45 protein-coding genes (2 of these 45 only partly in view) are annotated in these 57,671 nt (G+C 67.2%); 30 read left to right on the forward strand and 15 right to left on the reverse strand.

Annotation, left to right across the window (positions count from 1 at the left end; genetic code table 11):
- The 3 genes in view from HWX14_RS23850 to HWX14_RS23860 are tightly spaced (each overlapping or abutting the next) and all read right to left on the reverse strand, a layout consistent with a single transcriptional unit that may run on beyond the window.
- A protein-coding gene (locus tag HWX14_RS23850; protein ID WP_175884834.1) for an FtsX-like permease family protein crosses the window boundary here: on the reverse strand, positions 1-698 show its 5' portion. Its footprint begins 520 nt before the window's first position; 698 of the gene's 1,218 nt are visible here — the first part of the coding sequence; its start codon is at positions 696-698; its stop codon lies off the left edge, out of view.
- A complete protein-coding gene (locus HWX14_RS23855; protein ID WP_175884835.1) occupies positions 670-1,380 on the reverse strand; it encodes an ABC transporter ATP-binding protein in 711 nt (236 codons plus the stop codon). The genes HWX14_RS23850 and HWX14_RS23855 overlap by 29 nt, the downstream gene beginning before the upstream one ends.
- Complete coding sequence (locus tag HWX14_RS23860; RefSeq protein WP_175884836.1) at positions 1,377-3,140, reverse strand: fatty acyl-AMP ligase; 1,764 nt, start codon at positions 3,138-3,140, stop codon at positions 1,377-1,379. Before HWX14_RS23860 ends, HWX14_RS23855 begins: the two co-directional genes overlap by 4 nt.
- 419 nt (positions 3,141-3,559) lie before the next feature.
- Between HWX14_RS23860 and HWX14_RS23865 the strand changes: the two genes are divergently transcribed.
- From HWX14_RS23865 to HWX14_RS23880, 4 genes are all read left to right on the forward strand, one after another.
- Positions 3,560-4,507: a fatty acid desaturase gene (locus tag HWX14_RS23865; RefSeq protein WP_175885549.1), complete on the forward strand. Its 948-nt coding sequence runs from the start codon at positions 3,560-3,562 to the stop codon at positions 4,505-4,507.
- A gap of 29 nt (positions 4,508-4,536) precedes the next feature.
- Positions 4,537-5,397 carry a ferritin-like domain-containing protein gene (locus HWX14_RS23870; RefSeq protein WP_175885550.1) on the forward strand — a complete coding sequence of 287 codons (861 nt, stop codon included), beginning with the start codon at positions 4,537-4,539 and terminating at the stop codon, positions 5,395-5,397.
- A 619-nt stretch (positions 5,398-6,016) separates the two neighbouring features.
- Positions 6,017-7,009: a LysR substrate-binding domain-containing protein gene (locus tag HWX14_RS23875; protein ID WP_175884837.1), complete on the forward strand. Its 993-nt coding sequence runs from the start codon at positions 6,017-6,019 to the stop codon at positions 7,007-7,009.
- A gap of 148 nt (positions 7,010-7,157) precedes the next feature.
- The gene (locus tag HWX14_RS23880) at positions 7,158-7,982 is read left to right on the forward strand and encodes an alpha/beta fold hydrolase (protein ID WP_175884838.1); all 825 of its coding nucleotides are present in this window, start codon (positions 7,158-7,160) and stop codon (positions 7,980-7,982) included.
- Between the two features lie 243 nt (positions 7,983-8,225).
- On the opposite strand, the gene HWX14_RS23885 is transcribed toward HWX14_RS23880, so the two are convergent.
- Positions 8,226-8,543: a hypothetical protein gene (locus tag HWX14_RS23885; RefSeq protein ID WP_175884839.1), complete on the reverse strand. Its 318-nt coding sequence runs from the start codon at positions 8,541-8,543 to the stop codon at positions 8,226-8,228.
- Positions 8,544-9,301: 758 nt separating this feature from the next.
- Between HWX14_RS23885 and HWX14_RS23890 the strand changes: the two genes are divergently transcribed.
- The 14 genes from HWX14_RS23890 to HWX14_RS23955 all read left to right on the forward strand — a co-directional run bounded on the left by HWX14_RS23890 (position 9,302) and on the right by HWX14_RS23955 (position 24,660).
- Positions 9,302-10,363 carry a helix-turn-helix domain-containing protein gene (locus tag HWX14_RS23890; RefSeq protein WP_244130321.1) on the forward strand — a complete coding sequence of 354 codons (1,062 nt, stop codon included), beginning with the start codon at positions 9,302-9,304 and terminating at the stop codon, positions 10,361-10,363.
- 762 nt (positions 10,364-11,125) lie between these two features.
- Positions 11,126-12,214, forward strand: a complete 1,089-nt coding sequence (locus tag HWX14_RS23895) for a sugar transferase (protein ID WP_175884840.1) — start codon at positions 11,126-11,128, stop codon at positions 12,212-12,214.
- A 241-nt stretch (positions 12,215-12,455) separates the two neighbouring features.
- Positions 12,456-13,556 carry a polysaccharide biosynthesis/export family protein gene (locus HWX14_RS23900; protein ID WP_244130366.1) on the forward strand — a complete coding sequence of 367 codons (1,101 nt, stop codon included), beginning with the start codon at positions 12,456-12,458 and terminating at the stop codon, positions 13,554-13,556.
- Positions 13,553-13,987, forward strand: a complete 435-nt coding sequence (locus tag HWX14_RS23905; RefSeq protein ID WP_175884841.1) for a low molecular weight protein-tyrosine-phosphatase — start codon at positions 13,553-13,555, stop codon at positions 13,985-13,987. Before HWX14_RS23900 ends, HWX14_RS23905 begins: the two co-directional genes overlap by 4 nt.
- 52 nt (positions 13,988-14,039) lie before the next feature.
- Positions 14,040-16,277 (forward strand): polysaccharide biosynthesis tyrosine autokinase, encoded by a 2,238-nt coding sequence (locus tag HWX14_RS23910; RefSeq protein ID WP_175884842.1) that lies wholly within the window; start codon positions 14,040-14,042, stop codon positions 16,275-16,277.
- A 63-nt stretch (positions 16,278-16,340) separates the two neighbouring features.
- Positions 16,341-17,573, forward strand: coding sequence for a translocase (locus HWX14_RS23915; RefSeq protein ID WP_175884843.1), 1,233 nt, complete (start codon positions 16,341-16,343; stop codon positions 17,571-17,573).
- Between the two features lie 28 nt (positions 17,574-17,601).
- Positions 17,602-18,801, forward strand: a complete 1,200-nt coding sequence (locus HWX14_RS23920) for a capsular biosynthesis protein (protein WP_175884844.1) — start codon at positions 17,602-17,604, stop codon at positions 18,799-18,801.
- Position 18,802: 1 nt separating this feature from the next.
- Complete coding sequence (locus HWX14_RS23925) at positions 18,803-19,333, forward strand: DapH/DapD/GlmU-related protein (RefSeq protein ID WP_175884845.1); 531 nt, start codon at positions 18,803-18,805, stop codon at positions 19,331-19,333.
- Positions 19,330-20,322, forward strand: coding sequence for a glycosyltransferase (locus HWX14_RS23930; RefSeq protein ID WP_175884846.1), 993 nt, complete (start codon positions 19,330-19,332; stop codon positions 20,320-20,322). Before HWX14_RS23925 ends, HWX14_RS23930 begins: the two co-directional genes overlap by 4 nt.
- Positions 20,323-20,386: 64 nt before the next feature.
- Entirely contained in the window at positions 20,387-21,469 is a 1,083-nt protein-coding gene (locus tag HWX14_RS23935; protein ID WP_175884847.1) for a glycosyltransferase, read from the forward strand.
- Positions 21,470-21,563: 94 nt separating this feature from the next.
- On the forward strand, positions 21,564-22,409 hold the full coding sequence (kdsA, locus tag HWX14_RS23940) for a 3-deoxy-8-phosphooctulonate synthase (RefSeq protein ID WP_175884848.1): 846 nt from the start codon (positions 21,564-21,566) through the stop codon (positions 22,407-22,409).
- An 8-nt stretch (positions 22,410-22,417) separates the two neighbouring features.
- Entirely contained in the window at positions 22,418-22,957 is a 540-nt protein-coding gene (locus tag HWX14_RS23945) for an HAD-IIIA family hydrolase (RefSeq protein ID WP_175885553.1), read from the forward strand.
- Positions 22,941-23,747 (forward strand): 3-deoxy-manno-octulosonate cytidylyltransferase, encoded by an 807-nt coding sequence (gene kdsB, locus HWX14_RS23950; RefSeq protein ID WP_175884849.1) that lies wholly within the window; start codon positions 22,941-22,943, stop codon positions 23,745-23,747. Before HWX14_RS23945 ends, kdsB begins: the two co-directional genes overlap by 17 nt.
- Positions 23,725-24,660, forward strand: coding sequence for a KpsF/GutQ family sugar-phosphate isomerase (locus tag HWX14_RS23955; protein ID WP_175884850.1), 936 nt, complete (start codon positions 23,725-23,727; stop codon positions 24,658-24,660). The genes kdsB and HWX14_RS23955 overlap by 23 nt, the downstream gene beginning before the upstream one ends.
- 22 nt (positions 24,661-24,682) lie before the next feature.
- On the opposite strand, the gene HWX14_RS23960 is transcribed toward HWX14_RS23955, so the two are convergent.
- From HWX14_RS23960 to galU, 4 genes are all read right to left on the reverse strand, one after another.
- Positions 24,683-25,819, reverse strand: coding sequence for a sialidase family protein (locus tag HWX14_RS23960; protein ID WP_244130367.1), 1,137 nt, complete (start codon positions 25,817-25,819; stop codon positions 24,683-24,685).
- Positions 25,820-25,881: 62 nt separating this feature from the next.
- Positions 25,882-27,075 (reverse strand): hypothetical protein, encoded by a 1,194-nt coding sequence (locus HWX14_RS23965; RefSeq protein ID WP_175884852.1) that lies wholly within the window; start codon positions 27,073-27,075, stop codon positions 25,882-25,884.
- A gap of 277 nt (positions 27,076-27,352) precedes the next feature.
- Positions 27,353-27,940 (reverse strand): phosphatase PAP2 family protein, encoded by a 588-nt coding sequence (locus HWX14_RS23970; RefSeq protein WP_175884853.1) that lies wholly within the window; start codon positions 27,938-27,940, stop codon positions 27,353-27,355.
- A gap of 23 nt (positions 27,941-27,963) precedes the next feature.
- Positions 27,964-28,848: a UTP--glucose-1-phosphate uridylyltransferase GalU gene (galU, locus tag HWX14_RS23975; RefSeq protein ID WP_175884854.1), complete on the reverse strand. Its 885-nt coding sequence runs from the start codon at positions 28,846-28,848 to the stop codon at positions 27,964-27,966.
- A gap of 363 nt (positions 28,849-29,211) precedes the next feature.
- Between galU and HWX14_RS23980 the strand changes: the two genes are divergently transcribed.
- Positions 29,212-29,445 carry a flagellar transcriptional regulator FlhD gene (locus HWX14_RS23980; protein ID WP_175884855.1) on the forward strand — a complete coding sequence of 78 codons (234 nt, stop codon included), beginning with the start codon at positions 29,212-29,214 and terminating at the stop codon, positions 29,443-29,445.
- A 139-nt stretch (positions 29,446-29,584) separates the two neighbouring features.
- On the opposite strand, the gene proP is transcribed toward HWX14_RS23980, so the two are convergent.
- The 3 genes from proP to HWX14_RS23995 all read right to left on the reverse strand — a co-directional run bounded on the left by proP (position 29,585) and on the right by HWX14_RS23995 (position 33,503).
- A complete protein-coding gene (gene proP / locus HWX14_RS23985) occupies positions 29,585-31,054 on the reverse strand; it encodes a glycine betaine/L-proline transporter ProP (RefSeq protein WP_175884856.1) in 1,470 nt (489 codons plus the stop codon).
- Positions 31,055-31,328: 274 nt separating this feature from the next.
- Positions 31,329-32,357 (reverse strand): DNA topoisomerase IB, encoded by a 1,029-nt coding sequence (locus tag HWX14_RS23990; protein ID WP_175884857.1) that lies wholly within the window; start codon positions 32,355-32,357, stop codon positions 31,329-31,331.
- 222 nt (positions 32,358-32,579) lie between these two features.
- Positions 32,580-33,503, reverse strand: a complete 924-nt coding sequence (locus HWX14_RS23995) for a LysR family transcriptional regulator (protein ID WP_175884858.1) — start codon at positions 33,501-33,503, stop codon at positions 32,580-32,582.
- 118 nt (positions 33,504-33,621) lie between these two features.
- Between HWX14_RS23995 and HWX14_RS24000 the strand changes: the two genes are divergently transcribed.
- The 7 genes from HWX14_RS24000 to HWX14_RS24030 all read left to right on the forward strand — a co-directional run bounded on the left by HWX14_RS24000 (position 33,622) and on the right by HWX14_RS24030 (position 40,377).
- The gene (locus HWX14_RS24000) at positions 33,622-34,227 is read left to right on the forward strand and encodes an FMN-dependent NADH-azoreductase (protein ID WP_175884859.1); all 606 of its coding nucleotides are present in this window, start codon (positions 33,622-33,624) and stop codon (positions 34,225-34,227) included.
- A 36-nt stretch (positions 34,228-34,263) separates the two neighbouring features.
- Complete coding sequence (locus HWX14_RS24005; protein ID WP_175884860.1) at positions 34,264-35,115, forward strand: pirin family protein; 852 nt, start codon at positions 34,264-34,266, stop codon at positions 35,113-35,115.
- Positions 35,116-35,393: 278 nt separating this feature from the next.
- Entirely contained in the window at positions 35,394-36,356 is a 963-nt protein-coding gene (locus HWX14_RS24010) for an ABC transporter substrate-binding protein (protein WP_011549177.1), read from the forward strand.
- A gap of 60 nt (positions 36,357-36,416) precedes the next feature.
- Positions 36,417-37,931, forward strand: a complete 1,515-nt coding sequence (locus HWX14_RS24015; RefSeq protein WP_175884861.1) for a sugar ABC transporter ATP-binding protein — start codon at positions 36,417-36,419, stop codon at positions 37,929-37,931.
- Positions 37,928-38,971: an ABC transporter permease gene (locus HWX14_RS24020; protein WP_175884862.1), complete on the forward strand. Its 1,044-nt coding sequence runs from the start codon at positions 37,928-37,930 to the stop codon at positions 38,969-38,971. Before HWX14_RS24015 ends, HWX14_RS24020 begins: the two co-directional genes overlap by 4 nt.
- The gene (gene yjfF, locus HWX14_RS24025) at positions 38,968-40,056 is read left to right on the forward strand and encodes a galactofuranose ABC transporter, permease protein YjfF (protein WP_175884863.1); all 1,089 of its coding nucleotides are present in this window, start codon (positions 38,968-38,970) and stop codon (positions 40,054-40,056) included. Before HWX14_RS24020 ends, yjfF begins: the two co-directional genes overlap by 4 nt.
- A 15-nt stretch (positions 40,057-40,071) precedes the next feature.
- Positions 40,072-40,377, forward strand: coding sequence for a hypothetical protein (locus HWX14_RS24030; protein ID WP_244130322.1), 306 nt, complete (start codon positions 40,072-40,074; stop codon positions 40,375-40,377).
- 51 nt (positions 40,378-40,428) lie between these two features.
- Here HWX14_RS24030 and HWX14_RS24035 read toward each other — a convergent pair whose 3' ends face one another.
- Together HWX14_RS24035 and HWX14_RS24040 are read right to left on the reverse strand one after the other, a co-directional pair.
- Positions 40,429-42,780, reverse strand: coding sequence for a sensor histidine kinase (locus tag HWX14_RS24035; protein ID WP_175884864.1), 2,352 nt, complete (start codon positions 42,778-42,780; stop codon positions 40,429-40,431).
- Positions 42,773-43,606 (reverse strand): response regulator, encoded by an 834-nt coding sequence (locus HWX14_RS24040; RefSeq protein WP_175884865.1) that lies wholly within the window; start codon positions 43,604-43,606, stop codon positions 42,773-42,775. Before HWX14_RS24040 ends, HWX14_RS24035 begins: the two co-directional genes overlap by 8 nt.
- A gap of 1,478 nt (positions 43,607-45,084) precedes the next feature.
- Between HWX14_RS24040 and HWX14_RS24045 the strand changes: the two genes are divergently transcribed.
- Together HWX14_RS24045 and HWX14_RS24050 are read left to right on the forward strand one after the other, a co-directional pair.
- Positions 45,085-49,575: a YadA-like family protein gene (locus HWX14_RS24045; protein ID WP_175884866.1), complete on the forward strand. Its 4,491-nt coding sequence runs from the start codon at positions 45,085-45,087 to the stop codon at positions 49,573-49,575.
- 124 nt (positions 49,576-49,699) lie between these two features.
- On the forward strand, positions 49,700-50,362 hold the full coding sequence (locus HWX14_RS24050) for an OmpA family protein (protein WP_175884867.1): 663 nt from the start codon (positions 49,700-49,702) through the stop codon (positions 50,360-50,362).
- A gap of 203 nt (positions 50,363-50,565) precedes the next feature.
- On the opposite strand, the gene HWX14_RS24055 is transcribed toward HWX14_RS24050, so the two are convergent.
- A complete protein-coding gene (locus HWX14_RS24055) occupies positions 50,566-50,754 on the reverse strand; it encodes a hypothetical protein (protein WP_175884868.1) in 189 nt (62 codons plus the stop codon).
- A 74-nt stretch (positions 50,755-50,828) separates the two neighbouring features.
- On the opposite strand from HWX14_RS24055, the gene HWX14_RS24060 reads away from it, so the two are divergent.
- Both HWX14_RS24060 and uvrA read left to right on the forward strand, forming a co-directional pair.
- Positions 50,829-51,044, forward strand: coding sequence for a DUF3820 family protein (locus HWX14_RS24060; protein WP_175884869.1), 216 nt, complete (start codon positions 50,829-50,831; stop codon positions 51,042-51,044).
- Between the two features lie 241 nt (positions 51,045-51,285).
- The gene (gene uvrA, locus HWX14_RS24065) at positions 51,286-57,180 is read left to right on the forward strand and encodes an excinuclease ABC subunit UvrA (RefSeq protein ID WP_175884870.1); all 5,895 of its coding nucleotides are present in this window, start codon (positions 51,286-51,288) and stop codon (positions 57,178-57,180) included.
- 111 nt (positions 57,181-57,291) lie between these two features.
- Here the strand turns inward: uvrA and HWX14_RS24070 are convergent, their stop codons facing one another.
- Positions 57,292-57,671 carry the end of an amino acid ABC transporter substrate-binding protein gene (locus tag HWX14_RS24070; RefSeq protein ID WP_175884871.1) on the reverse strand. Its footprint extends 562 nt past the window's final position, so only the last 380 of its 942 coding nucleotides appear in the window; the start codon falls outside the window, past its right edge; the stop codon is at positions 57,292-57,294.

The following is a 57,671-nucleotide window of genomic DNA, read 5'->3' on the forward strand; positions in this document are numbered from 1 at the left end:
CCGGCGGTATTAGACAGGAACACCGCGATGCGCGATGCACGGTCGGTGCGCAGCAGCGCCTGCGCGGCCGTGAACGTCACGTTGACGATCCGCTCGTCGACGTCCTTGTTGCCGGTGCTCATCACGCCGACGATCTGCGCGTCGGTCGCGTTGATGCCGCCGTGCGCGGTCGACGCCATCAGCTGCACGACCGAGCCGACGTGCACGCCGAGCTTGCGCGCGAGTTCCGCGCCGACGACGACTTCGGTCCCCGCGTTCATCGGCGACAGATAGCGGCCCGACAGCACCGCGTGATAGTCGAAGAAGCCGGGCGGCTCGCGGTTCGGTTCGATCCCTTCGCCGACGAAGCCGTAGCTGAGGTCGCCGTTCGACACGAGCCCGTCGAAGTCGATGCCGCGCGCGGTGGTCGCGACGCCGGGCAGCTTTGCAATCGCCTGCGTGGCGGCAGCCTGTTCGTGGGCGGTCAGCCCATACTGCAGCGGGCGTTCGCCGATCAGGTCGAGATAGCCGTGGTGCAGCACCTGCACATGGCCGACGCCGCTGTCGATCGACCCTTCGCGCACCGCGTCGAAGGTCGCGATCACGTAGCCGAGCGCGAGGCTCGACGCGAATGCGGCGACGCCGATCATCGCCATCGTCAGCACGGTGCGGCGCCGGTTGCGCCAGAGGTTACGCCACGCAAACGTCGACCAGTTCACGATTCACTCCCGGTACGCCGTCGCGCATCTCGATGCGGCGCGGCAGGTGCGCGCACAGACGATCGTCGTGCGACGCAATCAGAAAGGCGGTGCCCAGCGTGCGGTTGGTGTCGAGGATCAGCTCGGCGACCGCGCGCGCGTTGGTGCTGTCGAGGCTCGCGGTCGGCTCGTCCGCGATCACGATGGCCGGCTCCTTGGCGAGCGCGCGAGCCAGCGCGACACGCTGCTGCTCGCCGCCGGACAGCTCGCCGGGGCGGTGCCGTTCGCGCGGGGCGAGCCCCACCGCGTCGAGCATCGCGCGCGCGCGTTCGCGACGCGTGCGCGGCGTGCCCCATGCGAAGCAGCCGAGCTCGACGTTCTCGAGCGCCGACATCACCGGAATCAGGTTGAATTGCTGGAACACGAAGCCGATGCGCTCGCGGCGAATCCGTTCGAGCGTGTCCGGCGCGTCGTCGATCTTGCGGCCTTCGAGCCAGCGCTCGCCGCTGCTCGGCACGTCGAGAAAGCCGGCGAGGTTCAGCAGCGTGCTTTTGCCGCTGCCCGACGGGCCGACGAGTGCGACGACGTCGCGCCGGGCGATCGACAGCGTCGCGTCGCGCACCGCGACGACGCGGCCCGCGCCCTCGTACGTGCGCGTGACGTCGCGCAGTTCGAGCACCGGGGCGAGGGACGAGGCCGTCATGCGAACGCTCCCTGGCCGGCTTCGACAGCGGCCGACGCGGGAATCACGGGCAGCGCGCCGTTCGCATAGAGATCGCGGCACTTCAGGCGCTGCAGCTTGCCGCTCGTCGTACGCGGCAGCGAGCCGGGCTCGACGAAACACAGATCCTGCGCGGCGAAGCCGATCCGCGACGCGAGCAGTTGCTGGCACTCGGTGCGCGTTTGCGACGTCGCGTCGACGGGCCGCGCCTCGATCGCGACCACCAGCCGCTCGGTGCCGGTTTCGGGATCGGGCAGACCGAACGCGATGCACGTGCTCTTGCGCAGCGCGCTGTGCGACGCCAGCGCTTCCTCGATCTCGTGCGGGAAATAGTTGCTGCCGCGGATGATGATGACTTCCTTCTTGCGGCCGAGGATATGCAGCTGGCCGTCCGCGACGTAGCCGATGTCGCCGGTGCGGAACCAGCCGTCGGCCGTCAGCGGCGCGGCGATCGTGCCGTCGTCGGCGTTCAGGTAGCCGAGCATCAGCGACGTGCCGCGGATCGCGACTTCGCCGACCGCGCGGTTGGCAAGCGCATGGTCGCCGTCGTCGAGGATGCGGAACGCCATCCCGTCGATCGGCGTGCCCATCGCGAGCACCGTTTCGGTCTCCGTGTCCTGACCGTCGTTCGCGGCGGCCGGCTGCGCGTCGCGGCGCTCGATCAGCGCGCGCCGGTCGAGCGTGTCGGCGATCACGTACGGCGCGCCGTCGACCGCGCCTTCGTGCCACGCACGATGCATCGATACCGCGAGCGTCGATTCGGCCATCCCGTAGCACGGCTGCAGCGCCGACGCCGCCAGGCCGTACGGTGCGAACGTCGCGGCGAAATCGCGCAGCGTCGCGTCGTCCACGCGCTCGCCGCCGATGAAGATGTTGCGGCACGCGGACAGATCGACGCCGTCCATCGCGGCGGCATTGAAGCGGCGCACGCAGTAGCGCAGCGCGAAGGTCGGCACCGACGTCGTCGTCGCGCGCGCCGATGCGATGCGCTTCAACCAGCCGAGCGGATTCCGGATGAAGCTGTTCGGCTGCATCATCAGCAGCGGGGCGCGGTAATGCAGGTTCGACAGCAGCGTGAGCAGCCCCATGTCGTGATAGAGCGGCAGCCACGACGCGGTGCCGTCGCCGGCCGCGATATCGAAGCGCACCGACCCGCCGATGCCGAGCACGTTCGCGATCACGTTCTCGTGGCTGAGCACCGCGGCCTTCGGATGCGACGTCGAACCCGACGTGAGCTGAACATGATGCGGATCGCGGCCGCTCTTCGAACTGATCAGTGCGCGCGCGCCGGCATCCGCCGCGCTCGACAGCGTCGCGAGATCGACCACGCGCGTGGCGGCCGCGGGAAACGCGTCGTCGCGCCAGGCCGCGGCTTGCGCATCCGCGGCGACGACGATGCGCGGCCGGTACAGCTCGCACGCGACGTCGACCACCTGGCGGCCGGCCGCCGCACGCCGTGCGGGAACAGGCACGGTGCAGGGCAGCGCACCGGTCATCACGCAGGCCATCATCGCGGCCGCATGCTCGACCGACGCGGGCAGCGCGAGCATCACCAGATCGTTCTCGCGCACGCCGAGCTCGCGCAGCGCGCCGGCCTGGCGAAACACCTCTTCCGCGAAGTGCCGGTAGGTGATGCCCGCGTCGCGGCCCGCATCGTCGACGAAGGTCATGCGATGCATGGCGCCCGCCACGTCTTCGAGCGATTCGATCAGGCGATGAATGGTGGATGCGTACTTCGTCACGAGGAGTCTCCTCTGAGGAACACGGCCGCTCGCGCCACGGTGCCGGCGGCGCCGTTCGTCGAGTGAGGTGGATTCTTGCCGGATCGATTCGTCGCGACAAACGGAATCTATGCAGGCTATGCATGAGCGGAGCGCATCCACTCGGCGCGGCACACGTTCGTTATCCGTGTGAACGCGTGCCAGGTGACTGGTCGGTCTCATTCGACCGGTCGTCTAGTTCACGATGTGGTGCGCTCATGCGCGTGCGTCATGCAATGCGTTCGGAAAATTCGTTTGTCCGAAACATCGACTCACAGAAGAATTGCATCCCGGCAGCGCGCCAGCGTCGCCGCGTCATCGTGCCGGGCAGGGCCCGGCTCAAGGAGAGCGTCTTGTCCGTCACCTCATCGCTTGTCGCCCGCTCGAAACCGGTTGCAGACATGAAGAGCCGCCCGAGCGGCGTGGTCTTCTCGCTGAAGCTGGCGGTATACGTCGCGCTGATCGCGCACGGGATGATGTTCGCGCTGTCGGCGCTCGTGATCGTGAAGATCGTTGGCATCCTGCTGATCGGTGCGATGTATGCGCACGGCGTCGAGCTGCAGCACCAGGCGCTGCATTACCAGGGGTTTCGCAGCAAGCGCCTGAACATGGTGTTCGGCGTGCTGCTCGGCATGCCGATGCTCGTGTCGTTCCATGCGTACCAGGACAGCCACCTGCGCCATCACCGGCTGCTCGGCACGCCGGAGAACAAGGAGTTCTTCGACTACGGCGACCAGTACGGCGCGCGCCCCGTCGTCAATGTCGGGCTGTGGATGTGGCGGCTGTCGATGGCCGCGCACTATATCCAGTTCGCGAAAAACGTCGCGAAGCTCGTCGTGCCGGGCGCGCGCTTCGGCGACAACCCGCTCGTGTCGCGCGCGATCCGCCGCGACTACCTGCTGATGGCCGCGGCGATCGCGCTGCTGGCCGCGCTGTCGTTCGCGCTGCACACGTGGTGCGTCGTCTGGGTGTGGGTCGTGCCGCTCGTGTGCGTCGCGGCGCCCGTGCATGCGCTGGTCGAGATGCCCGAACACTACCGCTGCGACCTGACGAGCACCGACCCCTTCCGCAATACGCGGACGATCGAGAGCAACGCGTTCATGACGTGGTTCACGAACGGCAACAACTATCACGTCGAGCATCACATGATGCCGAGCCTGCCGATCGAGCGGTTGCACGACCTGCATGGCGCGATCGCGCCGCGCATCCGCTATTACCACCGCACGTATCGACAGTTCTACTACGCGCTGCTGCGCGGCCGGCTGTCGCCGCGCTCGGTGGACGACGATCGGGACGATCGCGAGCCGGATGCCGAGGCGGTTGCGCCGGCGTCCACGCAATCGGCGTGACCGCCGCTGCCGACTATCTTGCGACGACGATGACGACGATGCTCTATCCGGAACTGTTCAGGTCGCTCGAAGCGGTCCGCTGGGACATGGAGAAGGACATTCCGTGGAACCGGTTCGATGCCGCGCTGCTCACCGACGAGCACGCCGAGACGATCAGGATGAATGCGATCACAGAATGGTCGGCGCTGCCCGCGACGGAGATGTTCCTCCGCGACAACCAGCACGACAGCGACTTTTCCGCGTTCATGAGCGTGTGGTTCTTCGAGGAGCAGAAGCATTCGCTGGTGCTGATGGAATATCTGCGCCGCTTCAGGCCTGAAATGGTGCCGACCGAAGCGGAGCTGCACGCGGTGCGCTTCGAGTTCGATCCGGCGCCGCCGCTCGAGACGCTGATGCTGCACTTCTGCGGCGAAATCCGCCTGAACCACTGGTACCGATGCGCGGCCGACTGGCACACCGAGCCCGTCATCAAGCAGATCTACGAAACGATTTCGCGCGACGAAGCGCGCCATGGCGGTGCATACCTGCGCTATATGAAGAAGGCGTTGCACGACTGCGGCGACGTCGCGCGTGCCGCTTTCGCGAAGATCGGCGTGCTGATGGCGTCGGCGCGCCGCACCGAGAAGCCGCTGCACCCGACCAACCTGCACGTGAACCAGGCGCTGTTCCCGCGCGACACCGTGCAGTCGCGCCTGCCGGATCCGGAATGGCTCGAGCGCTGGCTCGACGAGCAGATCCGTTTCGACGGCGAGTGGGAGAAGAAGGTCGTCGAGCGGATCCTGCACAACCTGTCGATCCTGTTCGAGCGCACGTTCGCGACCGCGCAGGAACTGAACCGCTATCGCCGCGAAGTGACCGCGCGGGCGAATGGCGCGGTGAACGGCCTGTAGCGGATCGACACGTCCCGCCGTCGCGCGGCGCGGGCCGGATGCCGGCCGACAGGCGAACCCTATGCACGCTGACCGGCGCTGCCGGCCGGCGGATTATTCATTTCCGGACATAATCGGCTCATCAGTTTCTTGAAACTGCATGACAAGTTTGAATTTCTGACGTTTAGTAAATTTCGATAAACACCGGATTCCGGATATAGATGGCATTTTGCATGTATATTGCAAACTGTTTGGCTTTCACGATCCGGAAAATAAAACGAAAAGTCGGCCAATTGAAACTGAATTGTAGGGATTGGATGCCGCGTCCGTCTATACGACGAAATCGGCGCGATAGCATCGGATTTGGCCGGAAATCGTCTGTTTTTGCGGGCATTTATCGGCCGTCGCGGACGCTCGATTCGTTCGCATATTAATTTACAAAATCACTACTCGATAATGTTCGTGTAAGCATTTGGACGCGATGAAAATCGATAGATAAATACAAGTGTCACGATTGAAAATAAGAATGATATGTATCCATGCTTCAATATAAAATCGTTTCCGAATCCAAATAGGAGAGACGATTCAGGGAGACGAACGGCGACTTATCGGTCGATGGGTGCAACTTTGAGGCGGCGGTATGGCTAATGTGAGATTGGCAAAGCGATTGAGAAGTCTGCCTTCGCTGGATTTCCTGCGAGGCTTCGAATGCGCGGCGCGCCATTTGAGCTTCACGCGTGCGGGGCAGGAACTGAACGTGACGCAATCGGCCGTGAGCCGCCAGGTCAAGGCGCTCGAAGAGCAGCTCCGGATCGAGCTGTTCCACCGGCACATCCGTTCGCTGACGCTGACCGACAAGGGGCGCGAGCTGTACGACGCGATCTCGTTCGCGTTGTCCGACCTGGAATCGGTGGTCGGCAAGCTGTCGTCGAGTGTGGGCCAGCGCTCGATCTCGTTGTCGACCACCGTGTCGTTCGCCGCGCTGTGGCTGATTCCGCGCCTCGGTTCGTTCCGCGCAAGCTATCCGGACATCGACGTGCGCGTGTCGGCAACGAGCGAAATTGAAGATCTCAAACGCAAACGTTTGCACCTGGCCGTGCGCTATGCCGGCCCGTACACGTCGACCGACGATACGGACGTGCTGTTTCGCGAGCGTGTCGTGGCGGTGTGCAGCCCGAGCCTGATGACGGCGCCGGGCGACGCCGCGTCGATGAAGCCGGCCGACCTCGACAAGCACGTGCTGCTGCATCTCGACGACCCGCGCGGCGAATGGCCGTGGCACGGGTGGAGCCATTTGCTGAAGGAGCTCGGCGTGCCGCGGCTGCGGCCGGCCGGCGCGCTGCACTTCAGCCAGTACGATCAACTGGTCCAGGCCGCCGTCGACGGGCACGGCATCGCGATCGGCAGGCGGCCGCTGGTCGACGGGCTGCTGAAGCAAGGGCGGCTCGTCGAGCTGTTCCCGCACTGCACCGTTGCATCGGGCAGCTACGTGCTCGTGCAGAACCCCGATGCATGCAACGAATTCGATATCGCGGTGCTGACCAACTGGCTGCTCGAACAAGCGTGTCAGCCGCTCGCGTCGGAGCAGGAGGCCACCGGCAGCAACGTGCTGCCGATGTATCGCGTCGGATAGCGCGGCGCGGCGAATGCGTCGCGCGCGGCGTCATGCGCAACGCCTGCAACCTGTGCGATGATGCGCCGCTTCGCGTTCGTCGCAGAACGCCGCCGACCGCGGCGCCCGTTTCCGGGCCACCGCCGCGTCCCGACACCCCGGAGACAGCATGCCCGCACACCGCATTCATGGCAGTACCCTGCATTACCTCGATCACGGCGCCGGTTTTCCGGTGCTGCTCGGGCACAGCTATCTGTGGGACGCGACGATGTGGGCGCCGCAGATCGACGCACTGTCGCGCCGGTATCGCGTGATCGTGCCGGACCTGTGGGGGCATGGCGAATCGGGCGCGCTGCCGGACGGCACGCACACGCTCGACGATCTCGCCGCGCACGCGAGCGCGCTGCTCGACGCGCTGGAAATCGAGCAATGCGCGATCGTCGGGCTCAGCGTCGGCGGCATGTGGGGCGCCCGGCTCGCGTTGCGCGAGCCGCAGCGCGTGCGCTCGCTCGTGATCATGGACGCGTCGCTCGAAGCCGAGCCCGATGCGACGCGCACCCGCTACTTCGGGATGCTCGATGCGATCGAGGCCGCGGGCCGCATCGCGCCGCCGTTGCTCGACGCGATCGTGCCGCTGTTCTTCCGGCCGGACGTCCATCTCGACGACCCGGTGCCGACGGCGTTTCGCGAGGCGCTCGCGAACCTGCCGGCCGACCGGCTGCGCCAATCGATCGCGCCGCTCGGCCGGCTGATCTTCGGTCGGCCCGACACGCTCGCGACACTTGCCGAACTCGATGCCGCACGCACGCTGCTGATGTGCGGCGCGGGCGACATGGCGCGCCCGCCGTCGGAAACCGTGAAGATGGCCAGCGTGATCGGCTGCGCGCATGCACTGGTGCCCGACGCCGGCCATATTTCGAACCTGGAGAATCCCGCGTTCGTCATGCGCACGCTGTTCGACTGGTTCGACGCGCAGCAGTTGCCGTCGAATTGACGGTCAGGCGAACGGCGACGTTCCAGCGGTCGGTGACGCGCAGTTCGGTTTCTTTCAGTGGCGAGCCGTTGCAGCGCGGCGGTCGGAAGTACCGGTCTGGCATGCGCCGCCGCCGAGTTTCCATACGATCCTGATTACATCCGGCGTCGGGCCGCACGGCCGAATGTGTGTGCTCGGCTGCTCGTATTCCGGGGTACTACCGATTCGATCGAGCGTCGACCATTGGCTATTGACGCACAAACGTTAGAAATACGAATCAAAGTTTTTTTGGGCACGCCAGGCGCCTGCAAGCGTTTTTCTCCTTCGTCCCGATCCCCGGGCCGGCGGTGCGGACATGGCAGCGCGCATGTCGGATGCGTCGCATTCGACCGACGCGCAACGGCCATGAAAGCGCGTTGACCCGAATTCGATGAGCGCGCCGGCCGAAATGCCCTCTGACGGATCGACGCCGACAACGCCAATAAACGACAAGATCCGGCAGGCGAACGAATCATCCCGTGTAATCAATGGTAATCGCGTGTCATTCTGGGTAATGCCATCTGGTCCCATGTATTTGCTCATGGGCTTCGGCCTCTTCGGCGACAAACGTTTGCGCGTCGCTATACCGGAAGATTCGGCGCTGGCATTGGTATTTCATTGTCGATCCGAGGCGACGGCACTGTCTGAATTTTCCTTAAATACCCGGCCAGAATCGCAGAGATGAACGTTTGCGCGAAAGCGATGCGTGTACGATGCCCTCGCGGCGCCCGATTTTGCCTAATTCCGTCGACTGCTACCCGCATGACGTCGAAATCCGGAGGCTTTGACGCAAACTTTCCACCGGAAGTGCGCGATCGATCGAAGCGCTGGCCGGATTCGAACTCAACGAGATCCGGCGCGTGCGGCCACGTGTTTCATTTGCAGACCGGTTTCATCCAGACCTGAGCGGCATTTGACCGTGCACGCTTGAAGCGGCTCTCACCCGCGCCTGCGCAGGGGCGCCGGGTCTCGGCCCCTTCGCCCATTCCGGCAGCGCCAGTCGGAAAAGACGGCGCATTCGATGGATTTCGGTTTCGCTTCATTCACCGGCGATATTCCCCCGGGCCAGAATATCCAGATCGATATTTTCAGACATTGATTCACGTCAATTTCTCACGAAATTATGGGCCTGTATTTGCGCCGGAATTGACGAATTTCAATAAATAGGTCCATATCGTGGGCTTGATTGAATCCGACAACAACACGGCGAAAACAGACATTGGCAAATCGGCGGGCGAGGGTCGCCCCTATGATGCGGCGCAGAAAACAACAAATGTAAAAAATTGTTAAAGGGCCGAAAGATGCAAACAGTGCCGAATCATTCATCGACGGGGTTAAGCGTGAATCGGGGTAGAGCCGCCGGTAACGAACATCAACGAGCGAGCGTAATCGTACTGTTGCTCGAGGGTTTTTCCATTATGCAGATGGGCAAGCTGGCCGCCGTTTTCGAACTGGCGAATCAGCTCGGACGGGCCGATGGCGCATTGGTCGACCGTTACGAATTGCGCCTGTATTCCATGCATGGCGGCCCGGTTCGTTCGTCGTCGGGCGTCGGCATCTGGACGGAAGCGGCCCGCACACTCGAAGCCAGTACGGTGCATGCGATGTTCGTGTTGAGCGGCCAGGGCGGGACCGACGAGCTCAATGAACAATTCATTGCGTGGGTCCGGCACGCGCATCAACGGGCGCGGGTCGTGCGCGGCAGCCATGGCGGCCGGAGATTGCTGACGCAGATTCATCTGGTGCAGAAGGAGGTCGAGAAGGCCGCGCCGGCCACGGACGGCGCGTCGCCTGCCGGCCGCGATGACGGTGAAGCTGCCGGCGACGAAGACGACGGGCCTTTCTCCGATGCGTTGTCGATCGTCCGGGTGGACATGGGCTACGAGATCGCGCAGGAAATCGTGATGTGCATGGTGTCCGGCGCGAACCGCAAGCTGACCGACGTGCTGTTCGGCGCACGCGTCGCACGTGCGAGCACGCTGATCCGGATGGCCGCGCATCACCTGCGGGTCAACAGCGAGAACCGCATTTCGATCGCCGATGCCGCGCAGGCCGCCGCGATGAGCGAGCGCAATTTCCTGCGGCGCTTCAAGAACGAAATCGGTGTGACGCCCACCGAGTTCGTGCTGAGGATCCGCCTCGAAAAGGCATGCCGCATGCTGATCGAGACGGATCTTCCGGCGGACAAGGTCGCGCGGCGCACCGGCCTCGGCAGCGGCGACCGGATGGCAAAACTGTTTCGCCAGCATCTGCAGACCTCGCCGACCGAATATCGGGCGGCGGCACGAAAGGACCGTGACGCTGCGACGGACACGCTGTACGCGTCGGAGTGGGGCGACTGGATGAGCGGCGCATCGTCCTAGCGTGGACGATCGCGATTCGCCGTCGGCCGCCGAGCCGAAAAATCTCGTACTCGAATCAAAATCATTACCCTGATATCGCTGTTCATGCAGCGTGACGGTTTTATTGTTTTGGAATGCGAAGTAGTTGCCGCGAACCCGCCTCGATGCGACGAAGGCGGATTCAGCCACAATCGTGGCGCGGTCAGACACGGATCGACCCAAGCGTATTTCCGCTGATTAAGTTATCGACTGGCCTTTCGAGGAGGCGGCACCCCGGCACTCCTCGGAATTTTGCCTGCCGTGTCGTCGTGAGCGGCACCGTGCAGGCCTTTTTATTCGTTGAGCGAGCATCGGGCGCCGTGGTCCGGCCGATGCTCGCTTGCAGGTTACCGCGCGCCAGGCGATGGCTGCGCTGCCCGATGCGCCGGCAACGGCAACGGCGACCGCGACGAATCGCCAATCGACATGAGTGACATGTCGCCCATCTGATCCGAATCGAACATGGCATGAATGGGTGCGGACGCACGTTATTCGTGCATCGCTCATGCATCGCACGATTCGAGAAATGGATTGAATGATTGCGTGCGGAACCGGCCTTGATGTGTTCCGCCATCAACAAGGCGGATTCGGACGCAAGCGATAAAAGCGCCAGTCGCGCCGAATATGATGCACTGCGGAAACGTTGAAACGGAGGCGCCGAAGCGGGCGTGCCGAGTGCCGCGTGACGTGATGCCTCGCTGCGTTGCGAACGGATGTTGGACGATGAATTAGGAGTTCATATCAATGAATTCGTTGATCAATCGAGCGACCGATATCGGACTGATCGTGCTGGGCGCGTTCATCCCCGCGTTGATCGGTGCGACCGGCGGTGCGCGCGGCACCCTGTTCGACGGCGCCCTCGTCGCGTTTGCCGCCGCGCTGGCGTTGTCGGTATTTCCCGCCTGCGGCATCTACGAGCGCGCGCGGACGCGCTCGGCGCTGCACCTGCTCGGGCGCACGGTGCTTGCATGGATCGTCGTGCAGGGCATGAGCACCGCGCTGCTTTACATGCTGCATCGTGCGCACGTGCTGTCGAGCGAGTGGTTCGTGTGCTGGACGCTCGCCAGCGGGATCGGCCTGATCGCGTTCCGCGCGCTGACGCTCGCGATCTTCGGAATGATCGAACGTGCGGGCGGTCAGGTGCGCGCGGCGGCGATCGCACACGCGGACCGGCGCGGCCAGTTCGAGATCGGCCACCGGACGCGCGGGCGCGTCAAGCGGATGGTCAGGCAGATGGTCAAGCGGAGCTTCGACCTGGTGGGCGCGTCGTTGCTGCTCGTCCTGCTCGCGCCGGCATTGCTGGGCATCGCATGGACCGTGAGGCGCGACGGCGGTCCGGCGATCTTCGGGCACGAGCGCGTCGGCCGCAACGGCCGGCGGTTCAAGTGCCTGAAATTCCGCTCGATGGTGACGAACGCCGATGCGGCGCTCAAGGCGCTGCTGGAGCGCGACGCCGAAGCGCGCGCCGAATGGGAGCGCGAATTCAAGCTGAAGAACGATGTCCGCATCACGCCGATCGGCCGCCTGCTCCGCAAGACGAGCCTCGACGAACTGCCGCAGTTGCTGAACGTGTTGAAGGGCGACATGAGCCTGGTCGGGCCGCGCCCGATCGTCGAGGCCGAGCTCGAACGCTACGGCGCCGACGTGCGCTACTACCTGATGGCCAAGCCCGGCATGACCGGCCTTTGGCAGGTCAGCGGCCGCAACGACACCGACTATTCGACGCGCGTGTCGCTCGACGTGTCCTACGTTCGCGATTGGTCGCTGCGTCGCGACATCGGCATTCTGTTCAGGACGATCAACGTGGTGGTGCGCGGCTCGGGCGCGTATTAGCCGCCACTGCCGCCCGCACGCGGAGAAGAGGTGCGACGTTGCGCGGCGGGAGCCGGCGCAACGGTATGTCGTGGCAGCAAGCATGTCCGGTCTCGACAGGGGTGCTGTACTCGCGGTCGACACGACGCGAGGCGACCGGAGCAATTTCAGACTAAAAAAGTGCGAGGTTGTAATGCAGAGGTTGCGTCAAATGGAGTCGGCGCGCGCGCCGCGCCGGCCATCGCGTGCCGGTCCACTCGTGATGATCGTGCCGCTGTGCGCGCTGCTGGGTGCGTGCGGCATCGCGCCAGGCATGCGCATGTATCAGCCGGCATCGATTCCACTGCAAAGCGGCGCGACGCCCGACGAGCGCGCCACGCTGCCGGTGCCGGTGACGAATATCGACCTGTCGCTGATTCGGCGCATGCGCGATACCGAACGCGGTACGCGCGGCGAGCTCCGCGATGTCGTCTCGTCGCCGGACGCATACACCGTCGGCCGCGGCGACGTGTTGCAGATCACCGTATGGGATCACCCCGAACTGGCGGCGGCTCTCGGCGCGCCGGCACAGTCCGCGCCGCGCGCCGCGGATGCGCCGCCGGGTTTCGTCGTCGATCAGGACGGCACGCTGCAGTTTCCTTATGCGGGCCGGCTGGCAGTCGCGGGGCTGACGGCCGAGCAGGTCCAGACGCAGCTTGCGCGCCGTCTCGACAGGACGTTCAGGAATCCGCAGGTCACGGTGCGGATCGCATCGTTCCGCGCGAAGCAGGTGTATATCGAGGGCGAGGTGCATACGCCGGGCTCGCAGCCGGTGAACGACATCCCGATGACGCTGTATGACGCGATAGGGCGGGCCGGCGGATTTTCGGCGGCGGCGGACCAGAGCCGGATCGTGCTGGTGCGCGACGGCGTCGAGCGCCGCATCGATCTGACCGAGATGGCCGAACAAGGCCGCAATCCGTCGAAGATCGTGCTGCGCGACGGCGACCTCGTGCGCGTGCTGGCGCGCGACGAGAGCGGCGTGTTCGTGATGGGCGAGGTCAACAAGCCCGTGACGGCATTGCCGATGCGTAATGGCCGGCTGACGTTGAGCGAGGCGATCGCGCAGGCCGGCAGCCTGAACGCGAACACGGCCGACGCCGCGCAGCTCTACGTGGTGCGCGGGATGCAGGACGAGCAGCCGCAGGTCTATCACCTCGATGCCCGCTCGCCGGTCGCGATGGTGCTGGCCAATCAATTCCAGTTGAAGCCGCAGGACGTCGTCTACGTCGACGGCAATGGGCTCGTCCGCTTCAGCCGCGTGCTCAGCCTGTTGCTGCCGGCCATCAACGCCGGCCTGACCGCGGCGATCGCGACCAAATGATGGAATCGATCCTGATCGTCTGCGAGGGCAACATCTGCCGCAGCCCGATGGCCGAAGCGATGCTGCGTCAGTCGATGCCGGGGCGCCGCGTCGCTTCCGCCGGCCTGAACGCGCTGGCCGGCATGCCGGCCGCGCCGTATGCGCAGGACGTCATGCGGCTGCGCGGGTTCGACGTGTCGACGCATCGCGCGCGGCAGGTCGACCGCGCGCTGTGTACCGACGCCGACCTGATCCTCGTGATGGACCGTCGGCAGCGCACGTCGCTCGAGAACCAGTTCCCGTTCGTGCGAGGGCGCGTGTTCCGTCTCGGCGAATACACGGATTTCGACGTGCACGACCCTTACCGCCAGCCCAGATTCGTATTCGAACGCTGCGCGCGACTGATCGAACTCGGCGTGTCCGAGTGGTCGAAGCGCCTTCGTATCGTCTGAAGCTGCCGTCGGTCGGCGCCCCACTGGAACCCATACGCCTCATATCGTTGCCATGACCCAACCCTCCGCCCCGCCGCAGCAAACCGCCGAAGACGGTAGCGAGACCGATTTCGTCGCGGTGCTCGACATCCTGCTGGAAAGCCGCTGGCTGATCGCGACCATCACGTGCGTGGTGCTGGCGGCCGGCCTCGCGTACGCGATTCTCGGCAAGCCCGTGTTCGAAGCCAACATCATGGTCCAGGTCGAGGACAGCCCCGACACGTCGGCGGCCAAGTCGTTGCTCGGCGACGTATCGGCACTGTTCGACGTCAAGTCGTCGGCCGCCGCCGAACAGCAGATCCTCGCGTCGCGCCTCGTCGTCGAACGCGCGGTCGACAAGCTCAACCTGTTCATCGACGCGGAGCCGAAGCGTTTTCCGCTGATCGGCGACTGGATCGGGCGCCACCGGGACGGCCTGTCCGAGCCCGGCCTGGCCGGCCTGGGCGGTTACGCGTGGGGCCGCGAACGCATCGACGTGTCGCGCTTCGACGTGCCGCGCAAGAACGAAGGCGACGCGTTCACGCTGACGAGCCTCGGCGGCAAGCGTTATCGGCTCGACGGCGGCGATCTCGATGCGCCGGTCGAGGGCACCGTCGGCACGCTCGAGCGCTTCGCCTCGCCGCGCGGCCCGATCGTGCTGCAGGTCGCGTCGATCGCCGCGAAGCCCGGCGCCGCGTTCGTGCTGGTTCGCCACTCGCGGCTGAAGACGATCGAGGACATTCGCGACCGCCTCAACGTGCAGGAGCGCGTGAAGCAGTCGGACGTCGTCGTCGCCAGTCTTCAGGATACCGATCCGAAATGGGTCAGCGACACGATGAACGAGATCGGCCGTCAGTACGTGCGGCAGAACATCGAGCGGAAATCGGCGGAGGCCGCGCAGTCGCTCGAATTCCTGACCGCGCAGTTGCCGCAGCTCAAGCAGCAACTGGCCGATTCCGAAGCGCGCCTGACCAGACTGCGCGACGCGCATGGCACGGTCGACCTCACCGAGGAGGCGAAGCTCGCGCTGGCCCAGACCGCGGACGCGAAGACGCGCCTGCTCGAACTGCAGCAGAAGCGGCAGGAGCTGATGTCTCGTTTCACCGAGCGGCACCCGAGCGTGACCGTGATCGACGAGCAGATCGCCGCGCTGAGCGGCTATCGGAACGCCGCCGAGCAGCAGATCAGGCGTCTGCCGGACCTGCAGCAGGAAGCGGTACGGCTGATGCTCGACGTGAAGGTCAACACCGACCTCTACACGGCGTTGCTGAACAACATGCAACAGCTGCAGCTCGTGCAGGCCGGCAAGGTCGGCAACGTGCGTCTCGTCGACACGGCCGCGGTGCCGGAAGTGGCGGTGCGGCCGAAGAAGGTGCTCGTCGCGCTGGCGTCGCTGCTGCTCGGGTTGCTCGCCGGCTGCGGCACCGCGATCGTCCGCTCGATGCTGTTCCACGGCATCTCGGACCACAACGAGATCGAGCGCCGTCTCGGCCTCGCGGTGTACGCGACGGTACCGATCAGCGACCATCAGCGCGACCTGGCCGAAGAGGCCGCGCGCAAGAGCGGCCACAAGTCGATCCTGTCGATCGACTTCCCGAACGAGCCGGCCGTCGAGTGCCTGCGGAGCCTGCGCACCGCCTTGCAGTTCGCGATGCTCGAGGCGAAGAACAACATCGTGCTGATCGCCGGGCCCGCGCCGGGCGTCGGCAAGACCTTCATCTCGTCGAACCTCGCGTTCGTGATGGCCAGCGCCGGCAAGCGCGTGCTGCTGATCGACGGCGACATTCGCAAGGGCCGCATGCACGACTATCTCGGCTTCCCGCGCGGCAGCGGCTTCACGGAGCTGATTGCCGGCAGCGCACGCGTGGAGGATGTGATTCATCGCGAGGTCGCCGAGGGTCTCGACTTCATCTCGACCGGCACGATGCCGAAAAATCCCGCGGAACTGCTGCTGAACCGCAATCTCGCCGCGCTGATCGACGGTCTGTCGGCGTGTTACGACATCGTCGTGATCGACTCGGCGCCGGTGCTCGCCGTGCCCGATACCGGGATTCTCGGCGCGGTCGCCGGCACCGCGCTGCTCGTCACGATGGCGGGCAAGACGAAGCTCGGCGAGATCGACGAATCCGCGAAGCGCTTCGCGCAAAACGGTGTGCGCCTGAACGGCGTCATCTTCAACGGCGTCAATCCGCGCCTCGGACAGTACGGATACGGTTCGAAGTACGGCGGCTATCGCTACGTCGCCTACGAGTATGGAGCGCAGGATGCGTGATACGTATCGCGCGGCCCGCGGCCCGGCATGCGAATCCGCTCGCGCGCGGCGTACGGAGGCACGATGATCAATCCGCGGGATTCGATCGTTTCGCTGGCCGGCGTCGTGGTCGGACAGGTCGCGCTGTTCGTCTGCATCTTCGTGATCGGGCGCCGGTTCGGGCCGGAGTCGCTCGGCCATTTCAACTATCTGCTCGCGCTGGCGTCGTTCGCCGGCACGCTGCTCGCGTTCCGCTACGAACTCGCGTGCGTCGACGATGCGCCGGGCGAATCGTTCAACGCGCTGGTCAACGTGACGGCGTTGAGCGTGCTCGTCGCCGCCGCGGGCGGGATGCTGATCGCGATCGCCGGCCGCACGGACTTCTATCCGGTCGCCGTCTATGCGCTGGCATCGTTCGTCCAGCTGGCCGCCGGCGCCTACCTGAACAGCCTCAGACGCTACGGATGGATGGCGCTGTCGCGCATCGTCGTCAACGGTGCGTTCCTGATCGGCCTCGTGCTGTCGCTCGCGTGCTCCGCATGCGGCAAGGTCGACGTATTCGCGCTGTACGCGTGGGTGACCGCGGCCGTTTCGGCCGTGATGGCCGGCGCGATCGTGCTGAACGGCTATCGCGCCGGGTATTCGTTCAGGTTGTCGCCGGGTTTCTTTGTCAGGAATCGCCGCTTCGCGCTGTACATCCTGCCGTCGACGCTGTGCGCGTCGGTGCTGACCTATGCGCTGGCGATCGCCATTCCGCACTGGTTCGATGCGCAGAGCGCCGGCTACTTCGCCGCGGCTTACCGGCTCGGGTTCTTTCCGGTTTCGCTGATCGCGCAGAGCGTCGGCGGCGTGTTTCGGCGCGACGCGATCGGCGCGATGGCGCGGCCGGATGCGGGCTCGGCGGTGCATCTGGTGTACCGCACCTACGCACGCGCGCTCGCGGGCCTCGCGGTCGTATACCTGGCCGGCGGGCTGCTGCTGTTCGCGCCGCTCGTCGACCTGTTCTTCGGCGCAAGCTGGCGCGGCTCGGTCGGGTTCTATCACAGCCTGATGCCGCTGTTCGCGCTGCAGCTGATCTACGTGCCGCTGTCGCAGATCTTTCTGGCCACGCGCGCGCAGCGCGTCGATTTCCTGTTTCAGCTGACCTGCGGGACGTGTCTCGTCGGCGCGCTGGGCATCGCGCGGCTGACGAACCTGTCGGCCCCCACGAGCGTGATGATCTTTTCACTGACCGGCGCGGCGCTGATGGCGGCAGGCATCGCGCTGACGTACCGGGTCCTCGACGCGAACCTGTCCCGATCCGCGGAGCTGGCGTGAGAGCGCCGATACGACGAACGAGCACACCATGATCCTGATAGTCATCGATTCCCTCGAGCGCTACTACTTCGCCACCCGTCTGGTGAGCGCGGTCCGGCATGAGTATGAATTCGCGTTCCTGACGAGCGAGCCGGTCGCGCATCTCGGCCTGCTGCTGGGCGGCTTCCGGTCGGTGTACCTGAACCGGCTGATGCCGATCGACGTGCCCGATGGCGGGCCGGCCGACCGCACGCCGTACCAACTGTCGATCGAAGTGATGAACGGGCAGATGACCGAGGCCCGTGCGAAGCGCGAGTCGGCGGCGATCTTCCATATCGCGTCGGAAGTCCTGCGCGGCCTGCGGGTCGAGCAGTGCGTGATGTGGAACGGGCAGCAGCTCGTGTGCCGCGCGGTGCGGCAGGCGTGCACGGTGCAGGGCGTGGCGACCCGCTTCATCGAGATCTCGAATCTGCCGGGCAAGCTGTTCGTCGATTCGCTGGGCGTCAATGCGTTGTCGACGATCAGCCGCAACCCCGAGGTCATCGATCGCCTGCCGCTGCCCGACGAGGACACACATGCGCGCTGGCTGTCGACCTATGAACGCGACAAGCGCAAGCCGTTGCCGCAGGCGCGGACGTCGTTCGGACGCAAGGCGACGTCCGCGACGAACTACGTGCTGAAGGTGATCAGCCGCGGTGTCGGCCGGCGGCGTCTGGCGAGCGTGCGCGCGCGCAACGGGATGCCGGCGCCGCGCCAGGCCATCTGGATGTCGGCCGACACGCTGTCGACCTGCCGCTATGTATTCCTGCCGCTTCAGGTGGCCGGGGATACGCAGATCAAGCTGCACTCGGACGTCGGCAATCTCGACGCGATTCGCCATGCGTTCGAGTTCGCGGCGAACGAGAGCGCCGATCTGTTCGTGAAACTCCATCCGGCGGAAACCGACGCGGCCGAGATCGACGCGATCGTGCGCCTGCAGCAGACGTATCACTTCGAGATCGTCACGTCGCCGACCACGGAGCTGCTGCGGCATGCGTATGCGGTCGTCACGATCAATTCGACGGTCGGGCTGGAGGCGATGCTGTACGGCAAGCGCGTGGTGTCGCTCGGGCGGTGTTTCTACAAGGAATTCGACCGCGAGCGGCTGCTGAAGTACATCCATTCGTTCCTGGTCGACGGCATCGACTATTTCGGCACCGCGCGTATCCCGGCCGATGCGGCCCGGCGCGTGTTTGGGGGGGCGCGCTGACATGGCCGTCACGTTGCGACAGACCGCCGACGCGATCGCCGAAGACTGCCGCCGCAATGCGTTCGTGAAGACGCGCAGCGTGGTGATCTTCTACCGCGTCGTGCACTACCTCGCGTGCCGGAGCCGGTTCACGCTGCTGGCCGGCGCGCCGCTGATCCTGCTGTACATCGTGCTGTGCGACTGGCTGATGGGCATCGAGATTCCGGCGAGGACGAAGATCGGCAAGGGGCTCGCGATCTATCACGGCACCGGTCTCGTGATCAACGGATACGCGGTGATCGGCGCCTACTGCACGCTGCGGCACGGCGTGACCGTCGGCAACACGATCCGGAAGGACGGCACGCTCGGCGGCGTGCCGACGATCGGCGATCACGTCGAGTTCGGCGCGCACAGCGTCGTGCTCGGCGAGGTTCGCATCGGCGACCGCGCGCGGATCGGCGCCGGCGCGGTGGTGCTGACCGACGTGCCCGACGGCGGCGTCGCGGTCGGCGTGCCGGCGCGCATTCTCGACAACGGACAGGAATCGAAATGAACGTGTTCATTCTGCATCCCGGCAAGGCGAACTATCCCGAGATCGCCGCCTACGGCCGTCGGCTGAGAACGCACGGGTTCGCGGTGTTCGACGGCGATCTCGATGCGTATGCGCGCTTTCCGGACCGGGAGCGCTGCATCCTGTGGTGCATCATGGGTTTCTACCGGGCGTTGCCGCCCGCGCGGTTCGTGATTCACGATTATCGATCGCTGTCGGTGGGCCGGCTCGCGGCCGTCAAGGATCGCGTGAAGCGCGTGCTGAACGTGCGGCCCGATCTGCGCATCTTCCAGAACGAGCGGATGCGCGACGCGATGGCGTTTCGCGACGGCGTACGCGCGTTGCTGCTGCCGATGGGCGTGCCGGACTGGATCTTCGAGCCGGCCGATGGCGGAGCCGATCCCGGAGCCCGCGCCGATGTCGCGGCCGGCGACGACGCCGGCGCCGCGCCGACGCCGTCCGGGCGGTTCTGCTATATCGGCGAAATGAGCCGCGAACGCGGCTTTCACAAGGTGCTCGCCGCCTACCGGGACGCGCGGCGCGACGAAGCGGACACGCTCGTGCTGGTCGGCCAGCCGGAGCCTGAAATCCGCGCGGCCTTCGCCGACACGCCCGGCATCCGCTTCGTCGGCCGCGTGCCGCAGCCCGACGCGCTGCGGATCGTCCGCGACAGCGACTACGCGGTGTGCTTCTTTCCGTATCACCGGCCGCATTGCTTCCAGACGCCGACGAAGCTGCTCGAATACGCGTCGCTCGGGAAAAGGATCGTCTGCAACGACGCGCCGTCGAACGTACGCACCGCGAGAGAACTCGGCATCCCGTGCCACGTCACCGGCGCGGCGATCTTCGACGAACTGTTTCCGCTGTCGCGGATCCGTGCGCGTCGCCCCGATCCGGCTGCGATGAAGTCGCTCGAATGGGGGCGCGTGATCGAACGGTCCGGCGTGCTCGCGTATATCGATGCGGTCGCGGGGCGCGGGCCGCGGGTTTGACGACGTCGTTCAGCGTCGTTCGGCGTCGGTGCGCGACGGCTCATTTTTTGATGGAACGGATCCGATGAAAATCGTCCACGTAGTCGAATCCAGCGCGACGGGCACGTTGTCGATGGTGTGCCTGATCGCAAATCGCTTCGCTCGCGAAGGGCACGACGTGCACGTCGTCTATTCGGTGCGGCCGGATACGCCGCCCGGCCTGGCCGCGATGTTCGACGCGCGGGTGTCGTTGCGCCACGTCCAGATGAAAGGCGCGGGCCCGTTGCGGACCGCGATGCGCCTGCGCGCGACGCTCAACGGGATCGGCCCGGACGTCGTGCACATGCATTCGTCGTTTGCCGGCTTTTTCGGGCGGCTGTCGACGCTGTTTGCGTTGCGGAAGGCGGCGTTCTTCTACAGCCCGCACTGCATTTCGTTCATGCGTCGCGACATCTCGCGCGTGAAGCGCCTGGCGTTCGTCGCTCTGGAGAGAATCGCATGCGTGCGGAAGTGCCTTTACGTCGCGTGCTCGGAAAGCGAAGGTCGTGCGATTCGCACGTGGCTTCGTCAGCCGGTGGTGGTGGTCGAGAATGCGGTGGTCGAGGCCGCGTCGGCCGCGCATTCGGGCGACGCCGCGCGGCCGGCGAACGGTCCCGCGTATGTGGTGACGGTCGGCGGCATCCGCGCGCAAAAGAATCCCGGCCTGTTCGCGCAGATCGCGTACGGCATGCGCGCGCGCGGCACGCGCTTCGTGTGGATCGGTGACGGCGACGACGGATCGAAGGCCGAACTGGCGAAGGCCGGCGTCGAAGTGACCGGATGGCTGTCGCGCGACGAAGTCGAGCGCCGGCTCGGCGGCGCGGACGTGTACCTGTCGACCTCGTCGTGGGAAGGCATGCCGGTGTCGGTGATCGAGGCGATGCTGGCCGGCCGGCCCGTCGTCGTGTCCGACTGCGCGGGCAACGTCGATGTCGTCCGTCATTTGCAGACCGGCGTGATCTATGCGACGGCGGCCGACGCGGCCGCGTGGCTGCAGCGCCTCGCCGGCGACGCCGCACTGCGCTCGGAACTGGGCCGCCGGGCGAACCGCGAGGCGCGGCAGCGTTTCGGCGAGGAGCGCCTGTTCGGCGAGCTTGCGCCGCTCTATGCGGCAAGCGGGGAGCGCTGACGTCGGCAGGCAGCGGCGCGCGAGCGCCGCGTTTCGCGCGGCGGCGGGCGCGGCACGACGCGAACACCATCGTCCTCATTTCGTGGAGAACCCTATGAATGTAACCATCACGCCGGACGTCACGGTCGGCAACGACCTGCCGTTCGTCCTCTTCGGCGGCCTCAACGTGCTCGAAAGCCTCGAGCTCACGCTCGACGTTTGCGGCACGTTCGTCGAGGTCACGCGCCGCCTCGGCATTCCGCTGGTGTTCAAGGCGTCCTTCGACAAGGCCAATCGTTCGTCGATCCACTCGTATCGCGGCGTGGGCTTCGACGCGGGGCTCCGGATCCTCGACGAAGTCAGGTACCGGTTCGGCGTGCCCGTGATCACGGACGTGCATGAGGTGTGGCAGGCCGGGCCGGTCTCGCAGGTCGTCGACGTGCTGCAGATACCGGCGTTCCTCGCGCGCCAGACCGATCTCGTGGTCGCGATCGCCCAGACCGGCAACGTGGTCAATATCAAGAAGCCGCAGTTCATGAGCCCGACGCAGATCGAGCACGTCGTATCGAAGTGCCGCGAGGCCGGCAACGACCGCGTGATCCTGTGCGAGCGCGGTGCGTCGTTCGGCTACGACAATCTCGTCGTCGACATGCTCGGTTTTCGCCAGATGCGCGATGCGGCGGGCGACTGCCCGGTGATCTTCGACGTCACGCACAGCCTGCAGATGCGCGATCCGCACGGCGCCGCGTCGGGCGGCCGGCGGCGGCAGGTGCTCGATCTCGCGCGCGCCGGGATGGCGGTCGGGCTGGCCGGGCTGTTCCTCGAAGCGCATCCGGATCCCGACCACGCGCGCTGCGACGGCCCGAGTGCGCTGCCGCTCGCGTTGCTCGATCCATTCCTGCAGCAGACGAAGGCGGTGGACGATCTGGTCAAGCGGCTCGCGCCGCTCGATATCCGGTGAGCGGCGCGATGTATCGCGGGGCCGTGCGGCTGGTGGTGTTCGACGTCGACGGCGTGCTGACGGACGGGCTGCTGCACGTGACGGCCGACGGCGAGTTCATGAAGAGCTTTCATGCGCACGACGGCGTCGCGGTCGCACTGCTGCGCGCGCACGGGATCCGCATCGGCATCCTGTCGGGCAAGCATAGCGGCGCGCTGGCCTGGCGGGCCGCACAGCTCGGCGTCGACGAGCTGGTGACCGGCTGCGACGACAAGGCCGCCGGCTACGCGGACATCAAGGCGCGGCAACGGCTGGGCGACCCAGAAATCGCGTACGTCGGCGACGACGTGAACGATCTCGCGGTCATCGAACGCGTCGGCGTGTCGTATGCGCCGGCCGATGCGCATCCGCTCGTCCGCGCCCGCGTCGATCATGTCGTACGCACGGCCGGCGGCCGCGGCGTGGCGCGCGAGGTGGCCGAGCATCTGCTGACCGGTGCCGGGTTGTCGCTCGACGACGCGTACCGGCCGTTGCTCGAAGCATGGAGCAGCCATGACGTCGTTCAATAACGCGCGGCCGCTGCACGTCGTGATTCCGGCCCGATACGGCTCGACGCGACTGCCGGGAAAACCGCTCGTCGATCTGGACGGCGAACCGATGATCGTGCGCGTGCATGCGCGCGTGAGCCGTGCGCTGCCCGATACCGACATCGTCGTGGCGATCGACGATCCGCGTATTGCCCAGGTGCTCGCCGCGCGCGGCATCCGTTTCGCGATGACCGATGCCGGCCATGCGTCCGGCACCGATCGCGCGGCGGAAGTCGCGCGGGCGTTCGGCTGGCGCGACACCGATGCCGTGCTCAACGTGCAGGGCGACGAACCGCTCGTGCCCACGGCGCTGCTGACGGCATTCGCCGGTTTCTGCGGCGCGGCGCCGGACCTCGGTGTCGCGACGGTGGCCTGCCCGGTCGGCGAGGTCGCGCTGCTCGACGAGCCGGGCATCGTCAAGCTCGTCGTCGACGGCCGGGGCCGCGCGCTGTATTTCTCGCGCGCGGCGATTCCATTCTGCCGCGACGGCCGGCCCGCGCAAACGAGCGGCTCGAACGGCGGTGGCTTTCTGCGACACATCGGCCTCTACGGCTACGCGAATGCAGCGTTGCAGTCGCTGGCGGCCGCCGCGCCGTGCGAACTCGAGCAATGGGAGAAGCTCGAGCAGTTGCGCGCGCTGTGGCTCGGCATGCCGATCGACGTGATGCGATGGCCCGATGCGCCGCCACCCGGCGTCGATACGCCCGACGACGTCGCGCGCGTCGTCTCCCTTCTCAAACGGCAAACCCATGATGCGACAGAACCATATTGAATCCGCCCGGCAGGTCTTCGAGATCGAATCGCGGGCACTGGCCGACGTGGCCGCGCGGCTCGACGCGAATTTCGACGGCGCGGTCGAGATCATGCTCGGCTCGCGCGGGCGCGTCGTCGTGTGCGGGATGGGCAAGTCCGGCATCGTCGGCAGGAAGATCGCCGCGACGCTGTCGAGCACCGGCACGCCCGGCTTCTTCATGCATCCGGGCGAGGCCTATCACGGCGATCTGGGGATGGTGACGCCGGACGACACGTTTCTCGCGATTTCGAATTCCGGGGAAACGGACGAGGTGATCAAGCTGATCCCGTTCCTGCGCAGCAACGGCAACGACCTGATCGCGCTGACCGGCAATCCTGCGTCGACCCTCGCGCGCGCCGCGCGGGTCCACCTCGACATCGGCGTCGAACGCGAGGCGTGCCCGCTGCAACTCGCGCCGACCGCGTCGACGACGGCCACGCTCGCGATGGGCGATGCGCTGGCGGTCACGCTGATGCGGGCGCGCGGCTTCCAGCCGGAGCACTTCGCGCGCTTCCACCCGGGCGGCTCGCTCGGCCGCCGGTTACTGTCCACGGTCGACGACGAAATGGCATGCCGCGACCTGCCGCTCGTGACGGAAGACACGTCGACGCTCGACGTGCTGGACGCGATGACGCGCGGGCGCCTCGGGCTCGCGATCGTGAAGCGGAACGTGGGATGGGGCATCGTGACCGACGGCGACATCCGCCGCGCGATCGAGCGGTACGGCGACGGCGTGTTGCGGCGCACGGCGGCCGACATGATGTCGATCGAGCCCTGCACGGTGCGGCCCGGTACGCGGGTCGAGGATGCGCTGCTGCTGATGCAGGAGCAGCGCATCGGCGCGTTGCTGGTGGTCGACGGCAGCGACGTCGTCGGCGTGTTCAAGAAATAGACGGGCGGCGGCATCCGCCGCGCTACTGCAGCTCTTGCGTCAGCGCATCGGATGCGGCGTTCTCGCGGAACCCGCGTACGCGCAGGAACGTGATGAAATTCGAATCGTGCTGGCTCGCTGCGCCGCCTTCCGCGTCGTCGAACGCGACGCGCAGCACGGCAACGAGATCGCTGCCGTCGAATTGCCAGTCGACGTACTGGAAGCCGTGCCGCTTCGGGTCCGCGTGTTGCAGCAGGATACGCCGCGCGGTCCACCGCCGAAGATCGGGCGACGACAACAGCACCAGCGTGTTGCGCACGCGCTCGAGGTTCACCGGCCCGACGCGCTTCGGCACCGCGTTCGCGATCGTCCAGTATTGCTTCGACTGCGGATCGAAGCGGATCGTGAATTTCTTTCCCGCGCCGGGCAGGCCGACGAAATCGCGCGTCGGGTCGAACGACAGCGTGCGGCCGTCGTCGCTCGTCGTCACCAGCGCGGCTTTCTCCGGGCCGTTCGCCGTATTCACGCGCAGCATGACGACGGGCGCGGCGCGTGGCCTGCCGACGACGTTGCCTTCTTCCCACGACTGGAATCTGCCGTCGAGCCAGCGTTTGTCCGACGGCAGATGCGCGGACATGCGCCAGTTGCGTGCGTCGAGCAGATCGCGATCGACGGGGGCGGACAGCACCGTCGCGCGCAGGTCGCCGCCGTCGACGCTTTCATACGCGCGCCAGACGCGGCCGCGATCGACGAGCACCGGAACCGGCCCGGTGATGAAGCGCCCGGGATACGGCAGCAAGCCGGTGGACGCATCGACCGGCGTGGTCCACGACGCGCCGCCGTCGTCGGAGCGGCGAATCGACGGCGTGCCCATCGAGCGGTTGGTGCCCATCAGATACAGCGCGCCGTTCAGCACGAACAGCGACGACCAGTACTGGTCCGGCACGTCGGCGAGCCTGGACCAGGTCGCGCCCTTGTCGTGCGACGCGAAGACGGACACGCGGTTCTGTGCCGCCGCGGCGCCGAACGTGTCGAAGCTCGCGACGTAGTCGCCGTTCGGCAGCAGGGCCAGCGACGGGGAGCCCAGATACACGCGCGTGGCGGCCGGACTGTGCGCAATGACCTCGCCGGGCGGCGCGGGTACGGCGCCGGCGTGCGCGGCCGTCGTCGCGCAGGTCATCCACAGCGCCGCGATGAGCGATCGTTTCAGCGCGCGAAACGTCGACGCATGTCGGAGTGATGTCATGTCGGATGCGCGACGGGTTCGTCGCCGGACAGGTTGGGGATCGCGCGGACGGCCGCGCGCCGATGCGGTGCATCCTGGTCGGCCAGCACGACGAACAGCAGAATGGTGAGCCAGAGCATGCCATAGAGCACGTGATACTTGAACAGCAGGATCGGCAGCAGATAGAGCAGATACTTGCGTCGGCCCTTGCGGCGAAACAGCATGGCCAGCGTACCGAAGAACACGACGAAGCCGGCGACGCCCGCGGCGAATACGAGGTAGATGTAGAACGAGCTGTCGCGCACCTGATAGCCGCGCAGGTGCGTTTTGCCGACGTTGTTGCGCTCGTCCCAGAAGAGGCCGCCGCCGAACACGCCCGCGACGACGTCGCGCTCGGTCAGCTCGGTCAGCACGAGCGTACGGCTGCCGACCGCGTCGTAGTCGACGGACTGGTTCACCCGCTGGTCGTACACGCTGTAAAGCCAGGGCACGCACGCGATCGCGACGACGACGACGGCGATCCGGGTCCGCAGCCGGCCGCGCCCGACGAGCACGTGCAGCCCGCACAACGCGGCGCACACGGCCATCGACGCGACCGAGAAGCTGAGCAGCGCCGTCGCGAACCCGACCGCGGGCGCCAGCGTCATGCGCCGCCGCGACAGCAGCAGGACCACCGCGCTCGGCACGACCGTCATCGCATAGAACGACGGCTCGGAATACAGGCCGAGCGCACGGATCGAAATCAGGCTGTCGGTCAGCGCCTTGGTCGCGTAGAGCGCTTCGGAGTCGGCTTCGCGGACGTAGCTGTCGAAGTCGATGAAGGTGCCGGTGCCGAGGTAATAGACGAGCTGGAACGTGAAGAACGCGGCGTGGACGTAGATGAGCGTCCGGCATGCGGTGTCGAGCGCATCCCGCGTGAGTACGCCGCCGGCGAACATCCAGTAGCTCAGCGCGATGTACGTCTGGATCAGCACGAACTTGACGTAGAAGTTCACGTAGAAATCGCCGAACGCGGACAGCACGAACGCGAGGCAGATGCTGATCAGCCAGTACGCGCAGACCGGAAACAGGTGCCGCTGCCGGTTCATCAGCGTCGGCGCGCGAAGAAAGGCGAGCGCGCAGAGCAGGAAATAGGCGGCGAAGGTCGCCCGTACGCTGAATGCGTTGAGGGAGAAGAACAGTACGCTGGCTGAAAAGAGCAAGGTCGACATGCGTGCGCCCGATCGGAGACTCCGGATTCGCCGCGTGCCGGCCGTTCCGGCGCCGTACGGCGAGATGCGTCGCGACGCGGGGCAGGCTGCCTGTCGGGCAGGGCTGGCTTGCTCGCCGGTTCGCACGCGGAATACGGGGCCGTCGTTCGGGACGACTCGATTCCGGCGATCAAGCATAGACGGTTGGCCTGCCGGGCGAGCCGCGTTGTCCGATCCGGGCGGCATTCTGTCTCTTTCCGGCGGGGCGACGAAGCGGGCGTGCGCGCGCTCGCGGCCATCAGGGCTGTCGCGCGAACCGCCCGCACAGAAACGGCGAATAGTCGTCGATCGCCGCCTGGATCGGAGCGTGCCGGCCATAGGCGACGGCCGACACGGCCAGCAGCGAGCCGGCGGCGAGCGCGCGATACCGGGCGTCGACGCGCGTCACGCCATGCCGCCGCACGAACGCCAGCGCGACCGCCGAGCCGACGAGCCAGCCGGCGACGACTTCCGCCGGCGTGTGCGCGTCGTCGAACACGCGCGCCACGCCGATCAGCGCGCCGAGCGCGAGCCCGAGCGCCAGCGACGTGTTCGCCCGCAACGGTGTCGCGCCGCTCAGCGCCAGCCCGCATGTCATCGGCCAGACCGCCGAGGCGAGCATCGTATGTCCGCTGATCACGCGGAAATCGATCGCGCGGATCTCGATTCCGCAGCCGGCGTACAGCATCTTCGTGGCGCCGACCAGCGCCATGCCGGCCGCGAGCATCAGCGCCCATGACGCCGCGTGACGCCGCCCGGCCGCCGAGCACGCCAGCCAGCCGACGCACACGAGCGCAAGCGGCAACGTCATCGCCGCGTCGCCGAGATCGCTGACGGCCGTCCACATGACCGGGTTCGTCACGCAGCCGGTCAGGCGGCCAGCAGCGTCGACATGCGCGCGGCCAGATAGCTTTCGAAGTCCGCGGCCACTTCCGGGTGCCGCAGCGCGAACTCGACCGTCGCCTTCAGATACCCGAGCTTGCTGCCGCAATCGAAACGCGTGCCGTCGTAGCGATGGGCGAGCACCTGTTCGTCCGTCAGCAGCGACTGGATCGCGTCCGTCAGTTGCAGTTCGCCGCCGGCGCCCGGCCGTAGCGCGCGCAGATGCTCGAACACCTTCGGCTTCAGCACGTAACGGCCCACCACGCCGAAATTCGACGGCGCCTTCGCCGGTTCCGGCTTCTCGACGATTCCGGACACCTTGAACAGGTTGTCCTCCCAGCGCTTGCCGTCGATCACGCCGTACGACGTCGATGCCGCGGGCGCGATTTCCTCCACGCCGATCACCGACGCGTGATAGTGATCGAACACGTCGATCATCTGGCGCAACACGGGCGTCGGACCGTCGAGCAGATCGTCCGCGAGGATCACGGCGAACGGCTGGCCGCCGACCAGCTTCTCCGCGCACAGCACGGCGTGGCCGAGCCCCAGGGCCTCGGCCTGGCGGACGTAGAAGCAGTCCACGTGGTTCGGCTTGATGCCGCGAACCAGCGACAGCAGCTTTTCCTTGCCGCGCGCTTCGAGCTCGGCTTCGATCTCGTAGGATTTGTCGAAGTGGTCTTCGATCGCGCGCTTGCTGCGGCCGGTCACGAAAATCATTTCGGTGATGCCGGCGTCGATCGCTTCCTCGACCGCATATTGAATCAGCGGCTTGTCCACGACCGGCAGCATTTCCTTCGGGCTGGCCTTGGTCGCGGGCAGAAATCGTGTGCCGAGACCGGCGACCGGAAAGACGGCTTTCGTCACTTTCAACATGGTTTTCGGATTCCACTCGTTCGGGTTCAGGCATCGACGATGCCGACAGAGGGCGACGATGCGCGAATGCCATCGTCGTTTGCACGGGACCGTGCCGCTCGCGCGACCGGGCCCGCGCGCCGTCCGAAAATCGTACGGGTGTTCCGCTTTCGAGGGGTGACCGAATCTAGGCCGAATCCGACAGCGACGAGTGGCGAATCGCGAATCGCGAATGCCAAGCGGCGAATTCGCGTCTGTCGGATGCGATCTAGGAATTGTCCGCATGACGCGGATCGCATGACATAGAGTCAGGCATTCGATACTGAACGGCCGGTCACGGCGCCGCGCGCGGCCCGCCAGGCCGCCGTCGGCTCAGGAGCGGTCATGACCGAACAGGGCGATATCTTCGACGCCATCGCGGAATTCAATCGCGCGTATCTCGTGCTCGCGCAGCGCATGCTGCGTGCCGACTACGAGGCGGGCAAGCGGCAATTGGGTATCTCGAATGAAAGCGCCGCGTCGATCGTCGCGCTGACGGCCGATCAGATCGACGAACTCGCGGCCGGCGGCGAACTGGTCTGCGAATTGCGTGCCGAAAACGCGCCCGGTCGCGCGTGATCCGTGGTTCGGTTTTCGCGAATGGACGTTCGCGCCGCGTTCTGCAAGCGGATGCGTCGCGGCTATTCCATTGCCCATGCGAACCGATCGCGCGAACGGCGACGCCCGCGCATGCCGCGCGGCGTCGCATCGACGTGGGTCATGCGCGTTCGCTGACCGGCGTGAACTTGCGGTCGCGCACACGCGCTTCGTCGGCGCCGCCGCGCACGAGGCTCAGCGCTTCCGCGCGGCTCGCGACGCACGGCCCCGAGCCGGGCAGCGGCTGGCGCGCGGTCTCGCGCAGCGCGAGCACCGACACGATGCCGATGAACGACGCGCCCATCAGGTAGTACGCGGGCATCATCAGGTCGCCGGTGCGATCGACCAGCCACGCGGTGACGAGCGGCGTCGTGCCGCCGAACAGCGACACCGACACGTTGAAACCGATCGCGAGCGCGCCGTAGCGGATCCGCGTCGGGAACAGCGCGGGCAGCGCCGACGGCATCACGCCGGTGAACGTCGACAGCAGGATGCCGTAGATCAGCATCCCGCCGAAGATCGGCAGCATGCCGCCGGTGCGGATCAGCATCAGCGCCGGCACCGACAGCGCGAGCAGGCCCACGCAGCCGGCCATCATCACCGGCTTGCGGCCGATCTTGTCCGACAGGTGCCCGGCGTACAGCGTCATCGGCATCATCAGCACCATCACGAGCAGCACCATGAAGAGCCCGTGCGATTCGCGCACGTGCAGCGTCGCCGACAGGTAGCTCGGCAGGTACGACAGCGCCATGTAGTCGGTCACGTTGAAGATCAGCACGAGGCCGACGCATTGCAGCAGCGGCTTCCACTGTTCGACGAGCAGCGCCGCGAAGCGCTGCTTCGGCCGCGCGCGTTCGTCCGCTTCGCGTGCTTCGGCTTCCTTTTTGAAGGCCGGCGTTTCCTCGAGCTTGAGCCGCACGTAGAGGCCGACGAGGCCGAGCGGGCCGGCGATGAAGAACGGCACGCGCCAGCCCCACGACAGCAGCGTTTCCTGCGACAGCGTGGCCGTCAACAGCGCGACCGTGGCCGCGCCGAGCGTGTAGCCGATCAGCGTGCCGAACTCGAGGAAGCTGCCCATGAAGCCGCGGCGCTTGTCGGTCGAGAACTCGGCGATGAAGGTGGCCGCGCCGCCGTATTCGCCGCCGGTCGAGAAGCCCTGCACGAGCCGCGCGACGAGCAACAGCACGGGCGCCATGATGCCGATCGACGCATAGCTCGGGATCAGGCCGATCGCGAAGGTGCCGACGGCCATCATGATCATCGTCGCGGCGAGCACGCGCTGGCGGCCGATGCGGTCGCCGAGCGGGCCGAACACCATGCCGCCGAGCGGGCGCACGAGGAACGCGGCCGCGAACGTGCCGAAGGTCGCGAGCAGCTGCGCGGACGGGCTGCTGGACGGGAAGAACACCTTGCCGAGCGTGACGGCGATATAGCTGTAGACGCCGAAGTCGAACCATTCCATCGCATTGCCGAACGCCATCGCGCCGACCGCGCGCTTGAGGACGGCCGGGTCGACGATCGTGATGTCGTCCAGCTTGACGGACTGGCGTGAAGACCGGGTTTTCGCGGGGCGCGCTTGCGACGGGCTCAATGCTCTCTCCTGGAATGGCCTTGGCGGCGCGGCCGGCGGGACTGCAGCGGGGCGTGCGGGCCGACGGACAGCGAAGGCGGATGTCTCGGGGATGCCTCGATGCCGGCGGCGTGACGCGCGCGGCGGACGACACCGGGCAGGTGTGTTGTGCGAACCAGTTTAGAGAAACGGGTGCGAGCGGCTATCGGTCATGCGCCCGGAAACCGGTGGTAAACGACACACGGGGGGAGTGGCGCCGGCTATGCATGGCCGGGCAGCGGCGCCGTGCGAGCGATCATTTCCCCCTGCGCCGGCTCGCGGATACCAGCAACGCGACGAACGCCGCTTCATCCGCGCGCAGGCCGCGCGGCGTACGCCGGACCGCGAGCGCGGCGAGCGTGCCCGCCTCGAATGCATCGAGCACGGTCGGATGGATGTAGCAGCGCCGGCACACGGCCGGCGTGTTGCGCAGCAGCTCCGCCACCGCGCGCACGGTCTCGACGATCTGCTTGCGCGCGTGCGTGACGCCGCGATGCTCGATGCGCCGCAGCAACCCGAGCGCGTGCACGCTGCCGGCCCAGGTCCGGTAATCCTTCGCGGTGAAATCGGCGCCGCCGGCCTCGCGCAGGTAGTCGTTCACGTCGGACGACCCGACCGGATGGCGTGCGCCGTCGTCGTCCACATACTGGAACAGCTCGTGACCGGGCAACTCCGCGCAGCGCCGGACGATCCGCGCGACCCGCGCGTCGTCGACGGTCACGTCGTGTTCGATCCCGCTCTTGCCGGCGAAGCGCAGCCGCACCTGGCCGGGCTGGATTTTCAAATGACGCTTGCGCAGCGTCGTCAGCCCGTACGAGCCGTTTTCGCGCGCATATTCCGCGTTGCCGATCCGCGCGAGCGTCGTGTCGAGCAACCGGACGATCGTCGCGACGACCTTGTCGCGCGGCATGCCCGGCAGCGCCAGATCGCGCGTGACGCGTGCGCGGATACGCGGCAGCGCCCGCGCGAACGCGGCCATCCGCGCGTACTTGTTCGCGTCCCGTGTCTCGCGCCACTGTGGGTGATAGCGATACTGCTTGCGGCCGCGCGCATCGCGGCCCGTCGCCTGCAAATGGCCGAGCGGGTCAGGACAGATCCACACGTCGGTGTAGGCAGGTGGAATCGCCAGCGCGTTGATGCGGGCGATTTCCGCGGCATCGCGAATCCGCGTGCCGTCCTGCGCGTAGTACGCGAAGCCGTTGCGCAAGCGGCGGCGCGTGTAGCCGGGGCGGCGGTCGTCGACGTGGCGCAGTGCGGCGGCCGTACTCGAAGCGGGCTGTTTCATGCGCTCATGTGCCGGCTGACGGCGATAGCGACGGTTGGCGCCGCGTGTTCATGCGCTGCGGTCATCTGCTTGCTCCCTTGTTCGTCGTTGTCCCGGACGGCGACCTGCAGCACGGCATGAGCGGTCGTTCCGGCACGGGAGCAAGAATCGTGCGCCGGCGTGCCATACGTAGACACCACGGCAAAGCACGGAAGAAATGCCGTTCGCCGCGACAATGAAACGTCATCGGTCGGCTTCGGGCGCCGGGCATGCCGGTATCCCTTGAGGGAGCTTTTCCAGCAGAAACTCGGCGACGGCCGTGACCGCGGGCGGCAGCGGCGGGCGGCTCGTATAGACGAGCTGCAGCCCGAGGTCCGGGCTCGAACGCCGGTAGGACGGCAGCACGCGCACCAGCTTGCCTTCGTCGATCGCCGCCGCGGCGAGCAGTTGCGGCACCAGCGCGATGCCGAGGCCGGCGAGGCAGGCCTGCATGACCACCCGCATGTCGTTGACCGAGAAACGGCTGACGATCGAGATCTCCTGCGTGCCGCGCGGCCCCTGCAGGCGCCACATGCTGCGCCCCTGGCGGCTCGACACCGTCAGGCAATCGTGGTCGGCCAGCTCGCGCGGCGTGCGCGGCGCGCCGCGTCGCTCCAGATAAGCGGGACTGGCGGCGAGAATCATCGTGCCCGGTGCGATTCGGCGCACGCGGAAGCTCCCGCCGGTCTCGATGCCGATGCGCAGCGCGAGGTCGATGCGCTCGCCGATCAGGTCGGACGGCGTGTCGTCGAGCAGGAACTCGATGCTGATCTGCGGATAGCGCGTGTAGAACTCGGCCAGCCATTCCAGCTTGAGCAATTCGAACAGGCCGGCCATGGCCGCGACGCGCACGGTCCCGGACGGTTCCTGCCCGTCCGCATGCTGCCGCTCGATCTCGAAGATGCGGTCGAGCGCGGGCGCGTAGCGCTCGAACAGCGCCTGGCCTTCGGTGCTCGGCGCGAGCTTGCGGGTCGAGCGATGCAGCAGGCGCGTGCCGATGTGCCCTTCGAGCTGGTCGATGCGCCGGCTCAGCGTATTGGCCGGCATGCGCAGGCGTCGTGCGGCCTCCGAAAAGCTGCCGGCGCGGACGACCTGGACGAACAGCGCGAGATCATTCAGATCGAGCATTGGATTACTCCAAAAATGGATCAATCAAATCCTGTTTATCCATCTAGTGTAAATCCGAATCGATCTCCATACTGGTCTCACGCTACCGACGGATACACCCGTCTCAAGGAGAATCTGCATGAAACTGCTGCACATCGATTCGAGCATCCTCGGCCAAGGCTCGGTCAGCCGCGAACTGTCGGCGGAGATCGTCGCGAACTTCCGCGCCCGCGATCCCGGCCTCACGGTGACGCGCCTCGACCTCGCCGCGACGCCGATCGGCCATCTGACGGCCGGCCACCTCGCCGCCGCGCAGGGCGCGCCGGTCGACGACGCGCTGAAGGCGGACGTCGAGACCGGCCAGCGCGCGCTCGACGCGTTCCTCGCGGCCGACATCGTCGTCATTGGCGCGCCGATGTACAACTTCGGCATCGCGTCGCAACTGAAGGCGTGGATCGACCGCATTTCGGTGGCCGGCAAGACATTCCGCTACGACGAAAACGGGCCGGTCGGCCTGTGCGGCGGCAAGAAGCTGGTCGTCGCGTCGTCGCGCGGCGGCGTGTACAGCGCGGGGTCGCCGGTCGCGTCGTTCGATCATCAGGAAACCTATCTGAGAGACGCGTTCGGCTTTCTCGGCATCACGGACATCACGTTCATTCGTGCGGAAGGCGTCGCGATGGGGCCGGACAAGCGCAGCGACGCCATTGCGTCGGCGAAGGAAGCGGTAGCGGCACTCGCGGCCTGACGCCACGGGCCCGATAGCAGCCACAGGAGAACCCGCATGTCGAATGTCATCGAACCCGTCCGGCACGCCACCGTCGCCGGCCGTCATGTCGTGTTCCGCACGCGCGGCCACGCGCACGGGCCGGTCGTCAGGATGGTCAGCCCGTCCGACGTCGGCGAGTTGATCAAGCCGTTCGTATTCCTGGACCTGATCGATACGCGGGCGCTGACCGGGCGGCCGGCCTTCGGCTGGCATCCGCATTCGGGCATCGCCACGCTGACGCTCATGATCGACGGGCACGGCACCTATGTGGAATCGACGGGCCACGAAGGCCCGATGGGGGCCGGCGACATCGAATGGATGAGCGCGGGGCGCGGCGTCTGGCATACGGGTTCCGTGGTGCCGCCGGTCAAGGCGTTCCAGCTGTGGGTGGCGTTGCCGCCGGGGCGCGAGCTGGCGCCGGCGTTCAGTCAGCACCTGTCGATCGACGACATCCCGACGGACGGGCCGGCCCGCGTGCTGCTCGGCCGCCACGGCGACGCGGTCAGCCCGGTCGATGCGCCGCCGGGCATCAACTACGTCGTCGTGCAACTGAAGGCTGGCGAGCGCTGGACCTGCCGGCCGCCGCAGGGCTACGCGGTCGGCTGGACCGCCGTGATGGACGGCAGCGTGCGTACGCCGGAACCGGTCGGCCAGGGTGAGCTGGTCGTGTTCGACGCATCCGACGCGCCGATCGAATTCGAGGCCGTGACCGACGCGCGCTTCGTGGTCGGCACCGCGATCCCGCATCCGCACGATCTTCATCTGGGCGCCTACTCGGTGCATACGAGCGCCGCCGCGCTGGTGGAAGGCGAGCGCGAAATCGTGCGCATCGGCCACGAACTGCGCGCCAAGGGTGTGATGCGCTGATTCTGCCGTCCGTCGATATCCGTCCCCGTTCAACGCAGCCGGCCCGATCGGCTGTCGCACCTAAGCCGTTCCGCGCTTAGGTGTTTATACGTATGCCGATTCCGGCATCGCCTCAATCCAATATTTCATTGGAAGGTTATCGGACTTGTTCCTAGACTGATGCGGGGCATGTATACCGCGCCGGCCGCCCAGGCCGGCCGGCGCAGCCCGATCCGCGCCAGCGCCAAGCAGAAACACAACAGCGCCGCGGCACACAACGACATCATCGGAGACGGACCATGACATTCATCAGGAAGCTGGCGGCCGGCGCGATCGTCGCCGCGGCGACGGTGCTGGCAGGCGGCGCGCACGCGCAGCAAAAGCCGATCACGCTCGGGTTCTCGCAGGTCGGCGCGGAAAGCGCTTGGCGCACCGCGAACACCGTATCGGTGAAGGGCGCGGCGAAGGACGCCGGCATCAACCTGAAATTCTCGGACGCGCAGCAGAAGCAGGAGAACCAGATCCGCGCGATCCGCTCGTTCATCGCGCAGAAGGTCGACGTGATCGCGTTCTCGCCGGTCGTCGAATCGGGCTGGGAGCCGGTGCTGACCGAAGCGAAGGCCGCGCATATCCCGGTGATCCTGACCGACCGCGGCGTCGACGTGAAGGACCCGTCGCTGTACGTGACGATGATCGGCTCCGACTTCCTCGAGGAAGGGCGGCGCGCGGGCCACTGGCTCGAAGAGCGCTACAAGAACGACGCGGGCCCGATCAATATCGTCGAATTGCAGGGCACGGTCGGCTCCGCGCCGGCCAACGACCGCCGCGCGGGCCTGCTCGAAGTGATCAAGAACAATCCGAAATTCAAGGTGATCGCGTCGCAGAGCGGCGACTTCACGCTCGCCGGCGGCAAGCAGGTGATGGAAGCGTTCGCGAAGACCTACGGCAAGCAGATCAACGTCGTCTACGCGCACAACGACGACATGGCGCTCGGCGCGATCCAGGCGATGGAAGAGGCCGGCATCAAGCCCGGCAAGGACGTCAGCGTCGTGTCGTTCGACGCGACCAAGGGCGGCTTCCAGGCGATGGTCGCGGGCAAGATCAACGTCGACGTCGAATGCAGCCCGCTGCTCGGGCCGCAGCTGATGAGCGCGGTGAAGGACGTGGTCGCCGGCAAGCAGTTGCCCAAGCGCATCGTGACCAACGAGACGGTGTTCCCGATGAACGTCGCGGCGCAGGTCCTGCCGACCCGCAAGTACTGACCTGTCCGCCCGGGCGGCGGCCTCGCGGCCACCGTCCGGCGGCGTTTCGAGGGAGGCTGCATGCAGAGTCCGCCGGTGGTCGAGATGATCGGCATCGACAAGTCGTTTCCGGGCGTCAGCGCGCTGCAGCGCGTGGACTTCCGGTTGTTTCCGGGCGAGATCCACGCGCTGATGGGCCAGAACGGCGCGGGCAAGTCGACGCTGATCAACGTGCTCACCGGCGTGCATGCGCACGATGCGGGCGAGATTCGCGTCGGCGGCGCGCCGGTGAATTTCGCCGCGCCGCGCGAGGCCGAGGCGGCCGGGATCCAGACGCTCTACCAGGAAGTGAACCTGTGCGCGAACCTGTCGGTCGCGGAGAACATCTTCGCGGGCCGGCAGCCGATGCGGCGCGGCGCGATCGACTGGAACACGATTCATGCACGCTCGCGCGACGCGCTCGCCGAACTCGACCTGGCGCTAGACGTCACGCGTTCGCTCGATTCGTATCCGATCGCGGTGCAGCAGATGGTCGCGATCGCGCGTGCGGTGTCGGTCGACGCGCGCGTGCTGATTCTCGACGAACCGACGTCGAGCCTCGACGACGGCGAAGTCGCGCGGCTGTTCGAGGTGCTGCGGCGGCTGAAGGCGTCGGGCATCGCGATCCTGTTCGTCACGCATTTTCTCGAGCAGACCTATGCGGTGTCCGACCGGATCACCGTGATGCGCAACGGCGAGCGCGAGGGCGAGTACCTCGCCCGCGATCTGCCGGTCGACGTGCTGGTCGCGAAGATGACCGGCCGCGAGCGCATGTCCGACACGCTGCAGGCCGGCGCCGCCGCGGTCGAGCGTACCGCCGCGGCCGATGCGCCGTTCCTGTCGATGCAGCAGGTCGGCCGGCGCGGGATGATGAGCGCGCTCGATCTCGACGTGCGCCCCGGCGAGATCGTCGGGCTGGCCGGGCTGCTCGGCTCGGGCCGCACCGAAACCGCGCAACTGGCGTTCGCCGCGGCGCGCCCGGATACCGGCGCGATCGAGATCGACGGCGCGCGCAAGCGGCTCGCGTCGCCGCACGACGCGGTGCGCAACGGCATCGCGTACTGCCCGGAAGACCGCAAGAAGGAGGGCATCGTCGCCGCGCTGTCGATTCGCGAGAACATCGTGCTCGCGCTGCAGGCGCGGCGCGGCTGGTGGCGGCTGATCGGGCGGGCGCGCCAGCGCGAGATCGCCGATACGTACATTTCCCGGCTCGGCATCAAGGCGCGCGACGCGGAGCAGCCGATCGGGCTGCTGTCGGGCGGCAACCAGCAGAAGGTGCTGCTCGCGCGCTGGCTCGCGACGGACCCGAAGCTGCTGATCCTCGACGAGCCGACGCGCGGTATCGACGTCGCCGCGAAGTTCGACATCATGGAGCGCGTGCTCGCGCTGTGCGCGCAGGGGCTCGCGATCCTGTTCATCTCGTCGGAGATCAGCGAGGTCGTGCGCGTGAGCCACCGGATCGCGGTGCTGCGCGACCGCCGCAAGGTCGCGGAGCTGAGCGGCGCCGATGCGTCCGAGGAGCAGGTTTACCGGTTGATCGCGGGAGGCCAGTCATGACGGGGTTGCGCACGCTGTTTCGTCATTCGCTCGCGTGGCCGGTGCTGACGCTCGCGCTGCTGTTCGCGCTGGACGTCGCGCATCGTCCCGGCTTCCTGTCGATCGCGCTGCTCGACGGCCACCTGTTCGGCGCGCCGATCGACATCCTGAATCGCGCGGCGCCGCTCGTGATCGTGTCGCTCGGGATGACGCTCGTGATCGCGACGCGCGGGATCGACATCTCGGTCGGCGCGATCGTCGCGATCGCCGGCGCGGCGGCCGCGACCGTGCTCGAGGCGGACCCGTCGCAAGTCGGCACGGCGCTGGCCGCCGCGCTCGGCGTCGGGCTGCTGGCCGGCGCGTGGAACGGGCTGCTCGTCGCCTTCGTCGGGATGCAGCCGATCATCGCGACGCTGATCCTGATGGTGGCCGGCCGCGGCGTCGCGCAACTGCTGACGGGCGGCCAGATCATCCCGATCGGCGCGCCCGGCTACCTCGCGCTCGGCGGCGGCTATCTGGCGACCGTGCCGTGCGCGGTGTGGATCGCGCTCGCGACGATCGGCGCGACCGCGCTGCTGGTGAACCGCACGGCGCTCGGCTTGTTCATTCGCGCGATCGGCGTGAACCCGGTCGCGACGCGGCTCGTCGGGCTGCGCTCGGGCGCGATCGTGTTCGGCGTGTATCTGTGCTCGGGCGTGATGTCGGCGCTCGCGGGCATCCTCGCGAGCTCGAACGTGCGCAGCGCCGACGGCAACAACGCGGGGCTGCTGCTCGAACTCGACGCGATCCTCGCGGTCACGCTCGGCGGCACGTCGCTGCTCGGCGGCCGCTTCAGCCTCGCGGGCTCGGTGCTCGGCGCGCTGATCATCCAGACGCTCACCTACACGACCTATTCGATCGGCGTGCCGCCGGAGGCGACGCTCGTCGTCAAGGCGGTCGTCGTGATCGTCGTGACGCTGATCCAGTCGGACGCGGCGCGTGCGCTGCTCGTGCGGCACGTATCGCGACTGCTGCCCTCCGCGCGATCGCGCGCCACCACCACCGGAGCGACGCCGCGATGAACCGTTTCCTTGGCCGCCTCGCCGATCCGCGCACGCTGCCGATCGTCGTGACGATCGTGCTGTTCGCCGCGCTGTTCGGCTTCGGGTCCGTGATGTACACGGGCTTTTTCTCGATGCAGGTGCTGACCGGGCTGCTCGTCGACAACGCGTTCCTGCTGATCGTCGCGATCGGGATGACGTTCGTGATCGTGTCGGGCGGAATCGACCTGTCGGTCGGCTCGGTCGTTGCGCTGACAACGATCTTCTGCGCGGTCGGCGCCGAACGGCTGCACTGGCCCGTGTGGGTGATCGTGCCGCTGGTGCTCGCGTTCGGCGCGCTGTACGGCGCGGCGATGGGCGCGCTGATCCACTATTTCAGGTTGCAGCCGTTCATCGTCACGCTCGCCGGGATGTTTCTCGCGCGCGGCGCATGCTTCCTGATCACGACGCAGTCGATCACGATCAACACGGCGGCGTTCCATGCGATCGCGGGCATCAGCGTGCCGGTCGGCGGCGGCACGCTGAGCGCCGGTGCGCTGATCGCGCTCGCGACGCTGGCCGTCGCGATCTACGTCGCGCATTTCACGCGCTTCGGCCGCAACGTGTATGCGGTCGGCGGCAACGAACGCTCGGCGCTGCTGATGGGCTTGCCGGTCGCGCGCACGAAGATCGGCGTCTACGCGCTGAGCGGCTTCTGTTCGGCGCTCGGCGGCGTGGTGTTCACGCTGTACGTGCTGTCCGGCTACGGGCTGCAGGCGCAGGGGATGGAACTCGACGCGATCGCCGCGACCGTGATCGGCGGCACGCTGCTGACGGGCGGCGTGGGCTACGTGATCGGTTCGGTGTTCGGCGTCGGCATTCTCGGCACGATCCAGGTGCTGATCACGTTCGACGGCACGCTGAGTTCATGGTGGACGCGGATCGTGATCGGCGCGCTGCTGTGCGTGTTCTGCGTGCTGCAGCGGGTCATCGAGCGGCACGCGACGCGGCGCCGCACCGGCGGCACGGGGCTCGGCGCGCAGCGGCCGACGCAGGCTGCGGCCCCCGCGCGGCCCGCGCCGCCCGAAGAGGACATCGGGCTGGTATCGACGATGCGGCGGTCGTAGTGCGACCGTCCACCCTTGCGCGAGGAGAACACGATGAAGCGCGATGATCTGACGATGGGCGTGGCCGATGCGCGGGCCGTCGAGCATGGCCGTCGGCCGCTGCTCGATCTGGGCGACGCACGCGACTGCCGGATCGTGGCCGATGCGCTGCGGGTGCTGCTGCGCGAACGCTCGGAAGCGCTGGCGTTCGCGATGCGCGTGGCCGACGAGCATGGCCGCCCGCGCCCGGATGCCGGCGAATTCGGCTTGACCGACATCATTCGGCTGGCCCGCGTGGTCGAGCGGGCCGATCGGCGGCGCGAGGGAACCGCGGTGGAATGACGCGCGCGGCCGCATGCCGGCCGCATGCCGACTGCGTGCGGGGACGCGCCGTCAGGCCGGCCCGGCCGCGTCCGTCTCGGTGTCGAACGGCGTATCCGCGACGCGCGTGCGTTTCAGCGAGCCGGCGAGTTTTTCGATCGCGTGCAGGTCCAGCACGTCGAGGTGCTCGCGCATTTCCTGCACGAACGGCGCATGGTCCGGCTCGTCCACATACTGGCCGAGCCATTCCTCGATATCGGTGAGCCGGCCTTCGCCGGCGAGCGCGATCAGCTCGGCGAGCGCGTCGGCGGGCGGGCAGCGCATCGCGGGCGCTGCGCTGGCCGGCTTCGCCTCGTCGGCGGGATCGAACCGCCTGACGAGCCCCGACGCCGGCGCGAGCGCATGGCCGAGGGCCGGCGCGACGATCGCGAACGAGAACGTCGTGCCGACGCCCGGCTGGCTCGCGACGGCCAGCTCGCCGCCCATCGCGGCGACGATGCGCTGCGCGATGAACAGCCCGAGCCCGGTGCCGCCGTTGACGGCCTGCACTTGCTGATACGCGCGGAAGATGTCGGTGGTCGCGGTGATGTCGATGCCGATGCCGGTATCGGCGACCTCGAACAGCAGGCGCCATGCGTCGCCCTCGCGCGACGCATGAACGGATAGCGTGACCGTGCCGTCGCGCGTGAATTTCGATGCGTTGGACAGCAGGTTCAGCAGCACCTGTTGCAGCCGGATGCCGTCGATCAGCACCGTGCGCGGCAGCGCCGTGACCGGCTGGTAGACGAACCGGTTGTCCTGCTGCGCGCACAGCGCGATCGCGTAGTGGCCGATGTCGTCCAGCAGCCCGGGCAGGTCGGTGCGGTCGGGCGCGACGGCGAGCGGCTGGAGTTCGGCCTTCGTGAACGCGAGCAATTCGTCGATCAGCGCGAGCTGGTAGCGGATGCTGCGGTCGATCGACCGGATCAGCCGCACCTGGCTGCGCGTCGCGCCTTGCAGCAGCAGCTTCGCATAGCCGTTGATGGTCGACAGCGGCGCGCGCAGGTCGTGGCTGACGTAGCCGAGCGTCTCGATCTTCTGCTGCATGTGCGTCTTCGACTGCTGCAACGCGTCGTTGAGCGCCACGGTGCGCCGCGCGACCTCGTCGCGCAGCCGATCCTGCTCGGTGAGCTGCCAGTGTTCGAGCCGCTTGCGTGCCTCGGTGCGCTGCCGGCCCACGTGATGAATCCACGCGGCCAGCACCAGCAGGTGCGTCGCGAGCCCGATGATCGCGATGACGGGATTCGGAAAGACGTCGGAGCGGATCCACGACAGCACGGACGGCAATGCATCGCGGCCGTCGAGCATGCGGATCAGCATGTTGAACGTCGCGAACGCGACCGCGATCAGCATCACGCGGGCCGTCGGCGTGCGCCGGATCACGAGCATCAGCGCGAGGCTGATGTTGACGATCGCGAGCACGGTGTTCAGCCACAGGCAGAACCACGCGAAGGTCGCCAGATCGCCGAACGCCGCGCCGGTTATCCCCGCGCATTCGAGCGCGAGAAACACCACGTACACCGCGCGCATCGGGATGTTCGCTTTCTCGCGATGCGCGACCATCAGGAGGAAGACGATGAAGCACGCGATCGACAGGTACGCGAAGATCGTTTCGGCGCGCGTCGACCACTCGCGCGCGCCGGCCGACAGCAGCATCGCGAGATAGCCGCGGTACGCCGCTTCGAACAGCGCGGTGTTCAGGGTCAGCGCGGCCAGCACGTGGAACACGCCGCTGCGCGAGAAAAAGCCGATCAGCAGCGCACACCAGACGAGCGCGAGCAGCCCGCCGAAGAACCCGAAGTTCCACATCGATGCGTGCAATTCCTGCGCGATCCACCCGTCGCGGGTGAATGCGACCGGCGCAAGGCGCATCTCCTTGCGCGACGTGATGCGGATCAGCACCGGCAACTGTTCGCCCGCGCGCAGCGTGACGTCGAGGGTCGGGTAGCGCGACGGCGCATCGAGCGCGTCGCCGCGATCGGTCGGGAAGCTGCGCTCGAGCATCCATCGGCCGTGCCGGTCGACATAGAAATCGGCCCGGTCGACGCGCGCGTCGCGAATCGCGAGCACCAGCGGGCGCGTGTCGCTGTCGCGATTGACGAGCGTCGCGCGGACCCACCACGCGGAGCGCGAAAACGACACGTTGAACGCGGGCGGGGTTGCGGTGGCCGCGTGGCGGGCCGGGTCGGCGAGCCGGGCGGCGACCTCATCGACGGACAGCGTCGTGCCGGCGTCCTCGAAAACCGCGACGGCTTCGAGTTGCGCGGGATTCGGCGCCGTGGCGGCACGAGCCGTCGCGCACGTGACGGTCAGCGCCGCCAGCAGCACGAGCAACGCGCGAAACGCGCGACATCCCGCTGCCCATGCCGCGTAGTGCCTACGCATCGCCGTGGTGCCCCCCCGGTGCGGCCGGCGCGTCGACCGCGTGGCGCTGGCGCCGCCAGTCGGACGGTGTGATGCCGAAGCGTTCGCGGAACGCCGTCGCGAAATTGCCGGGTGTGGAGAAGCCGATTTCCTCGGCGATGTCGCCGATTCCCATCGACGTTTCCGACAGGAAGTGCATCGCGGCGCGCAGCCGCGTGTCGCGCAGGTACTCGAAGACGGTCTGGCCGAGATGATCGCGGAACGCGCGCGACAGCCGCTTTTCGTGCGTGCCGACCTGCTTCGCGAGATCCTCGAGAGCCGGCGGATGGCGCAGGTCGCGCAGCAGCACGTCGCTCGCCGCGCGCACGAGCGACGCATCGCGGTTGTCGGGCAATTCGGGCAGGTGCGCGAACGGCTGGCTGCGCCGCACGCGCTTCAGGTGATTGCGGATGCGCGCGATGACTTCCGCCGGTTCGAACGGCTTGACGATGTAGTCGATCGCACCCGTTTCGAGCCCCGCGATCCGGTCGTCGAGATCGCCCGCGGCCGTCAGGATGATCACCGGAATGGATTGCGTCGACGGCGTCGACGCGAGCAGCCGGCTCGCGGCGAAACCGTCCATGCGCGGCATGCGGACGTCCATCAGGATCAGGTCGGGCGCGATCGCCTGCGCCCGGTGATAGGCCTGCAGCCCGTCGAACGCGACGCTGATCCGGCACTGCGCGGTGCGCAGGATTTCGGTCAGGAGCCGCAGGTCGTTCGGGCGGTCGTCGACGATCAGGATGTGGGCGCCGGCGAGATCCGGCGTGGTGCGTGGCGACGCCGAACTGGACAAGCGGGATGACATGGTTGCGAACGCGTTGGAAGGGAGTGGCCTGTCGGGTCGGGGGCATCGCAATCTGTACGATTGTTGCAAAAAATTATATGCCGACAACAGCGTCGGTTGCGAGGATTCCGTGCGGCGCGTGTGGGCTTGTTGCAGCGGCATCGCGGGGGCGCGGCGGTGCTATCCGCGCTTCGGAAAAATGTTTCGGAAAAATATGCCGAACCTATTTCTGAAATCCCGGTCTTTATTTCCGATTAAATGATTTCAAGAATGGAAATGGCCCGGATTCGGAATTCATCGTCGCGGTGTCGAAATTCGATGGCGACGGCGTAAATCGAATTCGCTGATTCCTTGTCGGTCGATTGAATTTCGGTTGAATCGCGTTTGCTATTCATCTTTCTGAAAAATCGAATTCCCTGCAGATGTGTATGAATGTAAATGCCGTCCGCTCCGGAAAAGGATTTTTCCGCTTCAGAAAAGGTTTGTTTGGACGAATGTCGGCACACTAATCCCAGCGCGGCTGGAATCGGTTCTTCGAATGCGTCCGGCCGCCATGAAAATTGCTGCCGCCATCGCTTCCTGGGTAGCCAATATTCAATGTCACATTGAGCACTGGCATTCCCGGATGATGAGATCTCGGTTACAAAAGAATAACGGGCACGAGGGTAATGAAAACGTCATAATTCGCGAAATTTCCGATATACAAGATGAATCGCGGAATGACGGGATGGGTCTGGGTGTGAGGCATCGGGCGAGAAGAAATCGTCGGGCAAATTCGATCGATTAATTCGATGCCGGGGTCGTTCGGTGAGTGGCCGGTTCTTTTCCGGAAATCCGGAAGAGCCGGACGACTGCCGGGCGGAAAAGGGGTGAGTGACTTCGCGTGGGCTGCCGGGCGGGTTGATCGATCCGGAAGCCGCGCGCGGTGCTCTATCGAATCAGGCGGATACGAAAAATATGAACACGACAAGCATGGCAGGTCAGGGCGTCGGGTCGATCGATCCGGTGCCGGCTGTCAGCGTCAGCGATCCGGCGGCGCATGCTTCAGATCCGGGGACAGCATGGCGCCTTTCTCCGCCTGAATGAAACATGACGGGGCCGCCCGCGGTGCGGGCCGGCGTCCGTTCGTCCAGCGTCCGAGCGACGCTTTTCCGATGAGATTCGAAGTCGCCCTTCGGCGGGTGCGACGGTGTGCGCGCGTGCGGATTCGCGGCGCGTCGTGCGCCGTGTCGTCGCCGGGCAGGCGATGTCGACTTCCGTGAATCGATAACCGGCTTTTCGCCGTCGCGCGTCGTGCCGAACGGGCATGCGCGGCGATCGGTCGTGCACTCGCGATGAGTATCGAGCATGTCGGGCAACGCTGTTCGTAGTTTTTATTAGTTATGCGAAGTGAGAAGCGGAGCGTCGCGAGACGGGCGAAAGCGGTGAAGGTCCGCGCTTCGCCTGACGCCGCGTTCGCTGTTGCGTCATCCAGCACCTGAGAACCGAGGGAACACAAGATGAACAAGTCGTTCAAGTCGATCTGGAACGAAGCACTGGGGGCCTGGGTTGCGGCTTCGGAACTCGATCGCGCACGCGGCAAGCGTGTTGCGTCGTCGAGGCGCGCGCCGGAATGCGCCGCGCACGGAGAAGCCGCGACGCACGCGGGCATGCCGTCGGCGCCTTCGGTGCTGAGACTGGCCGTGCTGACGGCGACCGCTTGCCTCGGGTTGTTCCATGCGAGTGCGCATGCGCAGTACGCGCCGGATGGCGGCAACGCGTCGGGCGGCACGACGGCGATCTCGATCGGCCTCGGTTCGACTGCCGCGCAGCAGAATTCCACCGCGGTCGGCAACTTGTCGACGGCGCAGGGTTTGTCGGCCACGGCGCTCGGCCCGGGCGCACATGCGATGGGCGATGGTTCGACGTCCGTCGGCATCAACTCGCAGGCGACCGGCGTCAACAGTTCGGCGCTCGGTGTGCAGGCGATCGGTTCCGGCGACTACTCGGTCGCGATCGGCAACCTGTCGAGCGCGACCCAAAGCGGCGGGGTCGCGATGGGCAGCGGCGCAGCGGCGACCGGTGTTTCCGCCGTCGGGCTGGGCAACAACGCGCTGGCGTCCGGCCAGTACGCGGCGGCGATGGGGCTCGGTGCCAGCGCGGCGGGCGCGCAGAGCGTCTCGCTCGGCTATGCGTCGCATGCCACGAACACGGGCTCCGTCGCGCTCGGCAACCAGTCGACCAGTTCGGGGTCGGCGGGCGTCGCCGTAGGCAGCGGCGCACTGGCGTCCGGGAATTCGGCCGTCGCGATGGGCGTGAACAGTGGTGCGAGCGGCACATCGTCGATCGCCATCGGCTGGGGCGGCACCGCCGGCGTGCCCGGCTCGGGTACCCAGTCGCTCGGCACGAGCTCGATCGCGATGGGCTCGAACACGAAGGCCGGTGCGAACAACGCGGTGGCATTCGGCCTGAATGCGAACGCGTCGGGCCTCAGTTCGATCGCAACGGGCGTGCAGTCGACCGCGACGCAGCAGTTCGCGGTCGCGCTCGGCAATCTCGCGCTCGGCAGCGGCATATCCGCGACCGCGCTGGGCTCCGGCGCGACGGCGTCGGCGACGAACGCGACCGCGGTCGGCATCAACAGCGTCGCGGCGGCGACGTCCACCGTCGCGATCGGCGATTCCAACTCGGTTGCCGCAGCCGCGGGTGCGGGCTCGATCGCCGGCGGCAACAACTCGAAGGTGCTGGGCGGCACCGGCGCCGTCGCGCTCGGCTTCGGCCAGACGGTGAGCGGCAACGGCGCGGTCGCGATCGGCGATCCGAGCACCGCGATCGGCACCGGCGCGGTCACGATGGGGTCGAACAACACCGCGAACGGCGACGGCGCGGTGGCAATCGGCAATACCAACAACGCGCAGGGCACGGGTTCGCTCGCGCTCGGCAATACGTCGACGGCAGCGGCGGCGGGGGCCGTCGCGTTCGGCGCATCGGCCGTGGCCAACAACGCAAACGATGTCGCGCTCGGCTCCGGGTCGGTGACGGCCGCGCCGAATCCGACGGCCAGCGCGGTCATCGGCGGCGTCACGTACAACTTCAACGGCATCAACCCGACCAGCGTCGTCAGCGTCGGCAACGCGGGCACCGAGCGCCAGATCACCAACGTCGCGGCCGGGCGGATCAGTTCGGCGAGCACGGACGCGATCAACGGGTCGCAGCTCGCCGCGACGAACACGGCGCTCGATTCGTTGTCGACGTCGACAGCGTCGAGCATTACGTCGTTGTCGACCGGGGTTTCGTCGTTGTCGACGGGCCTGAGTTCGACCAACAGTGCGGTGACGTCGCTGTCCACGTCGACGTCGACGGGCATCAGCTCGTTGTCCACCGGCCTCAGTTCGACCAACAGCACGGTGACGTCGTTGTCGACGTCGACGTCGACGGGCATCAGTTCGCTGTCGACGGGCCTGAGTTCGACCAACAGCGCGGTGACGTCGCTGTCGACATCCACATCGACGGGCCTGTCGTCGGCCAATAGTTCGATCGCGTCGCTGTCCACGTCGACCTCGACGGGCATCGGTTCGCTGTCCACCGGGCTGAGCTCGACCGACAGTGCGGTGACGTCGCTGTCGACGTCCACGTCGACGGGCCTGTCGTCGGTCAATAGTTCGATCACGTCGTTGTCCACGTCGACGTCGACGGGTATCGGTTCGCTGTCCACTGGCCTCAGTTCGACGAACAGCGCGGTGACGTCGCTGTCCACGTCGACGTCGACGGGCATCGGTTCGCTGTCCACCGGCCTCAGTTCGACGAACAGCACGGTGACGTCGCTGTCGACTTCGACGTCGACGGGCATCAGTTCGCTGTCCACTGGCCTCAGTTCGACGAACAGCACGGTGACGTCGCTGTCGACGTCGACGTCGACGGGCATCAGTTCGCTGTCCACCGGCCTCAGCTCGACCAACAGCACGATCACGTCGCTGTCCACGTCGACCTCGACCGTCGTCGGCTCGTTGTCCACCGGCCTGAGCTCGACCAACAGCAACCTGACGTCGTTGTCGACGTCGACGTCGACCGTCGTCGGCTCGCTGTCCACCGGCTTGAGTTCGACCAACAGCACGATCACGTCGCTGTCCACGTCGACGTCGACCGGTATCGGTTCGCTGTCCACCGGCCTGAGTTCGACGAACAGCAATTTGACCTCGCTGTCGACCGCCACGTCGACCGGGATCAGCTCGCTGTCGACGGGCCTGAGCTCGATCGCGAACAACAACACGAACCTCGGCAACAGCACGGCCGGCGCGATCGGCGGCGGGGCCACCTACGATCCGACCACCGGCACGATCTCGGCGCCGTCGTACGTGACGTACAACAGCGACGGCTCGACGACGATCAACAACAACGTCGGCTCGGCGATCGACAACATCAACGCGAACGGCATCAAGTACTTCCACGCGAATTCGACCGCGCCGGACAGCCAGGCACTCGGGCTGGACAGCGTCGCGATCGGCCCGAACGCGATCTCGAAGGTCGACGGCAGCATCGCGCTCGGCTCGGGTTCGGTGGCCGATCGCGCCGTGGTGCCGTCCTCGGGGATCATCCGCAATGGCACCGCGTCGATCCCGTTCAACACGACGGACCAGACGCTGCTCGGCGCGGTATCGGTGGGCGATGCGACGAACAAGACGTACCGCCAGATCACGAACGTCGCCGATGGCACCGGCCAGCAGGATGCGGTGACGGTGCGGCAGCTGACCGGCGCGCTGCAGTCGTTCGCGGTCACGGGCCAGAAGTATTTCCACGCGAATTCGACGGCGGCGGATTCGCTCGCGGTCGGCGCGGAATCGGTCGCGGTCGGGCCGACGACGGTCGTCAACGGCGACAACGGCGTGGGCATCGGCAACGGCGCGATCGTCGATCAGACCGCGCCGGGCGGGATCGCGATCGGCCAGGCGGCGAGTTCCGCGCAGGCTGACGCAATCGCGCTGGGTAGCGGCGCGACGGCGACCGGCGCGCAGTCCGTCGCGCAAGGTGCGAATGCGGTAGCGGTCAGCGTGGGCAGCGTCGCGCTCGGCTCGGGTGCGCGCAGCACGGCGACCGATGCGCTCGCGCTCGGCGCCGGTGCGTCCGCCACGTTCGCGAACAGCATCGCGCTCGGGGCCGGTTCGCTGACCACGGTCGGTGCGCTGACGAACTACGTCGCGTACGGGCTGAGCAGCCCGCAATCGTCGGCTGGCGAAATCAACATCGGCAATCGCCAGATCACGGGCCTCGCCGCCGGCAAGAGCGGCACCGACGCGGTGAACGTGTCGCAACTCGATTCGGTCGCGAACCAGTTGACGACGTTGATCGACCAGCGCACGGCCAATCTCGGCGGGCAGTACACGACGAATCCGACCGGCACCAACGTGCCGCCGGGCTCGACCGGCCCGAATTCGTCGGCGGGCGGTTCGGGGGCGGTCGCATCGGGCTCGAACAGCACGGCGGTCGGCAACAATGCGCTCGCGTCGGGCAACGGCTCGTCCGCGATCGGCGTGGGCGCGACGGCGGCGGGCAACAACTCGACGGCGATCGGCGCGGGCAGCAACGACGGCGGCCGCTCGAACGTGGTCGCGGTCGGCTCGGCGGATTCGGCGCGGCAGGTCGTGAACGTCGCGGCCGGCACGCAGGGCACCGACGCGGTGAACGTGAACCAGCTGAATGCGGTATCGAACCAGTTCACGCAATCGCTGAACACGGTCAACAACCAGCTCACGCAGATGCAGCAGCAGATCCAGCAGACCGATTCGATGGCCCGCGAGGGGATCGCCGCGACCGCCGCGATGGCGTCGATCCCGCACATGGACCGCGATTCGAACTTCGCGATGGGGGTCGGCACGGCGACGTTCCAGGGCCAGAAGGCCATGGCGGTCGGCGTGCAGGCGCGCGTCACGGAGAACCTGAAGGCGACGCTGAACGGCGGTTTCGCCGGCAGCCAGCGCGTCGTCGGCGCGGGCATGCTGTATCAGTGGAAGTGATCGCGCGCAGCGGTTCGTTCCGGCCCGCGTGGCCGGGGCGGACCGCGCCGAACGCCAACGTGCGCGAGGGCGTCGCGACATCGCGCCGCACGCGCCGTGCTCATCGCATTCTCGGAGTCATCAAGTGAAAAACATCCATCTTGCCCTGCTGGCGTCCGTCGTTTCCCTCGCGGCCTGTTCGAGTGCGTCGGGGCCGACGTACAACGCGTACGAACTGCAGTCGCGAAACGGCGTCCGGACGTTCCAGGTCGACTGCCACGGCATCCTGTCGACGGCGAAGACCTGCATGAAGGTCGCGACACGCATGTGCGGCAGCGAGCCCGTGCGCCTGGTCGATACCACCACGCCGTACCGCGACGGCGCCGATCCGCATTCGATCGTGTTCCAGTGCGGTGCGGCGCCCGCGCCGGCCGCCGCGGCCGTTGCGCCGGCGCCCGCGCCGGTCGAGAAGGTGAGCCTGACCGGCGACGCGTATTTCGCGACCGACTCGGCCGTGCTGACGCCCACGGCCACCGCCGCGCTCGACACGCTGCTGAACCAGCAGGGCGACCGGCATTTCGCGCGCGTCGAAGTGGACGGCTATACCGACGCGACCGGGTCGGATGCGCACAATCAGGCGCTGTCGAAGCGTCGCGCGGATGCGGTCGCCGGGTATTTGCGCGAGCGCGGGCTGAAAGCGGATTCGTTTGCCGCGGCCGGTCACGGGGAAGCCAATCCGGCGGCGTCGAACGACACCGCCGAAGGGCGCGCGCGCAATCGTCGCGTGGAAATCTCGCTGCAGAAGTAGGACGTTGCGACCAAGGTTGCCGCAAGCGCGGCCGTCGAGGCCGGACGGCTCGCTTGCGGCAATGATGCTCGACGCACACGACGGCGGCGGGAAAGGCCCGTCGCGGCGTGCGCATGCGGGATCCTTCGCATGGACGCCGCCGCCGCACGGCGACTTGCGCCGGCCACGCGGATCGCCATCCGCACCGGGCCGTGGATCGGCGCTCAGTGCCTGATCATGCAGACGGCCAGGATCTCGTACCCGGGGTCGGCATGCGCGCTCGCGGTTTTTTCCGCTTCGTCATACGAACCGAAGGACGCGGCATCCTCGATGGCCGGCGCCATGCCGATATCGCCGTCTTCGGCGGTGCAGAGGAACTGCTCGCCGGTCTTCACGACGTAGGTGGACATCATGATTCCCTCCATGGTTTGCAGGGGGAAATTTCAGTCTAGCAGGCCGGAAGCGGAAAGCCGTGCACAATATCCGCATGCGCTCCCCCGACCTCGAATGCCTCGTGACCGTCACCATGCCCTTCGGTAAATACAAGGACCGACTCCTTGCCGACCTGCCGGGCAACTACCTCAACTGGATGGCCCGTGAAGGGTTTCCGCGCGGCGAGCTCGGCCGGCAGCTCGCACTGATGCACGAAATCGATCACAACGGCCTGAGAGGCTTGCTGGACCCGCTGCGCAAGCGCGGCTAGCTTTGCCCCGCCTCGCAGGCGCGCGCTTTCCGGACGGCCGATGCCGAATGGATTCCCCGGCCGCCTGCCCATGAGGCCCGCAGGGTCGTCATGGAAAACTGTATGAATATACAGTATAGTAACCGTCGAACTCGAGCCGCACAGGTCCAACCCTTGCGGCCCGTGCGCCGCGCCTGCGGGCATCCGCCGCAGCGTTCCGGCACCGCGAATTCCGGCTAACTCATTCAGACGGGCAGGCAAATTGTCATCCAGCAATCTGATCCGCATTCGCGGAGCACGTCAGCACAACCTCAAGAATCTCGATCTCGACCTGCGCACCGGCGAAATGACGGTCGTGACCGGCCCGTCGGGCTCCGGCAAATCGAGTCTCGTGTTCGACACGCTGTACGCGGAAGGCCAGCGGCGCTACGTCGAAACCTTCAGTGCATACGCACGCCAGTTCCTCGACCGGATGGATCGCCCGCAGGTCGAGCGCGTCGACGGCGTGCCGCCCGCGATCGCGATCGACCAGACCAACCCGGTGCGCAGCTCGCGCTCGACGGTCGGCACGATGACCGAGCTGAACGACCACCTGAAGCTGCTGTACGCGCGCGCGGCCGAACTGTTCGACCGCAAGACCGCGCGGCAGGTGCGGCACGACACGCCCGAGACGATCTACGCGGAGCTGGTCGAGCGCACGCGCGCCGACGATCCGCGCGTCGTCATCACGTTCCCGGTCGAATTGCCGGAAGCGGTGTCCGACGAGGAAATCGCGCAGTGGTTGTCGGCGAGCGGGTACACGCGCGTGCAGGCGCAGCGCGAAGTCGCGTCGCCCACCGGGCCGCGCAAGATGCTCGATGTGGTGGCCGACCGCTTTCGCGTGCAGCAGGCCGACAAGGTGCGGGTGGTCGAGGCGATCGAGGCGTCGCTGAAGCGCGGCGGCGGTCGCGTGAACGTGTACGTGCTCGCGCCGGAAGCGGAAAACGCAACGGCCGAGCCGTTGATCTGGCGCTTCTCCACCGGGCTGCACGATCCCGACAGCGACCTGCGCTACGCGGAGCCGCAAGCGGCGCTGTTCTCGTTCAACTCGGCGTACGGCGCGTGCGAAACCTGCCGCGGCTTCGGCCGCGTGATCGGCGTCGATCTCGGCCTGGTGATTCCCGACGCGCGCAAGACGCTGCGCGGCGGCGCGATCAAGCCGATGCAGACGCCCGCATGGAAAGAGTGCCAGGACGACCTGATGCGCTACGCGGCGAAGGCCGGCATCCGGCGCGACGTGGCGTGGTCGGAACTGACGGACGCCGAGCGCGACTGGGTCGTCAACGGTTCGCCGGACTGGAACGGCAAATGGCAAAGCCAGTGGTACGGCGTGAAGCGCTTCTTCGGCTATCTCGAATCGAAGGCGTACAAGATGCACATTCGCGTGCTGCTGTCGAAATACCGCAGCTACACGCCGTGCGACGTGTGCGGCGGCGCGCGCCTGAAGACGGAATCGCTGCAATGGCGGCTCGGCTCGAAGGAGAACGCCGACGGCGTGCTCGCGCCGGCCGATCGTTTCATGCCGCGCGGCGTCGACTGGAGCCGCGCGCAGCTCGAAGCGCTGCCGGGCCTGACCGTGCACGACCTGATGCTGCTGCCGATCGAGCGCATCCGGCGCTTCTTCGACGACATCGTGCTGCCGAGCGCGCTGCTCGACGATGCATTGAAGCTGCTGCTCGCCGAAGTGCGCACGCGCCTGAAATACCTGTGCGACGTCGGGCTCGGCTACCTGACGCTCGACCGCCAGAGCCGCACGCTGTCGGGCGGCGAGGTGCAGCGGATCAACCTGACGACGGCGCTCGGCACGTCGCTGACGAAAACGCTGTTCGTGCTCGACGAGCCGAGCATCGGGCTGCATCCGCGCGATCTCACGCGGATCGTCGAGGCGATGCAGCGGCTGCGCGACGCGGGCAATACGCTGGTCGTCGTCGAGCACGATCCGTCGGTGATGCTCGCGGCCGATCGATTGATCGACATGGGGCCCGGCCCGGGCGAGCGCGGCGGCACGATCGTGTACGACGGCACGCCGGGCGACATCCGTTCCGCGCACACGCTGACGGGCGAATATCTCGGCGGGCGCAAGCAGGTCGCGCATGCGTCGAACTGGGCGCGCCGCCCGGTCGACGCGAACACGCCGCGCATCGTGCTCGAAGGCGCGACCGAGCACAACCTGCGTGACGTCACGGTCGAGATTCCGCTGCAGCGGCTCGTGTGCGTGACGGGCGTGTCCGGCTCCGGCAAATCCACGCTGTTGCAGGACGTGCTGTATCCGGCGATGGCGCGGCACCACGGCAAGGCGACCGAATCGCCGGGCGCGTTCCGCAATCTCACGGGCGCCGACCAGGTCGGCGACGTCGTGTTCGTCGACCAGTCGCCGATCGGCAAGACCACGCGCTCGAACCCGGCCAGCTACGTCGGCGCGTTCGACGAAATCCGCAAGCTGTTCGCGAAGGCGCCGCTCGCGCTGCAGCGCGGCTACGGCGCGGGCACGTTCAGCTTCAACTCGGGCGACGGCCGTTGCCCGACCTGCGGCGGCTCGGGCTTCGAACACATCGAAATGCAGTTCCTGAGCGACGTCTACCTGCGTTGCCCGGATTGCGACGGCAGCCGCTACCGCGCCGAGATTCTCGAAGTGCGCATCGAGCGCGACGGCCGCGCACTGAACATCGCCGACGTGCTCGACCTGACCGTCAGTGAAGCGGCCGCGTTCTTCGCGACCGATGCCGAGGTGCTGCGCGTGCTGCAGCCGATCGTCGACGTCGGCCTCGAATACGTGAAGCTCGGCCAGCCGGTGCCGACGCTGTCGGGCGGCGAAGCGCAGCGCCTGAAGCTCGCGGGCTTCCTCGCCGAATCGGCGGCGGCGGCGAACGGGCGCCGGGTCGCGACGGAGGAGGCGCGCATCGCCCGCGCGAAGCTGTTCATGTTCGACGAGCCGACCACCGGGTTGCACTTCGACGACATCGCGAAGCTGATGCAGGCGTTCGGCAAGCTGCTCGCGGCCGGCCATTCGCTGATCGTGATCGAGCACAACCTCGACGTGATCCGCGCGGCCGACTGGCTGATCGATCTCGGCCCGGAAGGCGGCGACGGCGGCGGCCTCGTGCTGTGCGCGGGCACGCCCGACGACGTGAAGGCCTGCGCCGAATCGCATACCGGCGTGGCGCTGCTGCAGTACGACCGCGCGATGGACGGCGAAGCGGCGCGCGCCGACGAAGGCGTGCCGCTGCAGGCCGTGCTGAACGCGGCGCGCGCGCGCCGTGCGATCGAAGGCGAGGACGTCGTGCGGATCGTCAACGCGCGCGAGCACAACCTGAAGGCGCTCGACGTCGACATCCCGCACGGCAAGTTCAACGTGATCACCGGCGTGTCGGGTTCCGGCAAGTCGACGCTCGCGTTCGACATCCTGTTCCACGAAGGCCAGCGCCGCTACCTCGAATCGCTGAACGCCTATGCGCGCTCGATCGTGCAGCCGGCCGGCCGCCCCGAGGTCGACGCGGTGTACGGCATTCCGCCGACCGTCGCGATCGAGCAGCGGCTGTCGCGCGGCGGCCGCAAGAGCACGGTCGCGACCACGTCCGAGGTGTGGCACTTCCTGCGGCTGCTGTATGTGAAGCTCGGCCTGCAGCACTGCATCCACGACGGCACGCCGGTCACGTCGCAATCCGTCGAATCGATCGCTGCGCAACTGCTGCGCGACCATCGCGGCGAACACGTCGGGCTGCTCGCGCCGCTCGTCGTCAACCGCAAGGGCGTGTACACGGATCTCGCGAAGTGGGCGAAGGCGCGCGGCAGCACGCATCTGCGCGTCGACGGCGAGTTCGTCACGGTCGACCCGTGGCCGAAGCTCGACCGCTTCCGCGAGCACACGATCGAATTGCCGGTGGCCGATATCGTCGTGTCGCCGGACAACGAAGCCGAATTGCGGCGCAGGCTCGACGAGACGCTCGAGCTCGGCAAGGGCGTGATGCACCTGCTCGCGCCGCTCGACGGGCTGCACCACGCGATGCAGAACGATCATTCGACCGCGCGGGTCGGCGCGGTCAAGGTGCTGTCGGTCAAGCGCGCGTGCCCGGTGTGCGGCACGAGCTATCCGGAACTCGACCCGCGGATGTTCTCGTACAACAGCAAGCACGGCTGGTGCACGACCTGCGTCGGCACCGGCGTCACGCTCACGCGCGAGCAGCGCGCCGCGTACGACGACACGGTGCTCGCCGGCGACGATCGCGGCCGCGAACAGACGCTGCCGTCGGACGAGCAGGAGCCGGAAGGCGTCGGCAACGAGCCGTGCCCGGATTGCCACGGCACGCGGCTGAACCCGTCCGCGCGTGCGGTCACGTTCGACGCGCATCCGATCGTCGAGGTCGCGCAGTGGACGGTGTCGGACACGCGCCGCTGGATCGACGCGCTGGAACTCACCGGGCGCGACGCGCAGATCGCGCGCGACATCGTCAGCGAGATCGGCAGCCGCCTCGCGTTCCTCGAGGAAGTCGGGCTCGGCTACCTGAGCCTCGACCGCGCGGCGCCGAGCCTGTCGGGCGGCGAAGCGCAGCGCATCCGGCTCGCCGCGCAGCTCGGCAGCAACCTGCAGGGCGTGTGCTACGTGCTCGACGAGCCGACGATCGGCCTGCATCCGCGCGACAACCAGATCCTGCTCGACGCCTTGCGCAAGCTCGGCGACAAGGGCAATACGCTGGTCGTCGTCGAGCATGACGAGGACACGATCCGCCGCGCGGATCACATCATCGACGTCGGCCCGGGCGCCGGCAAGCGCGGCGGCACGCTGGTCGCGCAGGGCGCGGTCGCCGATCTGGCCGCCCAGGCCGATTCGGTGACGGGGCGCCTGCTCGCGCAGCCGATGACGCACCCGCTGCAACCGCGCCGCACGGTGAGCCTGCCGGGCAAGAAGGGCGGTGCGGCCGTGCCGGAAGCGTGGCTGACCGTGCATGGCGCCCGGCTGCACAACCTGCGCGACGTCACGGTCGGCATTCCGCTCGCGCGGCTCGTCGCGGTGACGGGCGTCAGCGGTTCGGGCAAGTCGACGCTCGCGCGCGACGTGCTGATGACGAACCTGCTCGACGCGGTCGGCCGCTCGGTGCTGTCGTCGCCGGCCACGCGGCGCGCGCGCAAGGCCGCGCAGCAGGACGCGCCGGCCGCCCATCGCCGTTCGAGCGTGCTCGCGCGCACTGCGCCGCGGCCGTCGCTGAACGTCACGCATGCGTGGCAGGGCTGCGAGTCGCTGAGCGGCTGGGAGCAGATCGATCGTGTGCTCGAAGTCGACCAGACGCCGATCGGCAAGACGCCGCGTTCGTGCCCGGCCACCTATATCGGCGTGTGGGACACGATCCGCAAGCTGTTCGCCGATACGCTCGAAGCGCGTGCGCGCGGCTATACGGCGTCGCGTTTCTCGTTCAATACCGGCGACGGGCGCTGCCCGGCCTGCGAAGGGCAGGGCGTGCGCACGATCGGCATGAGCTTCCTGCCCGACGTGAAGGTGCCGTGCGACGTGTGCCACGGGCAGCGCTTCAATCCGGAAACGCTTGCCGTCACGTGGCGCGGCCGGAACATCGGCGACGTGCTGACGATGGAGATCGACGAGGCGGTGGAATTCTTCGCGCCGATCTCGAACATCGCGCATCCGTTGCAACTGATGAAGGACGTCGGGCTCGGCTATCTGACGCTCGGCCAGCCGTCGCCGACGCTGTCCGGCGGCGAGGCGCAGCGCATCAAGCTCGTCACCGAGCTGACCAAGGTGCGCGACGACATCACGCGGCGCGGCCAGAAGGCGCCGCACACGTTGTACGTGCTCGACGAACCGACGGTCGGCCTGCACATGGCGGACGTCGCGAAGCTGATTCGCGTGCTGCACCGGTTAGTGGATGCGGGGCATAGCGTCGTCGTGATCGAGCACGACCTCGACGTGATCGCGGAAGCCGACTGGATCATCGATCTCGGCCCGGAAGGCGGCGTGGGTGGCGGCACGATCGTCGCGGCGGCGCCGCCGGAAGGGCTCGCACAGGTGAAGGCGAGCCATACCGGGCAGGCGCTGAAGCCGGTGCTGGCGCGAACGGCCAGCGAAGGCGCGGAAACGGAGCAGCAGGGCGCGGCGCGGGTCGGCTGAACGCGTCGCATCCGGCGAGCGGCCCCGGTGCCTGACGAGGCATCGGGGCCGTTCCTGTCTCGTCCTGCATGTCGACGAAGTCGACGCGCTCGATTCCCGCTCGATTCCCGCTCAATTCCCGTTGACGCCGATCGTCTCGATGATGGTCTCCAGTTGCGGGCTCATCGGCAGGTTCAGACTCAAACCCGACGGAAGCGGGCGCAGGAACCAGCGCTTGTATTGACGCGCGATCTCGCCGTCGGCGGCCAATTCCTGGAACGTGGTTTTCACCACCTGCGCGAGCTGCGGATCGTCCTTGCGGAACATGATGCCGTACGGGTCGTAGGACAGAAAATCGCCCACCACGTCGTACTGGCCGCCCTTGCTCGCATTCTCGGCGATCAGGCCGTACAGCAGCACGTCGTCCGTCGCGAACGCGTCGGCGCTGCCGTTCGCGACGAGCGCGAAGCCCTGCGCATGGTCCGGCACCACCTGGAGCTGGATCCCGAGCC

This window comes from Burkholderia sp. BCC0044 (assembly GCF_902832955.1).
Lineage (GTDB): Bacteria > Pseudomonadota > Gammaproteobacteria > Burkholderiales > Burkholderiaceae > Burkholderia.

Bases quoted from the DNA above. Each gene is read 5' to 3' on its own strand.
- HWX14_RS24040 (WP_175884865.1), bottom strand. From the start codon at position 43,606: ATGTCATCCCGCTTGTCCAGTTCGGCGTCGCCACGCACCACGCCGGAT.
- HWX14_RS23855 (WP_175884835.1), bottom strand. From the start codon at position 1,380: ATGACGGCCTCGTCCCTCGCCCCGGTGCTCGAACTGCGCGACGTCACG.
- HWX14_RS23915 (WP_175884843.1), top strand. From the start codon at position 16,341: ATGATCAATCCGCGGGATTCGATCGTTTCGCTGGCCGGCGTCGTGGTC.
- HWX14_RS23870 (WP_175885550.1), top strand. From the start codon at position 4,537: ATGACGACGATGCTCTATCCGGAACTGTTCAGGTCGCTCGAAGCGGTC.
- HWX14_RS24015 (WP_175884861.1), top strand. From the start codon at position 36,417: ATGCAGAGTCCGCCGGTGGTCGAGATGATCGGCATCGACAAGTCGTTT.
- HWX14_RS23930 (WP_175884846.1), top strand. From the start codon at position 19,330: ATGAACGTGTTCATTCTGCATCCCGGCAAGGCGAACTATCCCGAGATC.
- HWX14_RS23945 (WP_175885553.1), top strand. From the start codon at position 22,418: ATGTATCGCGGGGCCGTGCGGCTGGTGGTGTTCGACGTCGACGGCGTG.
- HWX14_RS23980 (WP_175884855.1), top strand. From the start codon at position 29,212: ATGACCGAACAGGGCGATATCTTCGACGCCATCGCGGAATTCAATCGC.
- HWX14_RS24060 (WP_175884869.1), top strand. From the start codon at position 50,829: ATGCGCTCCCCCGACCTCGAATGCCTCGTGACCGTCACCATGCCCTTC.
- HWX14_RS23920 (WP_175884844.1), top strand. From the start codon at position 17,602: ATGATCCTGATAGTCATCGATTCCCTCGAGCGCTACTACTTCGCCACC.
- HWX14_RS24020 (WP_175884862.1), top strand. From the start codon at position 37,928: ATGACGGGGTTGCGCACGCTGTTTCGTCATTCGCTCGCGTGGCCGGTG.
- HWX14_RS24000 (WP_175884859.1), top strand. From the start codon at position 33,622: ATGAAACTGCTGCACATCGATTCGAGCATCCTCGGCCAAGGCTCGGTC.
- HWX14_RS23900 (WP_244130366.1), top strand. From the start codon at position 12,456: ATGATCGTGCCGCTGTGCGCGCTGCTGGGTGCGTGCGGCATCGCGCCA.
- HWX14_RS23995 (WP_175884858.1), bottom strand. From the start codon at position 33,503: ATGCTCGATCTGAATGATCTCGCGCTGTTCGTCCAGGTCGTCCGCGCC.
- HWX14_RS23960 (WP_244130367.1), bottom strand. From the start codon at position 25,819: ATGACCTGCGCGACGACGGCCGCGCACGCCGGCGCCGTACCCGCGCCG.
- HWX14_RS23905 (WP_175884841.1), top strand. From the start codon at position 13,553: ATGATGGAATCGATCCTGATCGTCTGCGAGGGCAACATCTGCCGCAGC.
- HWX14_RS23965 (WP_175884852.1), bottom strand. From the start codon at position 27,075: ATGTCGACCTTGCTCTTTTCAGCCAGCGTACTGTTCTTCTCCCTCAAC.
- HWX14_RS23935 (WP_175884847.1), top strand. From the start codon at position 20,387: ATGAAAATCGTCCACGTAGTCGAATCCAGCGCGACGGGCACGTTGTCG.
- HWX14_RS24045 (WP_175884866.1), top strand. From the start codon at position 45,085: ATGAACAAGTCGTTCAAGTCGATCTGGAACGAAGCACTGGGGGCCTGG.
- HWX14_RS24055 (WP_175884868.1), bottom strand. From the start codon at position 50,754: ATGATGTCCACCTACGTCGTGAAGACCGGCGAGCAGTTCCTCTGCACC.
- HWX14_RS23910 (WP_175884842.1), top strand. From the start codon at position 14,040: ATGACCCAACCCTCCGCCCCGCCGCAGCAAACCGCCGAAGACGGTAGC.
- HWX14_RS24010 (WP_011549177.1), top strand. From the start codon at position 35,394: ATGACATTCATCAGGAAGCTGGCGGCCGGCGCGATCGTCGCCGCGGCG.
- HWX14_RS24035 (WP_175884864.1), bottom strand. From the start codon at position 42,780: ATGCGTAGGCACTACGCGGCATGGGCAGCGGGATGTCGCGCGTTTCGC.
- HWX14_RS23895 (WP_175884840.1), top strand. From the start codon at position 11,126: ATGAATTCGTTGATCAATCGAGCGACCGATATCGGACTGATCGTGCTG.
- HWX14_RS23925 (WP_175884845.1), top strand. From the start codon at position 18,803: ATGGCCGTCACGTTGCGACAGACCGCCGACGCGATCGCCGAAGACTGC.
- yjfF (WP_175884863.1), top strand. From the start codon at position 38,968: ATGAACCGTTTCCTTGGCCGCCTCGCCGATCCGCGCACGCTGCCGATC.
- HWX14_RS23875 (WP_175884837.1), top strand. From the start codon at position 6,017: ATGGCTAATGTGAGATTGGCAAAGCGATTGAGAAGTCTGCCTTCGCTG.
- HWX14_RS23885 (WP_175884839.1), bottom strand. From the start codon at position 8,543: ATGAGCAAATACATGGGACCAGATGGCATTACCCAGAATGACACGCGA.
- kdsA (WP_175884848.1), top strand. From the start codon at position 21,564: ATGAATGTAACCATCACGCCGGACGTCACGGTCGGCAACGACCTGCCG.
- galU (WP_175884854.1), bottom strand. From the start codon at position 28,848: ATGTTGAAAGTGACGAAAGCCGTCTTTCCGGTCGCCGGTCTCGGCACA.
- kdsB (WP_175884849.1), top strand. From the start codon at position 22,941: ATGACGTCGTTCAATAACGCGCGGCCGCTGCACGTCGTGATTCCGGCC.
- HWX14_RS23890 (WP_244130321.1), top strand. From the start codon at position 9,302: ATGCAAACAGTGCCGAATCATTCATCGACGGGGTTAAGCGTGAATCGG.
- HWX14_RS24005 (WP_175884860.1), top strand. From the start codon at position 34,264: ATGTCGAATGTCATCGAACCCGTCCGGCACGCCACCGTCGCCGGCCGT.
- HWX14_RS23955 (WP_175884850.1), top strand. From the start codon at position 23,725: ATGATGCGACAGAACCATATTGAATCCGCCCGGCAGGTCTTCGAGATC.
- HWX14_RS23880 (WP_175884838.1), top strand. From the start codon at position 7,158: ATGCCCGCACACCGCATTCATGGCAGTACCCTGCATTACCTCGATCAC.
- HWX14_RS23990 (WP_175884857.1), bottom strand. From the start codon at position 32,357: ATGAAACAGCCCGCTTCGAGTACGGCCGCCGCACTGCGCCACGTCGAC.
- HWX14_RS23865 (WP_175885549.1), top strand. From the start codon at position 3,560: ATGAAGAGCCGCCCGAGCGGCGTGGTCTTCTCGCTGAAGCTGGCGGTA.
- HWX14_RS23970 (WP_175884853.1), bottom strand. From the start codon at position 27,940: ATGTGGACGGCCGTCAGCGATCTCGGCGACGCGGCGATGACGTTGCCG.